The sequence below is a fragment of the Ruoffia sp. FAM 26255 genome, from assembly GCF_045528525.1.
GTDB classification, from domain to species: Bacteria; Bacillota; Bacilli; order Lactobacillales; family Aerococcaceae; genus Ruoffia; species Ruoffia tabacinasalis.
Map to the genome: position 1 here is coordinate 1 of NZ_JBGQQX010000010.1, position 57,671 is coordinate 57,671.

The 57,671-nt window shown below is 36.3% G+C and carries 53 protein-coding genes and 4 pseudogenes (1 of these 57 running past the window's edge); 15 read left to right on the forward strand and 42 right to left on the reverse strand.

The window, feature by feature from the left end; translation table 11 throughout:
* Nucleotides 1-543: 543 nt before the first annotated feature.
* A complete protein-coding gene (locus tag ACEN31_RS03245; protein ID WP_407094203.1) occupies nt 544-1,458 on the reverse strand; it encodes a nuclease-related domain-containing protein in 915 nt (304 codons plus the stop codon).
* Nucleotides 1,459-1,969: 511 nt separating this feature from the next.
* On the opposite strand from ACEN31_RS03245, the gene ACEN31_RS03250 reads away from it, so the two are divergent.
* Nucleotides 1,970-2,233 carry an ArsR/SmtB family transcription factor gene (locus ACEN31_RS03250; RefSeq protein ID WP_407108613.1) on the forward strand — a complete coding sequence of 88 codons (264 nt, stop codon included), beginning with the start codon at nt 1,970-1,972 and terminating at the stop codon, nt 2,231-2,233.
* Nucleotides 2,234-2,324: 91 nt separating this feature from the next.
* On the forward strand, nt 2,325-3,179 hold the full coding sequence (locus ACEN31_RS03255) for a DegV family protein (RefSeq protein ID WP_407108614.1): 855 nt from the start codon (nt 2,325-2,327) through the stop codon (nt 3,177-3,179).
* Nucleotides 3,180-3,216: 37 nt separating this feature from the next.
* Here ACEN31_RS03255 and ACEN31_RS03260 read toward each other — a convergent pair whose 3' ends face one another.
* The 3 genes from ACEN31_RS03260 to ACEN31_RS03270 are packed head-to-tail and all read right to left on the reverse strand — an operon-like array spanning nt 3,217 to nt 8,079.
* Complete coding sequence (locus ACEN31_RS03260; RefSeq protein WP_407108615.1) at nt 3,217-4,614, reverse strand: tellurite resistance TerB C-terminal domain-containing protein; 1,398 nt, start codon at nt 4,612-4,614, stop codon at nt 3,217-3,219.
* A gap of 20 nt (nt 4,615-4,634) precedes the next feature.
* Nucleotides 4,635-6,749 (reverse strand): DEAD/DEAH box helicase, encoded by a 2,115-nt coding sequence (locus tag ACEN31_RS03265; RefSeq protein WP_407108616.1) that lies wholly within the window; start codon nt 6,747-6,749, stop codon nt 4,635-4,637.
* A 1-nt stretch (nt 6,750) separates the two neighbouring features.
* Nucleotides 6,751-8,079 (reverse strand): BREX system ATP-binding domain-containing protein, encoded by a 1,329-nt coding sequence (locus tag ACEN31_RS03270; RefSeq protein ID WP_407108617.1) that lies wholly within the window; start codon nt 8,077-8,079, stop codon nt 6,751-6,753.
* A 618-nt stretch (nt 8,080-8,697) separates the two neighbouring features.
* Here ACEN31_RS03270 and ACEN31_RS03275 point away from each other — a divergent pair.
* The 3 genes from ACEN31_RS03275 to ACEN31_RS03285 all read left to right on the forward strand — a co-directional run bounded on the left by ACEN31_RS03275 (nt 8,698) and on the right by ACEN31_RS03285 (nt 10,692).
* Nucleotides 8,698-9,033, forward strand: coding sequence for a hypothetical protein (locus ACEN31_RS03275; RefSeq protein WP_407090802.1), 336 nt, complete (start codon nt 8,698-8,700; stop codon nt 9,031-9,033).
* Nucleotides 9,034-9,157: 124 nt separating this feature from the next.
* Nucleotides 9,158-10,231, forward strand: a complete 1,074-nt coding sequence (locus tag ACEN31_RS03280; RefSeq protein WP_407090803.1) for an iron-containing alcohol dehydrogenase family protein — start codon at nt 9,158-9,160, stop codon at nt 10,229-10,231.
* Between the two features lie 272 nt (nt 10,232-10,503).
* Entirely contained in the window at nt 10,504-10,692 is a 189-nt protein-coding gene (locus ACEN31_RS03285; protein WP_407090806.1) for a transposase, read from the forward strand.
* Nucleotides 10,693-10,811: 119 nt separating this feature from the next.
* On the opposite strand, the gene ACEN31_RS03290 is transcribed toward ACEN31_RS03285, so the two are convergent.
* Together ACEN31_RS03290 and ACEN31_RS03295 are read right to left on the reverse strand one after the other, a co-directional pair.
* The gene (locus ACEN31_RS03290) at nt 10,812-11,348 is read right to left on the reverse strand and encodes a sigma-70 family RNA polymerase sigma factor (RefSeq protein WP_407090804.1); all 537 of its coding nucleotides are present in this window, start codon (nt 11,346-11,348) and stop codon (nt 10,812-10,814) included.
* 119 nt (nt 11,349-11,467) lie between these two features.
* The gene (locus tag ACEN31_RS03295) at nt 11,468-11,743 is read right to left on the reverse strand and encodes a helix-turn-helix domain-containing protein (RefSeq protein WP_407108618.1); all 276 of its coding nucleotides are present in this window, start codon (nt 11,741-11,743) and stop codon (nt 11,468-11,470) included.
* A gap of 940 nt (nt 11,744-12,683) precedes the next feature.
* Between ACEN31_RS03295 and ACEN31_RS03300 the strand changes: the two genes are divergently transcribed.
* Nucleotides 12,684-14,150 carry an FAD/NAD(P)-binding protein gene (locus ACEN31_RS03300; protein ID WP_407108619.1) on the forward strand — a complete coding sequence of 489 codons (1,467 nt, stop codon included), beginning with the start codon at nt 12,684-12,686 and terminating at the stop codon, nt 14,148-14,150.
* Nucleotides 14,151-14,500: 350 nt separating this feature from the next.
* Nucleotides 14,501-15,454: pseudogene (locus ACEN31_RS03305) on the forward strand (IS30 family transposase).
* Nucleotides 15,455-15,598: 144 nt separating this feature from the next.
* On the opposite strand, the gene ACEN31_RS03310 reads toward ACEN31_RS03305, so the two are convergent.
* Both ACEN31_RS03310 and ACEN31_RS03315 read right to left on the reverse strand, forming a co-directional pair.
* Nucleotides 15,599-16,492 (reverse strand): alpha/beta fold hydrolase, encoded by an 894-nt coding sequence (locus tag ACEN31_RS03310; protein ID WP_407108620.1) that lies wholly within the window; start codon nt 16,490-16,492, stop codon nt 15,599-15,601.
* Entirely contained in the window at nt 16,489-17,100 is a 612-nt protein-coding gene (locus tag ACEN31_RS03315) for a TetR/AcrR family transcriptional regulator (RefSeq protein ID WP_407108621.1), read from the reverse strand. Before ACEN31_RS03315 ends, ACEN31_RS03310 begins: the two co-directional genes overlap by 4 nt.
* Nucleotides 17,101-17,541: 441 nt before the next feature.
* Here ACEN31_RS03315 and ACEN31_RS03320 point away from each other — a divergent pair, with 441 nt between their 5' ends.
* Nucleotides 17,542-18,147, forward strand: coding sequence for a transposase (locus ACEN31_RS03320; RefSeq protein WP_407108622.1), 606 nt, complete (start codon nt 17,542-17,544; stop codon nt 18,145-18,147).
* A gap of 3 nt (nt 18,148-18,150) precedes the next feature.
* Nucleotides 18,151-18,621, forward strand: coding sequence for an IS30 family transposase (locus ACEN31_RS03325; RefSeq protein WP_407108647.1), 471 nt, complete (start codon nt 18,151-18,153; stop codon nt 18,619-18,621).
* A gap of 183 nt (nt 18,622-18,804) precedes the next feature.
* On the opposite strand, the pseudogene ACEN31_RS03330 reads toward ACEN31_RS03325, so the two are convergent.
* The 3 genes and pseudogenes from ACEN31_RS03330 to ACEN31_RS03340 form a co-directional block, all read right to left on the reverse strand.
* A pseudogene (locus ACEN31_RS03330) lies at nt 18,805-19,017 on the reverse strand (helix-turn-helix domain-containing protein); the annotation flags it as partial.
* Nucleotides 19,018-19,200: 183 nt separating this feature from the next.
* Nucleotides 19,201-19,869 carry a Crp/Fnr family transcriptional regulator gene (locus ACEN31_RS03335; RefSeq protein ID WP_138405376.1) on the reverse strand — a complete coding sequence of 223 codons (669 nt, stop codon included), beginning with the start codon at nt 19,867-19,869 and terminating at the stop codon, nt 19,201-19,203.
* Between the two features lie 129 nt (nt 19,870-19,998).
* Entirely contained in the window at nt 19,999-20,445 is a 447-nt protein-coding gene (locus tag ACEN31_RS03340; protein WP_138405375.1) for an organic hydroperoxide resistance protein, read from the reverse strand.
* Nucleotides 20,446-20,902: 457 nt separating this feature from the next.
* Here ACEN31_RS03340 and ACEN31_RS03345 point away from each other — a divergent pair.
* Nucleotides 20,903-21,382, forward strand: a pseudogene (locus ACEN31_RS03345) (IS30 family transposase); the annotation flags it as partial.
* 1 nt (nt 21,383) lies between these two features.
* Here the strand turns inward: ACEN31_RS03345 and ACEN31_RS03350 are convergent.
* The 28 genes and pseudogenes from ACEN31_RS03350 to ACEN31_RS03485 all read right to left on the reverse strand — a co-directional run bounded on the left by ACEN31_RS03350 (nt 21,384) and on the right by ACEN31_RS03485 (nt 48,842).
* Nucleotides 21,384-21,545 carry a hypothetical protein gene (locus ACEN31_RS03350; RefSeq protein WP_407094210.1) on the reverse strand — a complete coding sequence of 54 codons (162 nt, stop codon included), beginning with the start codon at nt 21,543-21,545 and terminating at the stop codon, nt 21,384-21,386.
* 145 nt (nt 21,546-21,690) lie between these two features.
* Entirely contained in the window at nt 21,691-22,035 is a 345-nt protein-coding gene (locus ACEN31_RS03355) for a hypothetical protein (protein WP_407090519.1), read from the reverse strand.
* A gap of 159 nt (nt 22,036-22,194) precedes the next feature.
* Nucleotides 22,195-22,902 carry a DUF4230 domain-containing protein gene (locus tag ACEN31_RS03360; RefSeq protein WP_407090520.1) on the reverse strand — a complete coding sequence of 236 codons (708 nt, stop codon included), beginning with the start codon at nt 22,900-22,902 and terminating at the stop codon, nt 22,195-22,197.
* Nucleotides 22,903-22,995: 93 nt separating this feature from the next.
* A complete protein-coding gene (locus tag ACEN31_RS03365) occupies nt 22,996-23,421 on the reverse strand; it encodes a hypothetical protein (RefSeq protein ID WP_407108623.1) in 426 nt (141 codons plus the stop codon).
* A gap of 143 nt (nt 23,422-23,564) precedes the next feature.
* A complete protein-coding gene (locus ACEN31_RS03370; protein WP_171031380.1) occupies nt 23,565-23,855 on the reverse strand; it encodes a transposase in 291 nt (96 codons plus the stop codon).
* Nucleotides 23,856-24,228: 373 nt separating this feature from the next.
* Nucleotides 24,229-26,001 carry a flavocytochrome c gene (locus tag ACEN31_RS03375; RefSeq protein WP_407094206.1) on the reverse strand — a complete coding sequence of 591 codons (1,773 nt, stop codon included), beginning with the start codon at nt 25,999-26,001 and terminating at the stop codon, nt 24,229-24,231.
* 379 nt (nt 26,002-26,380) lie between these two features.
* Nucleotides 26,381-27,052: pseudogene (locus tag ACEN31_RS03380) on the reverse strand (IS3 family transposase); the annotation flags it as partial.
* 71 nt (nt 27,053-27,123) lie between these two features.
* A complete protein-coding gene (locus ACEN31_RS03385) occupies nt 27,124-27,375 on the reverse strand; it encodes a transposase (RefSeq protein WP_407094995.1) in 252 nt (83 codons plus the stop codon).
* Between the two features lie 574 nt (nt 27,376-27,949).
* Nucleotides 27,950-29,218 (reverse strand): exo-beta-N-acetylmuramidase NamZ domain-containing protein, encoded by a 1,269-nt coding sequence (locus ACEN31_RS03390; protein WP_407108624.1) that lies wholly within the window; start codon nt 29,216-29,218, stop codon nt 27,950-27,952.
* A gap of 277 nt (nt 29,219-29,495) precedes the next feature.
* Nucleotides 29,496-30,344 carry an NAD-dependent epimerase/dehydratase family protein gene (locus ACEN31_RS03395; RefSeq protein ID WP_407108625.1) on the reverse strand — a complete coding sequence of 283 codons (849 nt, stop codon included), beginning with the start codon at nt 30,342-30,344 and terminating at the stop codon, nt 29,496-29,498.
* 189 nt (nt 30,345-30,533) lie between these two features.
* Nucleotides 30,534-31,406 carry a UTP--glucose-1-phosphate uridylyltransferase GalU gene (galU, locus tag ACEN31_RS03400; protein ID WP_407108626.1) on the reverse strand — a complete coding sequence of 291 codons (873 nt, stop codon included), beginning with the start codon at nt 31,404-31,406 and terminating at the stop codon, nt 30,534-30,536.
* A gap of 81 nt (nt 31,407-31,487) precedes the next feature.
* Nucleotides 31,488-32,657, reverse strand: a complete 1,170-nt coding sequence (locus tag ACEN31_RS03405) for a nucleotide sugar dehydrogenase (RefSeq protein WP_407108627.1) — start codon at nt 32,655-32,657, stop codon at nt 31,488-31,490.
* Nucleotides 32,658-33,081: 424 nt separating this feature from the next.
* Nucleotides 33,082-33,255 (reverse strand): hypothetical protein, encoded by a 174-nt coding sequence (locus ACEN31_RS03410; protein WP_407108628.1) that lies wholly within the window; start codon nt 33,253-33,255, stop codon nt 33,082-33,084.
* Between the two features lie 88 nt (nt 33,256-33,343).
* Complete coding sequence (locus ACEN31_RS03415; RefSeq protein ID WP_407108629.1) at nt 33,344-33,526, reverse strand: hypothetical protein; 183 nt, start codon at nt 33,524-33,526, stop codon at nt 33,344-33,346.
* Nucleotides 33,527-33,887: 361 nt separating this feature from the next.
* Nucleotides 33,888-34,031, reverse strand: coding sequence for a hypothetical protein (locus tag ACEN31_RS03420; RefSeq protein WP_407108630.1), 144 nt, complete (start codon nt 34,029-34,031; stop codon nt 33,888-33,890).
* Between the two features lie 586 nt (nt 34,032-34,617).
* Nucleotides 34,618-36,021 carry a lipopolysaccharide biosynthesis protein gene (locus ACEN31_RS03425; RefSeq protein WP_407108631.1) on the reverse strand — a complete coding sequence of 468 codons (1,404 nt, stop codon included), beginning with the start codon at nt 36,019-36,021 and terminating at the stop codon, nt 34,618-34,620.
* 1 nt (nt 36,022) lies between these two features.
* Nucleotides 36,023-37,240, reverse strand: a complete 1,218-nt coding sequence (locus ACEN31_RS03430) for a polysaccharide pyruvyl transferase family protein (RefSeq protein WP_407108632.1) — start codon at nt 37,238-37,240, stop codon at nt 36,023-36,025.
* 112 nt (nt 37,241-37,352) lie between these two features.
* Complete coding sequence (locus ACEN31_RS03435; protein WP_407108633.1) at nt 37,353-38,426, reverse strand: glycosyltransferase; 1,074 nt, start codon at nt 38,424-38,426, stop codon at nt 37,353-37,355.
* Nucleotides 38,427-38,485: 59 nt separating this feature from the next.
* Entirely contained in the window at nt 38,486-39,574 is a 1,089-nt protein-coding gene (locus tag ACEN31_RS03440) for an EpsG family protein (RefSeq protein ID WP_407108634.1), read from the reverse strand.
* Between the two features lie 228 nt (nt 39,575-39,802).
* Nucleotides 39,803-40,825 (reverse strand): glycosyltransferase, encoded by a 1,023-nt coding sequence (locus ACEN31_RS03445; RefSeq protein ID WP_407108635.1) that lies wholly within the window; start codon nt 40,823-40,825, stop codon nt 39,803-39,805.
* Nucleotides 40,826-41,932 (reverse strand): glycosyltransferase family 1 protein, encoded by a 1,107-nt coding sequence (locus ACEN31_RS03450; RefSeq protein ID WP_407108636.1) that lies wholly within the window; start codon nt 41,930-41,932, stop codon nt 40,826-40,828.
* 38 nt (nt 41,933-41,970) lie between these two features.
* Nucleotides 41,971-43,116: a glycosyltransferase family 4 protein gene (locus ACEN31_RS03455; RefSeq protein WP_407108637.1), complete on the reverse strand. Its 1,146-nt coding sequence runs from the start codon at nt 43,114-43,116 to the stop codon at nt 41,971-41,973.
* Between the two features lie 114 nt (nt 43,117-43,230).
* On the reverse strand, nt 43,231-43,842 hold the full coding sequence (locus tag ACEN31_RS03460) for a sugar transferase (RefSeq protein ID WP_407108638.1): 612 nt from the start codon (nt 43,840-43,842) through the stop codon (nt 43,231-43,233).
* A 15-nt stretch (nt 43,843-43,857) separates the two neighbouring features.
* A complete protein-coding gene (locus ACEN31_RS03465; RefSeq protein ID WP_407108639.1) occupies nt 43,858-44,634 on the reverse strand; it encodes a tyrosine-protein phosphatase in 777 nt (258 codons plus the stop codon).
* On the reverse strand, nt 44,631-45,365 hold the full coding sequence (locus ACEN31_RS03470) for a CpsD/CapB family tyrosine-protein kinase (protein ID WP_407108640.1): 735 nt from the start codon (nt 45,363-45,365) through the stop codon (nt 44,631-44,633). The genes ACEN31_RS03465 and ACEN31_RS03470 overlap by 4 nt, the downstream gene beginning before the upstream one ends.
* Nucleotides 45,366-45,367: 2 nt before the next feature.
* Entirely contained in the window at nt 45,368-46,105 is a 738-nt protein-coding gene (locus ACEN31_RS03475; protein WP_407108641.1) for a YveK family protein, read from the reverse strand.
* Between the two features lie 21 nt (nt 46,106-46,126).
* Nucleotides 46,127-47,932, reverse strand: coding sequence for a polysaccharide biosynthesis protein (locus tag ACEN31_RS03480; RefSeq protein ID WP_407108648.1), 1,806 nt, complete (start codon nt 47,930-47,932; stop codon nt 46,127-46,129).
* 91 nt (nt 47,933-48,023) lie between these two features.
* Nucleotides 48,024-48,842, reverse strand: coding sequence for an LCP family protein (locus ACEN31_RS03485; RefSeq protein WP_407108642.1), 819 nt, complete (start codon nt 48,840-48,842; stop codon nt 48,024-48,026).
* A 1,817-nt stretch (nt 48,843-50,659) separates the two neighbouring features.
* On the opposite strand from ACEN31_RS03485, the gene sufC reads away from it, so the two are divergent.
* Genes sufC through sufB form a run of 5 tightly spaced genes read left to right on the forward strand, consistent with a single transcriptional unit; the run spans nt 50,660 to nt 55,931 of the window.
* Nucleotides 50,660-51,430, forward strand: coding sequence for a Fe-S cluster assembly ATPase SufC (gene sufC / locus ACEN31_RS03490; RefSeq protein WP_407094076.1), 771 nt, complete (start codon nt 50,660-50,662; stop codon nt 51,428-51,430).
* 45 nt (nt 51,431-51,475) lie between these two features.
* On the forward strand, nt 51,476-52,744 hold the full coding sequence (gene sufD, locus ACEN31_RS03495) for a Fe-S cluster assembly protein SufD (protein WP_407108649.1): 1,269 nt from the start codon (nt 51,476-51,478) through the stop codon (nt 52,742-52,744).
* A 35-nt stretch (nt 52,745-52,779) separates the two neighbouring features.
* Entirely contained in the window at nt 52,780-54,051 is a 1,272-nt protein-coding gene (locus tag ACEN31_RS03500; RefSeq protein ID WP_407101714.1) for an aminotransferase class V-fold PLP-dependent enzyme, read from the forward strand.
* Nucleotides 54,038-54,532 carry a Fe-S cluster assembly sulfur transfer protein SufU gene (gene sufU / locus ACEN31_RS03505; RefSeq protein WP_407089700.1) on the forward strand — a complete coding sequence of 165 codons (495 nt, stop codon included), beginning with the start codon at nt 54,038-54,040 and terminating at the stop codon, nt 54,530-54,532. Before ACEN31_RS03500 ends, sufU begins: the two co-directional genes overlap by 14 nt.
* 4 nt (nt 54,533-54,536) lie before the next feature.
* Complete coding sequence (gene sufB, locus ACEN31_RS03510; RefSeq protein WP_407108643.1) at nt 54,537-55,931, forward strand: Fe-S cluster assembly protein SufB; 1,395 nt, start codon at nt 54,537-54,539, stop codon at nt 55,929-55,931.
* 312 nt (nt 55,932-56,243) lie between these two features.
* On the opposite strand, the gene ACEN31_RS03515 is transcribed toward sufB, so the two are convergent.
* The 3 genes from ACEN31_RS03515 to ACEN31_RS03525 form a co-directional block, all read right to left on the reverse strand.
* Complete coding sequence (locus ACEN31_RS03515; RefSeq protein ID WP_407108644.1) at nt 56,244-56,456, reverse strand: hypothetical protein; 213 nt, start codon at nt 56,454-56,456, stop codon at nt 56,244-56,246.
* Between the two features lie 21 nt (nt 56,457-56,477).
* Complete coding sequence (locus ACEN31_RS03520; protein ID WP_407108645.1) at nt 56,478-56,741, reverse strand: nuclease-related domain-containing protein; 264 nt, start codon at nt 56,739-56,741, stop codon at nt 56,478-56,480.
* A gap of 263 nt (nt 56,742-57,004) precedes the next feature.
* A protein-coding gene (locus tag ACEN31_RS03525; protein ID WP_407108646.1) for a hypothetical protein crosses the window boundary here: on the reverse strand, nt 57,005-57,671 show its end. Its footprint extends 788 nt past the window's final position; only the last 667 of its 1,455 coding nucleotides appear in the window; its start codon lies off the right edge, out of view; the stop codon is at nt 57,005-57,007.

A 57,671-nucleotide genomic window follows, 5' to 3' on the forward strand; every position in this document is an offset into this window, starting at 1 on the left:
TTCGATATTAATTGATTTCCACGAAAATTGGGAAAATAACGCTCGGACATTCTTACAAGTGTAATGTGCATGATGACCAGATGATATAACTACATTGAGACTTTTACACAAGATTATGGACTTGACACAAACCGTAATCCATTTGGCTTGAGCTGAGCTAACTTAGGACAAACCGCAATCTCATTTGGCTTCAGTTAGCCGAACTAGAGACAAACCGCAACCCCATTTGGCTTGAGTTGAGCTAACTCAGGACAAACCACAACCTCATTTGGCTTGAGTTGACAGAACTCAGGACAAACCGCAACTCCATTTGGCTTGAGTTGGCCGAACTTGAGACAAACCGCAACTCCATTTGGCTTGAGTTGAGCTAACTCAGGACAAACCGCAACTCCATTTGGCTTGAGCTGACTGAACTAGAGACAAACCGCAATCTCATTTGGCTTGAGTTGACCGAACTTAGGACAAACCCCAATTCCATTTGGCTTGAGTTGACCGAACTTGAGACAAACCGCAACTCCATTTGGCTCCAGACGACCCACTATCTCATATTTGAATATCATAATACAAGCTACTCGTCGCACCAATTATCTTATATCGACTTGTTAGGGCTCTAGAAATTGTTCGTTCGCTGATTAACTTACCACAAAACTCATAGATATTACGTCGTGTCAGCATTTCCGGGTGGTCGTAATACATGTAGCGTAATTGATAAGCGGTTCGCAGTGCTGCTTCGTGCTTATGTTCGGTTGTTAAGCAGCTACGACACTGTATGCTTTTATACTTAGATTGCGTCTCAAAACTTCCGCACGCTTTACAAGTAATACCTTTTCGCAATTCAGCAAAAGATTCGAGTGGCAATGATTTCGGTACAAAAGGCGACGTTGCTTGATGTTTTTTCAAAACTCGAGACACACGATCGAACTTTTGGTTCGATAGGGGGTAATCATTCCTTTCGCGAAACTTTCGTATAAATCGCTGCAATTGATTACGCATAACAACATCGAATTCATTACCATTTTTCAAGCGCACATCACTATGCTCATTAATAAACACCATCGCGCCAACTACTTTTATCTCTGTGCTCACTTCGGCAGCAATGTGGCGAATCCGATTCAACCGATGATTCATTTTAGCAACTTGATCGTCACTCATCAGACGCCCGTTAATATAACATTCTCTATCCTTATACTCAAAAAGACCATGATAATTTTTCACTTCTATAACAAGCCACTCCTGTTCAGAAATCACTAACATATCCGCTTCCATGAGCTTGCCGTGATTAAACCAATAATTCGAAACATAATGCCAATGCTCACTGCCGTACTTTTTGAACCACTCCAATTGCTCATTCTCACCTCGAAAGCCCTGCTCTAAATTATAAAACTCTTTCTCCATCTCTTTACTTAAAAGTGCTTCACGAGTTCCACAAATTAATAACTGTTCCAACTTTTTACTCATTTAAAATTTTCACCTCCATATATAGATACGTAAAAAACACTGAATTCCATTTTTATTTTTTTAAAAAAGTTAAATAAAATAAGCCACTTAAAAAGCAGCCTTTAAAAACCTAATAATAATGTTAAAAAAATATTCTAGTTTTAATATAATTCAAATAAGCGCATATGTTCAGCGCCCATTCAAAATACATTCTTACAAAAAAATATCCACTAAATATAATAATTTTATAGCAATATCTGAGTCACTAGAGTATTATATAATTATATTAAAAAATTGTAACTTGGATGTTTTTTCGTGAAAAATACTAAAGTAACAATCACATATTCAGGTAAACTTTAAGTTAAATTAGACGATACTGGCGGCTTAGTGAATGAAGAAATTAAAAACAGAGCCATGGAAGAAATTGCCAACGATATTAATTTTGTTATATTTATCATCTGTTATTTTACTTAAAATTTAACTTATTACAATTTAATTATAATTAACAACTTTTAACTAAGGAGGATATAGTATGAGTATGGATTATGACGCATGCGCGAATTTACTTAAATCAATCAGTCATCCAATCAGGCTTTCACTCGTGAAGGTGTTATCTGACTGTGAAGAAATGAGTGTTGGCTCGATTCAAGAGGTCTTAGACTTACCTCAATCGACTGTCTCACAACAATTAATGAAATTAAAACAAGTAAATGCTGTATCAACACGCCGAGAAGGAACGAGAATTTACTACAAATTGATTGACCACCGTATAAAACAAATCATTGAAATACTATAATACTCGTCATTTATAGAATTCCTTTAGCCGTTACATTGTGGTATTATGAACTAAAGTTCACTTATCAACTCAATAACCTATGGAGGCTATTATGACAAAATTTATTATTACCGCTGAAAGCGGATCTGATCTACCCAAAGAGCTAGTCGAACGTTACGGTGTACGCATCATTCCTATGCATGTCACAATGGGAGATGAGACACGCCCGGATGGAACTTTCCCAGTTGAAGAAGTCTTTGATTTCTATGAAAAGACTGGCACACTGCCTAAGACTGCTGGAAGTACACCTGACGACAATGCAAAATGCTTTCGTCAAATTTTTGAGGAATATCCTGATGCACATATTATTCATATTGCATATTCTGCAGTAACAACCGTCTCATTTAACGCAGCTAAAATTGCTGCGGAAGACTTTGAAAATATTCATCTCGTTGACAGCAAAAATGTGGCGATTGGCCAAACTGCCATTATCAAAGCAACTGCTGAATATATTGAACATCATCCAGACGCAAGTCCTGAAGATGTCATTGCCTTTGTTGAAAATATTCGCGAACGTACGCGTTTTATATTTTTACCAAATACATTGTTATATCTAAAAGCCGGTGGACGCGTATCAAACTTAGCTTTCCATGGTGCTGCACTTCTTAATATTCACCCAACCATTGTCATCGAAGATGGTTACTTAGTGTCAGGAAAAAAATACCGCGGTAACTTTGACCGTTGTATTAAAAAAATGATCGCTGATTTCTTTAACATTTATAACATTGATCCAGAAACAGTGATGGTCTGTGGCTCACCGGGTGTGACTGATGAAAATAAGGATTTAGTGTACAGTCTGTTAAGCCAACACAATGCGAATACAGATCAATGGTTTGACACTGGAGCAGTTATCTCAAGTCATGGTGGACCTGGTGCGATTGGTCTTCTAGGAATTGAAAGAGAATAATTACGAAAACAAAACCCACTCAGCCGAGTGGGTTTTATTAGTCTAACTCAGAAAAATCATTCTCAACAAGTTCATTTAATTCATCAATATAAAATTCATCGACAACAATCGCGTCACCTTCAACTACAACTACCTGATCTTCAAAAGCATCATATAGAAATTGATTCACGGCATGAATAAAGGCATTGAGTAACGTCCCATTTTCTCGACAAGTTTCTGTCACTTCAGTCACGCTGAGTGATGTTTCCTTTACAAGTCGTCTCACAAATTCTTTATAAGTTTGATTTTCATCTACGGGTTGGTCCTTAGCTTCAGTCACTTCACTCACTTCGACTTCAACTTGCTCTTCTTCGAAATCATCTTCGCCTACAAAATCACTAATCATATTCACAACTGAAGATAAGTCTTTTTGTGAATCGGATATTTTTGTTGGATTTAATCGGATAACTTTAGGTTGTTTCTTCGTTGCGACTTCGATTAGTGAAGCATTGTGAGCCATAATTGCTTCAAATACCGCCTTACGGAAGCGACGGCTAAGATTGTCCTCATCGGCCTCAACTCTAATCTGACGCATTTTGTATTTTTTCCGAATTGTATTTTCTGCTATTTTTAATAAGGATGACATGAAGCGATGATATTTATTCTCAGCAGATGGGTTTAAAGGACGCTTCACAATACGGTAAATAAACCGATTGCGTTTATCACTGCGCGTAGGTCCCTCTTCCCATTTGTCAGAAGTAATAATTTCCCAATAGTTTAAATAGAGGGAAACAATCTCATCTTTATGCTCACCTAGCCAAGGTTTTGTTGTCCTTGGTGTGGTTGATTGCATAATATTTAATTGAACTTGGGTCATGTCGTTTTCCTCACGGTACTTCCCGTCCATGTCCCACCACACTTCTTCTGTCCCGTATTCAGTCAGTCCAAATAACTGACGAAATTCAGGACTTGCAGGTGGTAAGTCTCTTAAAAATTGCTCCATGACAGCACCGATGACATTTAAATCCGATGGCTCAAAGGCTTGTTCAAGTAAATAAGTATCGTAACTTGAATAGGTGTCATAACTAGGTAGGTAATGATAAATAATATGTGTGCGTAAATACTTAAACAAGGCTTGGAACAGGTAATTGTTATCAAAGGCATAGGTCGTTGACCGTCGCATAAATTTCCTTAAGTTTTTTCGTCTCTTAACAAAGCAGTGTTCTAACGCTTTCATGACTTCCAAATATAAAGAAGTCACAAGGTCTTGAAACTCACTCGAATAAACTAACTCATCATAATAACGGTCGACTTCAACAAATTCTAGCCAATCAATCCCTTTATCAATTGGTTTCGCAAATTGGATTTTCTCCGGGATCTCATCAGTTACATCAATAATATCTTCAACATTATTACTCTTCCAATTTTTAATGGCGTCATAACGAATGAATTTCATCGAACACCCTCCTTTCAAAATTATTCTATCTCACTAAGATAAGCAAAAACAGTCATCAAGTCCAGTTGATTTTCAATCACATAATCGATCATTAAAGAACGTGGGACTAGCTGTTGGTATTTTAAATGATTTGTTTCACCTAAGAGTAAGGAATCTTCACGGTCAAAGAAATCATAAAATTGCTGATAAGTCACAAGTGTATCGCGAATTTCTTGCATTGTCCGGTCCAAATCTTTCCCCATTAACGTGGTCGCATGTAGGTCGTTTATTCGAACGCGCTGGCCGGTAAACAATTCAATCATGTAAGCCAGCGTCCGGTTTGCTTTCGAACCTAGAAAAGTGACTAACCACGGGTCTCCTTGATCCGTTAATTGATAATAAAAACCATCTCGGTAGACGATCTTATCTGCAAGATGGTTTAACGTCGAACGGATTTCACCGCTGTAACGAGATTGGTCGTCCCGGTAAAGTATCTCTCGCATTCTTTGTCTCACGATATTGGACACATCTTGCCGATCCCGTGATTCAAAGTAAGCTTCCCCGACTTTCGCAGGCATGACATGAACTTGTTTCTGTTCAAATTCAATGCCCAAAATTCGCCAGACTTTCCCACTTAATAAAATATTGTCCCCAGGTCTTAAGCCTGGTTCTAAGGCAATCGTTCCAATATGTTGCAACTGGTGATAGACTCTTAGTTCAGGTTCTGTAAAGAATTGCGTATAAAACTCAGCCATTCGAAGTAGAGGCTGCGCTTCATACCCAGAAATCAATTCAAAGTTATCGAGCAACTCTAAATATTCTTTGGACAGCATACTGTCAATTAATTCATTGATTTCCTCTTCCGTAATCTTTTCCCAAACTTTCCCACGTCTTAATTCGGTCAATAAATTAGGTCGCGTTAGCCCATTGTGTTCAATGACTAGAGAAATAATTTGATGTGCTAAGACGTCATAAGGTTTATTCACGGCAGGTGTGTTATCCAGTTGCCCTTCCTCTAACAATTCAATTGTCGCTAAGCCTTGAAGTAAACTCCAAGGTTCATTGGCTATAAAGCGCAGTTTATTCACACCCGTTCGCCGTCCACTTCGCCCAATTCTTTGAGAAAGGGTGGACACATTGGGTGGTGCCCCGTATTGAACCACACTATCAACGGAACCAATATCAATTCCCAATTCTAAAGTAGATGTACAAGTGATTGTAAATTTACGTCCGCGACTTTCTTTTGCGAATTCTTCAGCGAATAATCGCGTTTGTTTAGGTAAAGAGGCATGATGAACAAAATACGAACTAAAATTCTGCATATCCGTCTCTGCTCTTTGATTTAAATTAGACCCGATCTTCTCAACTTTATTACGACTATTTGGGAAAACTAACATCGACTCCTTCAAAGAAGCTTGATAAATCACATCCATCTCTTGTTTGAAAGAATGCATATCCCCTTTTGCTTTCGGAAAATAAAACACTTGGTGCTCCTTTTCATTCACACCTCTATCAACAATGATACTCGTCTCGCATTGATTTTGAAAAAAGCTCTTCAAATTAATGTAGTCATCTTGATTAAGTGTGGCAGAAAGACCTATACAACGTGATTCTCTTTGTGTATAAGTTGCTAAACGATTTAATAAAGATTGCAATTGTATGCCTCGGTTCTCACCTAAAAAGCTATGGATTTCATCAATAATAATCCAATCTGTTTCAGCGAATAATGTCCGAGCCTCATGTGGTCGTCCAACGAGCATTGCTTCAATGGACTCCGGCGTAATTAACACGATACCATTCGGTTTCTTCAGTAATTTCTTCTTCTTGGACGAATTGGCTTCGCCATGCCAACTCGTAACGGTAATACCCATCTCACTACACAAAGACATCAAGCGTTTGAATTGGTCGTTAATTAGGGCTATGAGAGGTGAGATATACACTATTCGAACGCCCGTATCCCAATCTTCTATACTATTCATCGCAGGTAAGAAGGCCGCTTCAGTCTTTCCTGAAGCCGTCGGTGCAGCAATCACAAAGTTATTTGGACTTTCTTGGGCAAAGGTAATCGCCTTTTTCTGAATAGGTCGCAATTCTTGCCAGCCACTTTGATAAATATACTCTCTTAGTGAGCGGTTCAAACGTGAGAAAGCATCCATATTAAATTACCTCGATGATATCGTCATGATCGTCTTCATCTTTTTCTACTGGTGCGCTTAATTCACCAAATTTACTCTCAAGCGCCTCTAAAGCTTTCACTCCTGGGTTTTGACGCATGATCGCGAGTATTTCCATAAAATCTTTGATGACAGCCCGCGGTGTTAAAAATTCTGCAGCACCTGGTCGGTTTAATTGGGCTTCCATATAGCGAATAATTTCTGCTTCAGGAAAATCTATTTCTATACCGTAATTCACTTGATACACATTGAGTAAGTTTGCTAATAACGTATAAATTTCCTCATTCGTTAGAGGTTTCAAAGCCAAAGCTGTTCGGTCTGTATTGATATATTCAGAATCTAAACTTTCTTCTATTCCGAGTCTTCCTTGAAGAGCTCCGTAACTCGCCATTCCACGGCGTTGGTCGTAAACTGTCTTACGAGTCGCTCCGAAGTTTACAAATAATCCCCGTGCCACATCTGATTTACACTCATTATATATATTTAACACACGCTCGTAATTGCGTTCTCTAGAAATTCCATTCGCTAATTTATATAAATTAACCGCTTCATCAAAATTCACTACAAAGCCACTGTAACCAATATCTAAGAATAACTCAGCCATTGTTTTCAGAGCGTCATACCAATTATCATCTTTAATAATTTGGTTAATCCCAAGCTCTCTTTTACTTTCGGTGACTGTGCGAATATCTCCTCGTAACCAGCGTATTGCTTGAACCGTTAGCTGGCGTTGATTGTTAATTAAGCCGTGATAGTATTTGATTAAAGCTTGGCCTAATTCGTAAGATAAGCCGACAGATTTGAAAGAGGTAGTAATATCCAGAATGGTATTTTCAACATCAGTCGCATACTTCGGATCCATCATATCAGCTTGACTGATGCCTTTATCTGCCCCAACCTTTTGAAAAACAGTCATCAGCCACTCTTCGATAATTGTGTTTAAAACATTACCGGATTGCGCTGTTTTAGTAACTAAATTATTCATAATTTCTTTATATAATGCAACGGCACTACCATCACTCGCATATAATCGACGGTTCGGTGTTAAATCAACCGTTGAACTCACAAAGTTTTTTTGTTGAGCTAAATTTTGAATGGTTTGTAGCATGAAACTTTTACCGCTACCAAAATCTCCAACCCAAATTCGCAAATCACTATTTCCTTCTGAAACAGATTCTAAGATACGAATAACTTCTTCCACTTCGTTGCGTCGGCCCACTAATAGATGTTCAATCCCTCTTGTTGGAACGACACCTGCCTCCAAAGCTTTAATAATATTATCTGCGTCTTTACGTCTAACTTTCACCGCCATTAAATACACTCCCTTTTAAAAACTATACGCCCCGATTATAGCATAACACAAGGCTTAAACCAAACATTTGTTCTGTTTTTGTAGGCGGATTTTTTGCGGATGGAACTGGAGACAAACCAATGGTTCATTTGGCCTGAGTTGGGGTAACTTAGGACAAACCGATCGGCCATTTGACTTGAGTTGGGGTAACTCAGGACAAACCGCTTGTTCATTTGGCTTGAGGTGGGGCAACTCAGGACAAACCGCTCGTTCATTTGGCTTGAGGTGGGGTAACTCAGGACAAACCGTTCGTTCATTTGGCTTGAGGTGGGGCAACTTAGGACAAACCGGATCTCCATTTGGCTTGAGGTGGGGCAACTCAGGACAAACCGCTCGGCCATTTGGCTTGAGTTGGGGTAACTCAGGACAAACCGCTCGTCCATTTGGCTTGAGTTGGGGTAACTCAGGACAAACCGCTCGGTCATGTGGCTTGAGTTGGACATTTTTTGCCATTTTGATTAAAATTAAATGAGCATTTGATAAATTTTGTATTTATTTTCTAATATTATGTAGTATACTATAGTAAACTAGTACCATAATTAAATTTTATCAACTATTAAATAGTAAGGGGTTAGTATAATGAAGAAAATTGCCCGTACCTTTGCTACTATTGCATTTATCTTAAGTGTTCTATATCTCATTTACCTGTATATAACGATTGATCAGTCGGCGTCTGCGAATGAAATCAGTCTATCAGATCAATTTACTGCGCACATTATTTCAGTTGGACTGGCATTTTTAATGAATGGTGTGGGTTTAGTCTTCAATTCGAGGAACTTTGTCTTAGCGGGCGCGTTTTTCTATGTTGTGGCCATCTTACAACTACCGGGAAACCTCTTCTTTGTGGCTGTGCAGGCACTCTTATCTGTTACTGCCTTTATTGTCGGGAAGCCGGAAAGAGACCAGTTTATATAGACGGCATCCTGCATGTCTTACGTGATAAAAAGTAGAAATCCAATCTTTAATCGGGTTCACTTGCCATATTTATTAAATTCCCCTATAATTAAGATTAAAAAATTATAATAAAGAGAGGGATTTAATGACTTTAACTGTAAACTTACCCAACTTTACCATCGGAGAAAACGCCTATGACGAAATCGCCACTTACTGTGCACCTTTTGGAACGAAAGTTGCAATTATTGGGGGTAAAAAAGCCTTAGAAGCTAGCCAAGAACGTCTTTTAAATGCCCTATCCAAAACAGAATTAGAGGCCATAGACACGATTTGGTACGGGAAAAATGCAAACTTATCAAATATCGACCGTTTATCTGAAATTGAATCAGTTAAAGAGGCGGATATGTTGTTTGCAGTCGGCGGTGGTCGCGCCATTGATGCGGTTAAATCAGTGGCACATAGACTAGACAAACCTGTCTTCTCATTCCCAACGATTGCCTCTACTTGTGCCCCAACCACCGCAGTGTGTGTCTTGTATGAAGACAGCGACGAGATGCACGGGTTAGAAATGCTTGCGCAGCCACCTATACATTCATTCGCAGATAGTACGGTCATTGCTGAAGCACCAACTGAGTACTTATGGGCAGGAATTGGTGATGCAATTACAAAAGAAATTGAATCAACTTTTTCAGCACGAGGTCGCGACTTATCATTCGAGAATGACTTAGGCGTTAAGATTGTTCAAGGCTGTAACGATCGATTAATAGCGAATGGTAAAGCTGCTATGGACGCTGCTCAAGAGCATAAAGCGAGTCCTGCGATCGACAAAGTTCTTCAAGAAATAATCGGTACAACGGCCTTAACATCAGTGTTAGTTGATAATGACTACAACTCAAACTTAGCTCACGCGCTCTATTACGGAGCGACAGCAACTAAGTCTGGAGAAACTCACTTGCATGGCGAATGGACGTGTTATGGGGCATTGGTCTTACTTACAATGGACAAACAATATGAAACACGCGATAAATTATTTGAATTCATGAAGAGCATTCATCTATCTACAACCTTAGAGCAGTTAGAACTGACATCTGAGGTAGACTTCAATAAGATGATAGATAAGTGTATGACCATGGCTGATATCAAGGTTTCACCCTATGAGATCACACGTGAAATGGTCGTCAGCGCAATACAAGAAGTTGAAGAATTGAATAAATTGTAAAGAAACAGGCAGGTGACTATTGAATCGGTTACTTGCCTATTTGATTGGTTCTAACCTGAAGGCCAGTCCGGAAGAGTTCATACAGGCCCTAGATGGAAAAAAGCCAAATGAATCGTCTACTTTTAGAAGATTCTTTGGATGAGTAGCGCTTTTATACTCAGAAAATCGATCGACTCACTCAGGATATCGAAGTCGACTTCTTAGATCACTTTCTCACCGAGTACGAATCTCTCTTGGAAATTCCAGGGATAAAATAAACTGGAGCCGCAACAATTTTAGGTGAGATTGGTCCTAAGGTCGATGCTTTTTCATCAGTGAATCACATAGCTTCTTGGGCAGGTTTATCTCAAGGTTCGTATGAAAGTTCTGGGATAAAGAAAGCCTATCGCACGACAAGAGGCAATAAGTATCTAAGGACAGCGTTAGCCGCCTGTGCCCAAAAACGATTAAGAATTGTCTGAACGGATCCATTACAATGCAGAGAAAGCACTAGGTCAACGGCAACAGAGGCTAGTGCACAAATAGAAAGCCCCATTGTTTTTTAACAATGAGACTTCCGACATTCTAATTCAGTTATTTATTAATGATTCCCCTGCAATATGCCCTTCAATGGCATTAACTTCTCTTTTATTCGACTTTTGTACTTATTCATAATCTTACGACTTATTCCCAATTCATCCGCAATATCTTGACCCGTATATCCCCCCTGAAGCAAGTAGGCAAATATTTCTCGTTCTTTAACTGTGAGGACTTCATTCGCTTGTTCAATAAACACTTGAATTTCAGGGCTCAGCCCAAACACAAAGTCACTATGCAGCAATTCACTTAATTCTGAGACATCTGATCCGACGAAATCTGTGTTCTCTGCTGACTTTCGAATTAAATCCAAAGTATAACGATATAAACCTTGTTTCGCAAAGCCTAAGAAGCGAACAAGATCCTCTTTAAATGGATCCCCATCAAACTTATCTGCAAGGGTTAATAATTTCAAACGCAACTCCTGGAGATAATCATCATAATCAGCATGGATGCGTCGCATATTTACTCGACTTAAAGTCTTAAAAAGCAATGGCTCAAATTGTGACAATAACTTCTCATGTTCTTTCCGCGGATCCATTTATAAACCTCCTAATAAATGACAAAAGAAACAACCGACATTTACTATTATATACTCGATATGACTAAAATAACATATCAATTGGTTTATATTGAATGCCAATGAATTCACAAAATTATCTATAGTGACGGCTGCCCTTGGTCAAAGTCTCTTAAAGAATCTTTATCAATGTTTAATTGATACTCATGTGGAAAGAAGATCTGAACAAACTCATCGAAAGAGAGTTCCAACGCCCCAAAGAGTGCTCTTAACACTTCGAACTTAGGTTTTGTATGCCCTAACAGGATGTTCGAAATCGTCGAAGGCGACACTCCTATTTCATTTGCTAATTGCTGATTGGTATAACCACAAATATAGATTTTCTGTCGTAACCTCTTACGATCAATTTCATTCATTTTATGTTCCTCTTTTCTAAATATCTAGTATATGATTAATATTATTAATCTAAAAATAAGAATAAACTATTATAAAAGGTTAATCAATTGCTTTTCAACATGTTTACATAAAATTTACAATATACATTATTATATTGATAAAAATATAACCTAAAAAATATTTATCTTGGTGAAAAATATGAAAAAAATTTATTTCTCGGATCACAATATAGCGTATTGACTGCCCTCAGCATCTTTACAAGCTATCTCCCATAATTAGGTCTTTCCGAATTTCTTTACCCTCAAAAAGGTTTTCATACATAAATTATACAAATTGATTGGAATATTTTTGTTTAATAATTACCTAAATTATGAAAATTATGTTTTTAATCTAATTTATTCCATTATATTTTTATAAACTTAAGTGACTTAACAATAAAGTTTTATAATTTAAATTATTTTTACTTATTTTTTTGGATTGTAAATTTTATGTAAAGGTGTGATGGGCGACCGATTTGAGTGGCTGGAGGAGTGTGTGGTGATTATATGTAAAGTCGTTAGTAATTGATTGAGATGCATATATGGGTTGCCAATAAAAAATAAGACTTAGAATTTTGAATGAATTCATAGTCTTAACGAGAATGCCTTCATGAGGTTCCCAATTAATAGTTAAAGTACATGTAGTTTCATCTGTAGTATTGCGAGTCGAATCTACAACTTTGTCCACGTTCATAGGACCATTATAAAGAGACGCGACGCACTGCTTTTTAGATTCTCATTGGTTACAGACACTTTGGCTTTTCAAAGTACCCCCAATCAGTAGACCACCCCATTTTTATCACATCTTCCCTACTGGGCATAATTAATACAAATTTATCAATTGACTTTATTTCCATTTCCATAAGAAACCTTTATAATAAATAAGAATATATATATAAAATGTTGATAAGAGGAGTATGATATGAGAGTCGCAGTTGTTGGCGGTGGGATTAGCGGATTTACCATTATTCGGAAATTGCTATCGCATCCTAATTTTAATAATGATTTAACGATTGATTTATTTGAGAAAGATGCTAACTTCGTGGTGGGAGCGCCTTATGGCAAGGATACGAAAGAAGCTATTATGAATGAGCATGCGCAGGATTTGAGTATTTTCCCTGAGAGTCCTGATGATTTTTTAGTGTGGCTTAGTGAGAATCATGTGGAGTACGCTAACAATGATGCTTTTGTCCCCCGTGAATTTTATGGTGATTATTTATTTGAACGTTTAAGTTATTTAATGAATTCTGAGAAAGTGAACATACACGAATCAGCCATTGTTGATTGTGAGATCGATTCAGAGCGCGATATTTACCGCCTTCAAGCAGATGATGGTCAGTGGCATGAGGATTATCAAACGGTTTTCTTCACAATCGGCCATCCTCCTTATGCGGATTATTATCATCTCGAAGGAACACCCCAATATATTAACAGTCCAGTTCCTATTGATGAGACGCTTGCTCATTTGCAGCCGGACCAATCGATTGGCATCATCGGAACGGGCTTATCAGCTTTAGATGTGGTTAAATATTTATTGAAACAACATAATTGGACGCACCCGATTCGATTATATACTGACGGTAATACTCCTTTTAAAACGGTGAAATTCTCACGCTATCAAGGACAAATTCAACAAAGTTTTTCAGATGAATGGATTGACTCGCATCGCAATCAAGATGGGTTCATCTCTCTTGAAGTGATGGTTGAAACGTTTTTAAATGATTTGAAGGCCAATGATATCGATATCCAAAGGCTCTTGGAATTATACGGGACAGGATCTATTAGCGAAATCCGCTCTGCCATCGCGCATCCCGATATTTCTTTAGAAAAGTTGCGTCGCTATATTGTCATGATGACGATTTATTTGCCGGATCTATATAACGCACTCACACCCCTTGACCGCGATCTTTACAAGCAAAAATACGAACGCGTCTTTAATCATTTTAGAAGCCAAATTCCAGTCGAATCTTTAGCTTTTATCTTGGAGAATTTAGATCAAGGTCGTTTGGAAATTGTGACGCGTTTGAAATCTATAATTACCGAGGATGATTCTTATCAACTGGAAACCGAGAACGGAAAAAGTTATCATGCTGATTATCTCATTAATTGTACCGGTTTCCAATTTGATATCCAAAAGGCTTTAGCATTTGATCCATTAATCAAAAATCTCTACCAACGAGACATGTTAACACCTTACTATCGCGGCGGGGCAATGGTTACTTGGCCTGATTGTCAAGTGGTCGCGAGCCGAGGTTTAATGCCAAATATGTATCTCTTGGGGCATTGGATTTCTAAGATTCATTATGGAAATAACAATATTCACTTGTGTATTAAGCAAGCGGAGCGCGTTGCGGAGGGATTTGCTGCACAATATGGAAATGATGAATAGGTAAATGTAAAAGGGATTGGCCTCGTGATTGTGAACGAGGCCTTTTTTGATATGTATGGCCCTTGTCACCTACCACGAAGCCATTTTTTCCATTTTTTAGCTCCATCCGAATTCTCCATTCATTCAACTGCTCCATCAGACCTACCCGGCTCTCTCTCAAACGAATCGACGAGCTTCAGTGCCTATTTAAAAGTTATATCGCCCTTCATAACAAGCTCAATTAATCTTTCTACCTCCTCTATACTTTTTATTGTACTTGAATTGTAAAATTAAGCTAGAAAAATAAATAAACCATCTGCGGTACACTCAAATCAAATTTCCAACCACGAAAATTAGAGGAGTGACCACAAATGGCCTACACACATCTTACCATGAAAGAACTCGGGTGGATAGAAACTTATTATGATATTGGCTATAAAGCCTATGAAATTGCGAAGAAACTGGGACGATCCAATCAACCGATCTATAATGTTGTCAACTTCCTAAAAGAAGGTGGAACGGTTCATGACTACTTGGAACGTTATACACAGAATAAATCGAAATGCGGCGCCAAGAAAAAAACATTGACAAGTGAACAGTCTCAATACGTTAAGCACCGAGTGGCTGAGGGTTGGACACCCGATGTGATCATTGGTCGAGGTGAAGTAGATCTTGGCTGTTCTATGCGTACCCTCTATAAACGATTTAAAGATAGTACGCTCTTTGATATAACGACGTTACCCATGCAAGGAAAACGAAAACCGAATGGCCATAAAGAAACGCGCGGGAAACAAGGGGACAGAAGAACGCTTGATGACCGAAAACAAGCTTATCCTTCTTACCACAATGAATTTGGTCATTTAGAAGGTGATACCATCATCGGTAAAAACCATAAGAGTGCCGTGATCACCTTTGCGGAAAGAGCGTCTAAGTTAATCATTGCTTTAAAGACACCCGGCCGGAAGGCCGAAGACATCGAGGTCACCTTGACCAACTGGTTTAAACAGCTACCCAAGAATCTTTTTAAGTCGATAACGTTTGACTGTGGCAAGGAATTTTCCAACTGGAAAAGTTTAAGCAATTAACAGGATATTTCTGTTTTCTTTGCAGATCCGGGCTGTCCCTCTCAACGTTGCCTCAACGAACATTCGAATGGGCTCTTGCGTAAAGATGGATTACCTAAACAAATGGACTTCAATGAAGTGAACCAAGCGTTTATTTCTTCGGTCGCCATTCGTAGGAATAAGATTCCTAGAAAGTCTTTAAATTATAAGACCCCGTTGGAGGTCTTTCTTGAGAATGTGTCTGGGTTAAATTATTTCTAGCTTAAATTGACAAACGAAATATTCATAAACTTAATTTTTTACCATCAACCGTTGCTATAAATATTGTATGGATTTATTTGTTACTTTTGAATTCATAACGGTCATTGGATCTTAGAGAATAAAAAATAATCTCCTCTTATAAAATTACTTATTATTTTCTATAAATACATTAACTGTTTTTCTTACTTCTGCATCATTCCCCCTCAACATATGACCGCCACTTTTAAATATTTTCATAGTAAGATTTGGAAATCTGCTTGATACATTCACCATTTTATTTACATCCGTTAGTTTGTCATCTTCAGCTTGCATTATCAAGACAGGTACCTTTAGTGATTCAATATTATAATCATCAAAATTGGCTGCCATATCTGGATTATTGACCTCGCTATCTAATTTTATGCCGATTTTTTTCTTATCAATTGGCAACATCGATTTAATAATATCTTTGTCCATTCCCATAAATTTATTGAATAATGGACTTAATAAGTACATAGGATAGTTATTAACTAATACATCTGGTGGCCCCTGTTTATAATTCACTTTTTCAACTTTTGACTTTTCAGGCATTGCCGATGAATATAAAATCAGTCCCTTACATCTTTCTGGATAATCTAAGGCAAATCTAATTGCTAGCGTTCCTCCAGCTGAAGCTCCCATAATAAAGACTTTATCTATATTTAAATAGTCTAAAAGTTCAACGTATGCTTTTGCTTGTTCTTTAGGAGTCCCATCACCCTTTATATCACTATTTAAGTATCCAAATCTTGAGGGCGCGATTATTCTCAGATTGTTTGATAAATTAGCTATATTTTCATACCCCTGATCAAATCCTCCAAATAAACCATGATTAGAAAGGATTATCTCACCCTCACCCTTATCTAAATATTCCATTTTTCCGTACGATAAATTTGCAATCTTAGGCTCATATTTCTCTAAGTTTTTATTCGCTTGTTCCAATGAATTATCCATGTTAATCTTCATAAACAATAAATAAAATAATGTGATAAGCAATATGAATTTAAATACCACTTTCATTTCTTTACCTCATATCTATCACAAAAATCGTTCATTATTTCTGATAGTTCTTTCTCTCCTTCATTAATGGACTCGATATTTGTATCATATTTCTGAATTAGAAAAAATATTGGAGTATAAAAATTTATGGCCATTGTTTGAACATCATCTTTTATAAAATAATCATTGTCCATTAGGTATTGAAAAACTATTTTTTGATATTCAATAGGAGATTTAATGAATATTTCCATATATAAATCATCAATTTCTTGATTGTTATATCGGTCTTTTAATAGCATCTTCCTGAAGTTTGAAGCGACTGGATCCAATAAATGATACTTGAATAAATCTATTGCTATATTTATAATTTCTTCCCTACTTTTATCAGCATATACTTTAGAATTTTCTCCGTTTTTTGGTAAAGACAAATTTTCTCTTTTTTCTTCTAACTGGCATCTAAAATATTCTATGCAGTGACTAAAAATATCTTGTTTACTTTTATAATGCTTATAAAGGCTTGGTGCCTTTATCCCTACATTTTCTGCTAATTCATTTAGTGATATTTCATTGAAACCCTTCATAGCAAATAGTTTTAATGATTCTCTTAAAATTTTCTCCTTCGTCTTCATTCCATACCCCCTTATGCTAATGTTCATTAGCCAACTCAATTATAAGCTAATATTCATTAGCTTGTAAATAACATTATTTAGTTAAAATAAATTTAGCCAGCTCAATGAATAATTGAGTCTGGCTTTTTAGTTACTTATTAAATAAGATAGTTGAAAATATTGTTGTCGACTTTATCTGTTTTTGTTACAATTCCCATTCTTCTCATCGAGTAACGAAATGTTTCTTCTCGTCATATTTCTGTTCTTGATACACAGATGAGCCGTCTTCAACTCTGCCATCGCTTTTCGGTTCCAATATATATTATATTAACTACTATGGAGATTCAAAGTATTTTGGCGGATTTTATAATGAACTTAGCCATTTAAAATAAAAAAAACGCCACGTGAATTCGATGTTATATTGAAGTTACCACAACTCTCAATAGACAAGGATGAATTCACATGACGCAAACCCATGATAACACAGTTTCACGCAAGGGAAAACACCTTTCCTACTCAGAACGTTGCCAAATCGCTATCCTGAAAAAGGAAGACTATTCCAACCGTCAGGTTGCCAAAGTGCTGGGACGTGTTCCGCAAACCATAAACAATGAGATTGATCGCGGAACCATCACCCAGTTAAAACGCCAAACGCAAAATGGAAAAGTGTATGACACCTACTATTCTGTTTATGACGCTGATGCAGGACAGGCCTTCTATGAAAAGCAACGACTGAACTGTGGCAGACGCCCCAAATGGGCGAACACAAATACCTTCATTGACTGGGCAGATGACAAAATGTTAAATGAAAAATGGTCGCCGGACGTCGTGGTCGGATTTGCCAGAAAACACACGCTGTTCGATTGTGCCATCATTCCTGGAACAACCGCTCTTTATCAATGGATTGACCGCGGAATCATGCGAACAAAGAACATGGACTTGCTTGAAAAACTGTCCCGTAAAATCAAAGCGGGCCGCCCAGGACACCGATCCAACAAGCGTGTTCTCGGGACGTCAATTGAAGAACGCCCTAAAGAAGTTGAAACCCAGGAAACATTCGGTCATTAGGAAATCGACACGGTCGTGGGAAACAAGACCAAGTCGGATGCCGTGCTGCTGACGCTGGCTGAACGGCAGACAAGCTTTGAAGTCATCCTAAAGTTGAACGGGAAGGACACCGAATCGGTGGACCAAGCGGTTCAACAGCTAAGAGAACGGGCTGGCGCTAACTTCGATCAATTATTTAAGACCGTGACCTCCGACAATGGCTCGGAGTTTTCGGGGCTACACGATGCTCTGCAAGATGTAGCTGACATCTATTTCAGCCACCCCTATGCTTCTTGGGAGCGTGGGACGAGCGAAAACCAGCACAAATTAATTCGCCGTTTCGTTCCCAAGGGAAGCCCGATTAGTGAGGTGAGCGAGAACCAGATTTTGCGGATCCAGCGTTGGATGAACGATTACCCGCGGAAAATTTTGGGTTATGCAACACCACATGACACATTTGTTCAAGCATTCAAGCAAGAACGATTGGGGGCTTGACCTATCATTACTTGACCTCGGCATGGCTTCATGTCTGGAAAGATGGCCTGAGGCCAGACTGGTCGGAAGACTACCATCCCTCAGTTCAATATCAGAGGGTCACTGATTTAGAATAACAAGGCAGTTACGGTACCAAGCAAATGAGTTACCTGTAGTGGCTAACTTAAACTTGAAATTTACGAAAATGATTTTATGTCTACCGCAACGCTTTTTATATACTTTATAGCGTTTGTAGTAATCAATTGCTGAGTTACCTTGTTTCAACAAATTAATAACGTTATAAATGGGCTGACGTGAACGCCTTAAGCGTTCAGCAATCATCGCAACAGAAATATTTTGATGATAATAAGATTCTATCATTACTAATTCATCCGTGGTAAGATGGGAGTAGGTCATTTATGATCACTCCTATTCTTCGTGGTGGAAGTATAGTTTGAGTGTATCATAAATGACTTTTTTATCTGTCTAGCTTAATTTTACAATCTACGGTGTATTTAATCTTAGCTAGCAAATAATAATTGAAAAGAACTTTATACTCCATTTTTCGATAACTTCAAATCATATATCGTAGTTCCCCCATCACTCCTCCAACCTCCCCAATTCCAATATCTCAATCACATTCGGTTTGGGTTGGCGGACTATCCCTGCCTTGGTCAACTTCGTCAAACTTCTGCTGAAGCTTTCTGGAGACATTCCTAGGAAGGATGCGAGTTGTTTTTTGGTTGAAGGGATCTCAATTGATAAGCTTTCTTGTTGGTTGTATGCTTCTAACAAGTAAGCCGCTAGGCGGTGGGACGTGCTTTCTGAAGTTATCCAAGTGGTTTGCTGTTCGGATTCGTTCAGGCGGTTGGATAACTCTTCCAGTAATTCTATAGCAATCTCTGGATTTTGAAGCAAGACATCTTTGAAGACATCGCGCTGAATACTGCAGACCGTTGTTGGCTCCTCCGCCTTGACATAGCGGTTTATTTGCCGGTGGCTGAACAATCCGGATTCTCCAATGAAGTCGCCCGCTTCTAATTGACGAATATACTGCTCCTTTCCCGACGCAGATAAGCGATATATTTGCACAAGACCCTTCTGAAGTAGATACAACGTATCTGAATCATCACCCGCTTGGTATAAATATTGCCCTGCCTTAAACTTCTTAACTTGAATCTGAGCTTGAATCTTCTCAATCTGATCACGTGTCAATGTTTGGAACAGGGGAATCGTGCTTATACAATAATGATAATTGGAAAAATCCATATACTCATCCTCTCACTAATGATTTATCTCCTCTCATTATAAGGCAAAGCTACCGACTTTTACTCTTTTTTGCATAAAAATAAAAAAAGCCAGAACATATTCGCCCTGGCTCATTTAATCTAATACTAATTATTTTTCTTGGCTCGCATCATAATCTACTGCTTTAACGAAGACATCGATATTCCCAGCAACAGCCTTAGAATAAGGGCATACAGTATGTGCCTCATCCGCTAACTTCTGCGTCTCTTCGCGATCAAAGTCTTGAATTCCCACTTGAATCTCAACTTCTAACTTAAAATCCGCCGCATCCGGCTTCTTGTAAAGACGTACTGTATGAAGAACTTGCGACGCATTCTTAACCTTATGCTTACCCTTCACCAATTCTAAAGCTCCGTGGAAACACGCACCGTAACCTAAGGCGAATAACTGCTCAGGATTCTGACCTTCACCCGAACCACCCATATCTTTAGGTGTCGTAATCTTCACCTCATACGTCCCATCCGCTAAGTAACTCACTCCATCACGACCACCCGTATTCACTGCACTTGTCTCATAAAGTTGTTGATAATCCGTCATCCCACATTCTCCTTTACTTATTTGATACCCCCATTATAGCACATACTAATCCTATTGCTCTTGACATAGGTCAAGGCTTGGCGAAAGTTTATGACTAGAATTCACAAAAATATTAAACTTGTGATTGCCCTGTAAGTGGATGAATCTATGCCATCACAGCTGGCGACTTAATATTGTCGAGTTTAATAACGTCTCGTTGTGCTTCACGAGACTCTGTTCCTCGCTAAATAGAGCCTCGAGTAAAAACTCTTAGAAAAGTTATTAAATCACTTTTCTAAGGGTCAACATTAAGTCATTGTGTGAAATGCGGGAAATACGGCTACACTTCAGTGTTTTGCACCTGTTTGTTGAGCCAGGATTTTACTATCTCTTTTTCTCTTCCCCTAGGCGCTCTGCGATGACTTGACTTGAGGTCACTATTAAGTTCATCAATAAACAAGCTTATCCTTCTTACCACAAAGAATTTGGACATTTAGAAGGTGATACCATCATCGGTAAAAACCATAAGAGTGCCGTGATCACCTTTGCGGAAAGAGCGTCTAAGTTAATCATTGCTTTAAAGACACCCGGCCGGAAGGCCGAAGACATCGAGGTCACCTTGACCAACTGGTTTAAACAGCTACCCAAGAATCTTTTTAAGTCGATAACGTTTGACTGTGGCAAGGAATTTTCCAACTGGAAAAGTTTAAGCAATCATCAGGATATTTCTGTTTTCTTTGCAGATCCGGGCTGTCCCTCTCAACGTGGCCTCAACGAACATTCGAATGGGCTCTTGCGTAAAGATGGATTACCTAAACAAATGGACTTCAATGAAGTGAACCAAGCGTTTATTTCTTCGGTCGCCATTCGTAGGAATAAGATTCCTAGAAAGTCTTTAAATTATAAGACCCCGTTGGAGGTCTTTCTTGAGAATGTGTCTGGGTTAAATTATTTCTAGTTTAAATTGACAAACGAAAATATACATCTTCACTCACACCAGCGTCTTCCCCCACAAAACCAGCCGGACTACTATTACCACTAGCTCCTTCACCTTCATAAGGAACACTTAATCCTTCTGCTTTCGACAGGTATTCTGAATCACCCGTACTCCATAATTTCAACTTATTCTTAGCAGCGTAGTCTTGGGCTTGGTAGATTGCTTGGACATACTTACTGTTAGGGAGGTAGCCATTGATATAGCGAGCGATAGCTAAGCCTCAGTGACAAGAATCTTTTGAAGCAAGATGCCATCAACCCAGATATGGACTAGATCCCTTTGATACTTATCTTTGGTTGCCCTTCATACTCGATTTGTATGAGGACAGCCTCTTTGAGCAAGTCGCGCACCCTATTCTTCGCCTCTTTTGCGTAAGGTTTATTCTGCATCTCTGACGCATCAATGAGCAAGAATCGTGCTTTTATAGATGGTTCCTCTGCTCGATCCAAGATAAAATCAGTCGTATCGCCATCAATCACACTGAAATCCTTGACAGTAATAAGCTCGCTTTTGTTCTGACTCTCGGCGAGTATTTTGTAGCCTAAGATCTCTTCTGTGACTTTTGCACTGATTGCGGTAGGGAAGATGACGCTGATTAAAATCACAACCACCATGAAAGTATTGATTAATTTTTTTCATCGTAATTCTCCTCCCTTCGTTCTATAACTAGTTATTATACTCCGCTTTAATATTATGACAATGATGGGTGTTTTTAGGAAAAACAAAAACCAGCTTCCTACATTACTGTAGAAAACTGGTTGTATTTTTAATATCTATTGGAAAACGATTGTGTAATTTCCATCCTCAATCTCTGGGTTAATTTTCAAGACTGTCATAATCGCTTGTTGGGCTTGTTTGTTAGCTTCTTCTAATAGGCCGTTAGCAGTGGCTTGTTCTTCAACCACTTTCTCTTGCTCAATAGCGAAGGCTTGATAGTCTTCAATCTTAATTGGGTTGAAGATTGAGTTCTCTTCGTCCAACACTTTGATAGATACTTCATCTAGTTCATGAGACAGAATTTGAGAATCCGGGATATCAATGTAAATTTCTGCATCTCTCACATCAACATTCACAGCTTCCATGTCAATCCCAGCATGGATAATACCTGAATACGTTAAGATAAAATTCTTCTTAGTGAAAGGAACGTTCCAACCGTAAAATGTGTTCTGGTCCTCGAATGCGCCAGCATTAGTGTAATGATATTTAGTCGTAGTCAACTCTGATACCGTTTCAATCTGATGTTGTATTAAATTACTATCAATAGTTGGGCCTTCTTCTTCATCACCACTTGTTATAGCATAAACTCCTATACCCAATAGAAGAACAAGTACACCAATCACTAATGCAGTAAGAGAAAAAAGATTCAACGACTTAAATGCATTCAACCACTTTGGTGAAGAATTACTTCGTTCCTTGTTATCCCCAACAGTTGACTCATCTTTCAAAACTTTTTCTTCTTCCGTCAACTTTTTATCATCCATATCGCTACCTCCAATAATTAGTTTATCGTGTTTAACTTGTAATAACAGTCAATTTATTATAACAAATTAAACGGCAATAAGCCTTAACTATTTTTAGTCTTTTTGACTATTTTCAATCTTCGCCGATGTAATAAGAGAGGTTACAACAGCCATCAACTTATTACCATCAATACTTTTACTAATATTAAAATTCTCCTGATTTTCTTTATTACTTATCAGATTCTTCCAGAAGACTTTTACATCTTGCTCGTAGAGATTAATATCATAGAGAAGATTCGCTAAGTAAATGATTAAGTCTTGATGACTATATATCTCATCTATACTTAAGCCTCCAAAATTATTCGCTTCCTCAAGTAAGACAAACTTTCTAAAATACTCTGGTGGCACATTGGATTGTAAGCCCAATAAAGGGTTAATTAATAGCTGAATAGATGATATTAATAAATTAATTGACATCCCTAGAGCATATTTTTGAGAATTAGACAACATATCATAATTATGTTCAAATTTCTTAATCATGCGGGATAACTCTTCACAGCACAGTCGTTGGTTACTTTTTTCACGCTTACGCCAATGGTAATAGCCACTTTTGGAGACACCTAAAACTTGGCACACCTTCACAACACTAAACTCGTGTTGGTGCTGTTCTATGAAGTCATAAATTACTTCTGGTCTTTGGCGAAGAAGTCCATACCCTTTTTTAAAATTGCGTTTTCCTCTTCAAGATCACGCAATTTCTTTTGAAGGTCTTTCACTGCTTTGTCTTCTGGTGCGCTGTTCCCACTGCCGATAAAGTTTGAACCGTCTTCACTTTCTTTAAATTTTTTGACCCAGTTGTGAAGCGTTTGTTCGGCTACATCTAATTCTCTAGCTACTTGCGCGACAGCTTTTCCAGTTTGGACGACTAACTTTGCTGCGTGTATTTTAAATTCTTTATTATGTTGTTTTCTCATTGTCTTACACTCCATCCGTTCAATTGGTGTATGTTTAGTATACATTAAACTCCCAATTTAACGTGTCCCATATTTAGACTAACATCAAACTGCTCAATACTTATATCTCTATACTGCATATAAACACTTACTTTCAAAAAGATATTTGTAATTAATAATAACTTTTTAGGGGGAATAAGCAAAGGGAATTTTGTTGATGCATAAAATCAGACCAGATTATAAGTATTGTAGAAAATGGGGTTAGATTTCTGTAATTAGCTAATGAACAAAATTTTGTATAGTAATTAAATAATAAATAAGCAGGAAATCCGTTACTATCAGTAACGGATTCCCTGCTTTCAATTGTTATTTCTCTTTTATATTTCTACTTCAATTATTTCGCAATTTCTTGCCCAGCAATACGCCCGAAAGTAATTACATCTGAGATAGCATTGCCACCTAAGCGATTCTCACCATGCACAACGCCTGTTGCTTCACCTGCAGCATAAAGCCCTTCGATGACATTCCCCTCTGTATCTAATACTTGAGCTTGTGTATTAATAACTACTCCACCCATTGTATGATGTACAGACGGTTTACATTTCATCAGATAATATTTACCCTTTTCTAACGAGTGAAGTCCTGAACGATGATTGAAATCTGGATCTTTGCCATCCTCAGCATATTGATTTACCTTTTCTACGGTCTGTTTAAGCGCTTCTGAATCAATATCAAAATGTTCTGCTACTTCTTCAATTGAATCACCTACAACAAGTAGTTCTGACTCTAACAACTCATTGTATTCTGCCTCATGAAGCTCTTTAGATTGAGAAATTTGGTCTAGCTCATCATTCCATAATTGGTAGGCGTAAGAACCGGTTTGATCTAAGATAGCTTTAGAAATCACATCTCTACGTTCTAATTCTTCAACAAACCGTTGACCTTCCTGATTTATAAGAATAGCTCCATCAAATCGAGTATCAGCGAGTAATGAAATCATACCTGTTTCAGGGTTAGAGACCGGGTATGTTTGAATATTTTCCATATTGGTTAGAGCAGCTCCAACTTCTTCTGCCATTGTTAACCCATCCCCGGTTGATCCGACTGAAACTGTACTTAAATATTCCTCGCCATATTCAGAATTGGCTTCTTCACGCATTTCAACATTCGCACCAAAACCTCCACTTGTTATAATTACACCATCATTAGCATGGAATTTATAATCCGTTCCATTATTATGAGTTGCTTCAACACCAACGACTTTATTATTTTCGTCTTGGATCAGTTTTGTAGCTTTAGTATCAAGATAAGTAGCCACACCTACCTCATCAGCCTTATTCTTTAATTTTATTACTAACTCCTGACCAGTGTGCCCAAGAGGAATTAATGCACGCTCAACACTGTGTCCTCCGAATTGGAAAAGCTGATCTTCATAAAATTCTACCCCTACATGGTCTTTCAGCCACTCCGCAGAAGCTAAAGCATTTTCAGCTAAAACTTGAATAATTTCAGGGTCTCCCTTTTCATTCCCACCTTCAAATGTATCCTGATAATATAATTCAACACTATCCTTTTCAGAAATACCTAATTTCTCTTGAACCCAATTACCCGGTGCATTCATTTCGCCCCCACTAATAAGAGTATTACCTCCTACTGCAGGCATTTTTTCTAGTAACAAGACTGACTTCCCAGCTTCAGCTGCTTCAATAGATGCACTTAGTCCTGCACCACCAGCTCCAATAATGACAATATCATAAGTTTCTTCTTCAATTTCTCTCGACTCTTCAGTATTACCTTTTTCTATTGTAGTAAGTGAGATACCTGACTTTTCGATCGCATCTTGCACAGCTTGTAAAAATCCTTCACTTGTCGCTGTTGATCCTGATACAACATCCACTTCTACAGAATTATTCTCAATAATGGCGTCACTTAGTGATTGATACACCGGTTCAGCGAGCACTTCATTCTCCTGACTATCAAGCACCTCAATCGATTGAATCTTTTCATCTTCAACCGTCACTTCTACTTTTACATCCCCATGCTTTCCTTGTCCAATCCCTTCAAACACTTTAGCATCGACAGATTGAGAAGGTATTACTGACATCAACACGGCTAGCATTAATAATAATACTGTAAAGATAAGACTTGATTTATTAATAAACTTCATATGTTTTACTCCTTTATAAATTATTTTGATTAACTGAATGCCACTCTAGAGGATAGTTCAATGGTTTACAAGTTACTTTAAAAAAATACTCGAATCAAATTCGAGACTTTTCAATGACAGATAGTCAAAAAAAAAACATTTAAGAATACTACAGCCTCCTCCCTTTTGATTAATTAGTATTGAAAAAACCTTCATAGACTATCATACGATTGCCGTTCATATTGTTATGCACTCTTCAAATTCATTATATAAATATTTTTTATATGAGTCAAGGGATAATCAAAAATTATCATTGATATTAGATGACAATCAACTGGGAAGAGAGAACTGATACTATGTTAAGAAATTGGACAAATTAAATTGAGATATTCCAAAATATTTAATTTGAAGCTAACGCGCTTCGCTTGCTGGCCTTATCGTAACAGTTTCCTTTGCGGCTCATGCTCGTAATCATGTTGTGTTCACGCAGAATTCCTCGGTATTCATGTGACGCATACTGGCTGGTACGATCTGAATGATGAATCAGTCCTTCTGTTGGTTTTTGTCTACCAATCGCTCGCTTTAGCGCAACGATGACTAGCTCTTTTGTCATTCGATGGCTCATATGCCAACCTAGTATTCTTCGCGAATATAAATCCATAATGGTCGCTAAATATAGCCAGCCTTCATTCGTGCGGATATACGTAATATCGCCGACCCAAACCTTTCCAGGAGTGTCCACTTGAAATTTTTGATTCAGTAAATTTGGATAAATCGGAAAGGAATGTTTGGAATTCGTTATCGCTTTATATTTCTTGACCTTTTTTGAGCGAATTCCCTCCGCTTTCATAATTCGGGTTACTGTTTTCTGAGAAACATTTATTCTTTTTTGATTTAATTTTTTCGTAATTTTAGGACTGCCATAAATAGAGCGTGAATTAATATAAACCTCTTTTATTTGGCGGGTTAACTCTTCACAGCACAGTTGTTGGTTACTTTTTTCACGCTTACGCCAATGGTAATAGCTACTTTTGGAAACACCTAAAACTTGGCACACCTTCACAACACTAAACTCGTGTCGGTGCTATTCTATGAAATCATAAATTACTTCTGGACTTTGGCGAAGATGCCCATAGCCTTTTTTTAAATTGCGTTTTCCTCTTCAAGATCACGCAATTTGTTTTGAAGGTCTTTCACTGCTTTGTCTTCTGGCGCGCTGTTCCCACAGCCAATAAAGTTTGAACCGTCTTCACTTTCTTTATATTTTTTGACCCAGTTGTGAAGCGTTTGTTCGGCTACATCTAATTCTCTAGCTACTTGTGCGACAGCTTTTCCAGTTTGGACGACTAATTTTGCTGCGTGTATTTTAAATTCTTTATCATATCGTTTTCTCATTGTCTTACACTCCATCCGTTCAATTGGTTTATGTTTAGTATACATTAAACTCCCAATTTAACATGTCCCATATTTAGACTAACATCAGCTTGACCAATTCAATCATCCACCCCAAGCTGACATTTCATTATGGTAGTGCAAGCTACTACGTAATATTCAATAAAAGCCCCTTATTTTACATTAATAAGAAATCATTTCTATCTATTTCATTATTATGTCTTCTAACAAATAGTTGGAATTATATAGTTATTAAACATTATTTGAGGCAGAATTATGCTAAAAGAATATCAAGTAAGTCGCCCTATCTCTTCCAGTAATGGTGGAGCACCTTCTGATTAGAAATAGCTTTTCTCCGCACTTGGTAGAGCTAAAGTCCAAACAACTGGGGCTATCTAGTCGCTATAATCATGAACTATGTAGAATTCCTTTACACCAAACAAATTAACTATAATTTGATACCATTATTTTTCTAAAATATCTATTTTATGCCTAGTGCGACTTCCTTTGAGTAAAAGCATCCTTACGTAAAAAACACCTCCCTAGATTAATTTCTAAGGAGGTGCTCACATATAGTCTATTCTTCACCACTTGGGTAGATAAGATATTCTTCACGAGTTGATTTAAATGATAGTAATTTTTCGTCCCATTTTGCGATGATTTCTTCCACTGGCTGGCCTGCTTTCAAGTCCTCTTCAATAGACGACTTACCAGTTAATTTAGCTAGCCATTGATCTTCACGCCACTCAATCTCATCTGGGTATAGATTATTCAACACGTGAATCATTGATAGACCCGTATAAAGTGGATCATATTCTTCACGGTCTGTCACATAAACTTCGACCCCCTCAGCGAGCTTCCCTTCAAGCTTTTGTCCAGGAGCGGGAGTAAAGGCAGCTGCTCTGAATTTAACACCACTTAAGTTAAGGTCATTCAATGCTTGGGCGTATTCCTTACCATTCACAAAGTCCGAGCCAACCAATTGGAATGGTTTTGTTGTGCCTCGACCTTCGGAAACATTCACGAATGTCTCAAATAATCCGGTAATTGGGTAAACATCTATACTATCGGTTGTTGGCATATTGGGTGATGGCATTACGAATGGAATATCTAGTTCAGCATAAGATTCACTTCGGTCATAACCTTGCATTTCAACCACTTCTAGGTCAACACCCAAATCAAATTCCCCATTAAAATACTGTGCTAACTCTCCAAAAGTCATCCCGTGAACTAACGCTAAATCCTTCAAGCCAACAAAAGAAGAATGTTCTTCTTCAACAACTACTGGACCTGCAACTAAATCTCCACCTAACGGGTTCGGACGGTCAAGTACGACCACTTGCTTCCCTTCTTCAGAGGCTGCTTCCATAATATTATACAACGTCCAAACGTAAGTATAATAAGTTACCCCCGCATCTTGAATATCAAAGACGAGTAGATCCACATCTTTTAACATCTCTGAACTTGGTTTACGTGTCTCCCCGTATAAACTATATACTGGTAATTCTGTTTCTGGATCCGTATAAAACTCAACATACTCCCCCGCTTCAGCATTCCCACGAACCCCATGTTCTGGACCATATAAAGCGGTTAATTTAATATCAGAATCTTCAAATAACAAATCAACAGTTGTATTTAAATCCTGGTCAACTCCGGTAGGATTCGTTACAAGCCCCACTCGCTTCCCTTCAAGTAAATCTTTGTGATCAGACAACAACATTTCTAGACCAAACTTGAAATCATCTTCAGCCTGCACTACTGGCAAGCTAGTAATTAGAAGTGACAAACCTAACATAAACACCCCTAACGCCTTCAAAACACCCGACATACTTCCTTTTCTCTCCATACACTTTCATTCCTTTCTGATTAACTATAATTACACGCCAAATTAGTGAAGCGCTTTCTTTAATTTATTATAAACATTTGAAATATAATTACAAGTCATATCTCACGATTATGAAATAAAATTTATGAAAATCAAATAGAGTTCTTCAATTTATGATGTTGGTGAGTTAATCTCACTGATATCATAAATCGTAGAACCATAAAATAACAAAATTTCTTCAGAAGTGAATACAAAAAAAGGAGGATTAAGATACCACTCTCCCTCAAAAAATACTCTACTAACTCAACTCCGTCTCTCGCACAGACTCACTAAAACCTCTGACATTATAATTTGTATGATACTCACTCATTGCTTGTTCGTAATACAAGTCACCAAAAACTTTATTAACGACATTGATGCCCATCATGCTTTTAATCAACGGATTAAACAACTTGGTCACACCTATACGATGATTGGATATCTTCCCAATTTCTTTAACAAGATCCGTTGTTGTGACATAATCTACATTTTGAGGATGGTAATAACCTCGGTCCTGGTTATCAATAACTAACCTTAGAAACTCTGATAAGTTATCTACATGTAACATACTACGTCTATTATCATAATCAGGGAAAAGTGGTGTAACTTTAGCTAACTTAGAAAGTCTAGGATAATTCCCTTTCGATTCATGCCCATAAATCATTGGCGGACGAACATAAGCCACTCGAAAATCCTCGGATTCCAATCGCTCTAACTCGCGCTCAGCTTGCAACTTACTATCCCCATAGAAATTATCTGGCTGAGGCACTGTATCTTGTCTAATAGCAGCTTGATCAGTCCCAAAGACAATCATACTACTCATATAAACAAAATGCCTTACACCCTCTTTTTTAGCCTTGCTGGCCACTTGCACAGTTAGATCACGATTGACTGAATAATACAAATTTTCTAATGACTTATTTGATGAATTATGTGCTATCCCCGCCACATGGATAATTGAATCATAACCACTCCAGTCGATATCTTGCCACTTATCAGTTTGCAAGGATACCTTATCAACTTGATACTTTTCTGGCCAGAGAGCTAACCATGCAGCAAGCCTATTCCCTATATAACTATTTCTTCCTGTAATTAGAACTTTCTTCATTATCAATTCACCTAACCCAATTTATTTACTAACTAAGACTTACCCCATTATAACAAAATAAATCTGCCCTATGAACGATATACACAATATAAATGACTTACATGTATTATATGTTTCTTACATAGAAATAATAAAAAAGTGTTAATGAAAGGATCTCTCTCACCAACACTAACAAAAATTCTACTGTAATTAAAAGCGTTCCACAACTCTCATCAAATAATCCTTCAATCCATCCTTCAGTTCCGGATGTTGTAGCCCATACTCGATATTAGCCTCTAACATCCCTAATTTATTTCCTACATCATAACGTTTCCCTTTGAACTCTAAGGCAAAGACACGTTGCGTCTGATTTAAAGTATCAATTGCATCTGTCAATTGTACTTCACCACCTCGCCCTGGTGCTTGCGTTTCAAGAATATTAAATATCTCTGGCTTCAATAAGTAACGACCAATGATGGCTAGGTTACTTGGTGCATCTTCAGGCTCAGGCTTTTCAACAAAGCTGTTAACCGCATAGATTCCCTCTTCTACTTCAGATGTCGGATCAATCACACCGTACTTAGACGTCTCTTCATGGGGTATTGGTATAACAGCTAACGTGGATGCTTTCATCTTGTCATAATTATCAATCAATTGCTTGGTCAAAGGGACATCATCGACCATGATATCATCCCCTAACATGACCACAAATGGCTCATTACCAACGAATGAGCGTGCTTGATAGACTGCGTCCCCTAAACCTTTAGGGCGTTTCTGGCGTATAAAATGCAGTCGAATCTCCGTTGTTTCTTCCACTAAGGCAAGCAATTCATCCTTACCCGTTTCTTGCAAATTATACTCTAATTCAAAATTCGCATCAAAATGATCTTCAATTGGACGTTTGCCTTTACCAGTGATTACAATAATATCTTCAATCCCTGAAGCAATCGCCTCCTCAACGATAAACTGAATCGTTGGTTTATCTACGATTGGAAGCATCTCCTTCGCAATCGCTTTTGTTGCAGGTAAAAAACGTGTTCCCAATCCAGCAGCTGGGATCACTGCCTTACGTACTTTTGACATAATCATTCTCCTTCTTAATAACTATAAAATAAAGGAACTTCACAAAAAATGAAGCCCCATAAATTAATATTACAAATAAATCTAATTATTATTATATACATCACGTGTATAAATCTTATGGCTCACATCTTGAATATCTTCGGATATACGGTTCGCTAAAATACTGCTTGTTATTAATTTGAATGCCGATAAGTCATTAACAACCTTATACCCTTCAAAGGTTTCTTCTTTAATCGTTGGTTCATAAATGACCACTTCAACACCTTCAGCACGAATTTGCTTCATAATGTCAAAAATCGCTGCTTGTCGAAAATTATCAGAGTCTGTCTTCATTGTTAAACGATGGATACCGACAACTTTTGGCTCCTGTTTCAATATTTGGCTCGAAATGAACTCTTTACGTGTTACGTTAGAATCCACAATCGCACGAATTAAATTGTTTGGCACATCCCTATAGTTCGCAAGCATCTGTTTAGTATCTTTTGGTAAACAGTAACCACCGTAACCAAAAGAAGGGTTGTTATAATAGTCTCCGATACGGGGATCTAGGCTAACACCGTCAATAATTGAGTTAGTATCTAACCCTTTAGACTCAGCATACGTATCTAATTCATTAAAGTAAGACACACGTAAAGCTAAGTAAGTATTAGAGAATAACTTCACTGCTTCTGCTTCAGTCGAAGGCATTAATAAGACATCTACTGAACTATCAGCTGCTCCTTCAACCATCAAGTCCGCAAACTTCTGAGCACGCTCAGACACCTCACCGACAATAACACGTGAAGGATGTAAGTTATCATATAATGCCTTACCTTCACGTAAGAATTCAGGTGAGAATACAATCCGCTCAGTCTGATACTTCTTGTTAATCCGTTTAGTATAGCCAACAGGAATCGTTGACTTAATAATAATGGTTGCTTCAGGCGCATAAGATAATGCATCCTCTAACGCACTTTCCAATGCCTCTGTATTAAACTGATCATTCTCATCATCATAATCTGTTGGTGCAGCAATAACAACAAATTCCGGCTGATGCCCATAAGCATAATCCTTATCAATCGTTGCTTCCAGTTGAAGCTTTCCATTCGCTAGAAAGTCTTCAATCTCTTTATCCTTAATTGGTGACTGTCCTTGATTAATCAAATCAACCTTGGCTTGGACAATCTCCAAAGCTCTAACATTGTTATGTTGGGCTAGTAAGACAGCGTTAGATAATCCCACGTATCCTAAACCTACGACTGTTATATTCATTCGTTACTCCTTTAAAAGAAAATTAGTTTCCACAATCAATATTTTTATATACAGATTAACACATATAATAAATTGTTAATTTTATAACCATCCTTATAACATTGTGATTTACATTATCAATACCCTTCTTCCAATAAAAAAACTATATAATATAAATGACTCACACTTATATTATATAGACTAACTTGTACTTTGATAAAAAATTCCTACACAGTTTCATAACTCTCAAATGCCCGATTATTGTATCGATACTCATCGAATATATAGACATACACATTAGCATGTTCTAACAAATAAGGGATGAAATTATCTTTAGCATCGATATTATTACCAGCATGAATATGGTAATTAAAAAACTAACATATTCTTGCTTAATAATATAAAACGTCGGCACACTATATAGAAAGATTACTTCAGCTGGCTTCTATTCAAAGCCAATAACCTTACATTCAGTATCAATATCTGATGTACCACCACGAATTAATTGAACTGGAACCCCTCGATTATATAGACTAATAATTTTCTCTTGCTTCTCTTTGTAGAGATTAATAAAGTCAGTTAATTCAAAGCCAAATAAATTATCTTCGACGACAATCATTAAGTCATCATTAACTTGTTAATTATCAATCAAGGTCTGTATATCTCCAATTGCAGCAAAAACCGTTTCATTCGATAATGTTCCATCATTAAAAACGGTTAACTAACACATTAATTCGCTTGATTAAACCAATCGGTAAAGTGGCTGAATACTTCTCATTCATCACGATATAGACCTCATCTAGCACTTCAACTTGATTCAACTTCTTAATGATAAGATTTAAGATACTTTTGCCACCAGTTTCAAGTAAAGGCATTTGTTGATTCTTCATTAATGGGAAAAGTCAGGTTGCATAACCTACTGCAAACATAATTGCTTTCATGCTTATTCAAACCCATTTAGATTAACAAACCGGGCACCATCCTATGTCTGACAAAAATTCACTTCATAGACATCCTTATAATCAGGATATTTACTCGAATAGTTGGCAACAATCTGTGCTTTAATATACTCCTTAAAGTCAGGATTCACTATACCAATTACAGCACTACAGTAACCTCCACCACTTGGACGGGACTCATATACCCATTCAGTTTTCTTCAAGATATTGTTGATAGTCTAATCTCTGGTATGCCTGATTCTTGTTTATAGAATGAAATAAGACCGGATTCAAAAATCAATTGTCCAAAGGCTTATAAGCCGCCCTTAGCCCAAACGTTAGCACTTTTTTCTATACGTTCTTGTTGCGTATAGAAATGTGCTGCTTGTTTATAAAAGCTCGATAGCCATTTATCTTTATGCATCTCATGTTCCCACTCGTAGCAATCCATTGCCATTAATTATTTATATAAACTTAGGTTATTCGTAAATAGATCAAGAATCCCGATCTTTAAACCTATAAAATCTGTCTGGACCCAATGACTTTACTAAACAAATCTTACTTATTAAAATCAATATCACTTGTATCGCTTAGAATCATTAAGTAATCTATAGTTACATCTGCCTATTTACTCAAACACCAATCGGGAACTTCCGAACCGTGAATGTAAGTTTCTCAGAAATTTGTGATTTACCATAAGTCAAGCAACAAATGCAAATACTCTTTAACAAGAAAATTCTTCCTCTTAATGTTAATATAGCTATCCTCGCGCAGAGCATAGACCATGTCCACACTTGGATCAATCGTTAAGCTCGTCACTTTACCACCCTGATAATCCGAATGTAAACAAAGGGGCCAAATTCGTAGAAGGGAGCGGACGGCTCGTAAATCACCTTCATCTGTGAATGATTCTAAAACTTTCCTGTAATAAATTTCAATAATATATCTCAAGTCTCTTTACAGAAATAATTAGTGAATCTTATTACGGATACCTTTTTTATGACTAATAAACTTAAATCACTACCTTATATATTTCTTTAAAATTATTTTGTAGATTTATTTAATAATATTTTAAATAGATTTAAAAATAATTTTCTATTATAATAAATTAGATATAAGACAATTATAATTTGAATCACAAATTCAAGTAATAGTGAGAAATTTATAAATAATACGATTATTTGTAATGATAATAGTATCAAATAGTTTATTAAAAATTTTAATTCAATTTTAATAAAAATATATTTATTCACTATGACGTATCTTAATAGAAACATTACAAAGAAACTACTCATTGATGCAATTCCAGCACCTATTAAACCAAAAATAGGTATTAATATGTAATTTAACAATAAACTCACTATACCTCCGTAAATAGAAGTTTTAAATACTTCCTTTGTCTCTTTAGTCGCAATAAATATTGCTCCTAAAAAGCTTGAGAAGGAAGAAAAAACCACGCCTAAAAGTAAAAACGGAACAACTTTCCACGACTCATAGTATTCTACTGCAAAAACATAATATAATAGTGGTTTAATAATCAAGATTATTACAGATGAGGAAATAAACATTAAACTTATAAAGTTTTGAAATATTTTGGAATAAAAATCAGAATTTCCTTGGTTTTCATATTCCTCAATAGCAGATAATTGCCAAGCTTGAGAAAAAACTTGACTAATCAAATTTATAAATGTTGGTATTCGACTAGCAACAGCAAATAAACCATTGGCGCTTAATCCCACATAAAATAATATAAAATATCTACTTGAAGCGTTAATTATCCACCACATTAGAGCATTTGGAATTAGAGGAACCGAATATTTTAATAATTTTTTGATTGTAGTTGAATTTATAACCTTAATTTTTATTATATTTGATGGTTTAATATTGTAAATAAGATAGCTTATGGTAATAGTATAAGCAAAAACCATAGATAATAAATAGCCTTCTATCCCCAATTTTAAAAAAACTAAAAATATTATATTTAGTATGCCTGTACTAAAAGTAAGTATAACTCCATTCAAAGCGAAAACTTTTACCTTTCCAATCCCTCTTGCATAATGTGCCAATAACCTCTCAAATACCTGTCCAAATAAAATCAAATAAAAATATGGCAAATGATTTATTTCTAATCCGAAATATTTAAAAAAAGGCCAAAAACTCAAGCTTAAAATTAAACCAATAGTAGTGATGAAAAGTGCGTTTGAAAAAATTATAGTTTTATTTGAATTTTTGTTCATAGCGAAGCGTAGAACCGCGTCATACATACTAAATGACACTATTGGAAGCAGCATTGAAACAGTGGTGATTAAAATATCTACACTCCCATACTCTTGAGCAGAAAGATAATATGTATAGATAGGAACTAAAATGATATTAATAATCTTACTACCAAGACTACCTATAGCAAATACAAATGAATTATTTAATAATTTTTTATATGAGTTCATATCAATTCTCTTCCCAATAATTAATTTTCTTATGGCTCAAGTCCGACAATATTTCTTCGTTTATATTAGCTTTACTTCTAATAACTTTTAATTGATTACTTATTTGTTTATTCTCGTAGTTTAAATTATTACTTAATTTTTTAACTAAATTCTCGATATTTAAAATTTCATTTGATAAATTTCCAAAATTGAATAACATACTACTACTATCGATTATATCAAATAGCGCATCAACTTTTGGTTGCCATGATAACCCAATAACAGGAATATACTTGGTATATGCTATAATCATAGAATGCATTCTTGTGCCAATTAATATATCAATTCCATCGTATAAATTGAGTAAATCTTTCAGACCATTAATATTTATTTTTTTAACTTTTTTTTTATTGATGATTCCTTTATAGACATCATCAAGTGCACTTTGATCTTCCTTGGTAGAGGTGTATAAAATTATTCTATATACGTGACCTAACCTATTTATTAAACTTTGATAATTTTCAACTGTATCTTTATAATTTATTTTTTTATCTCTAAAATGTCTACTATCTATTATATTAATTCCTATAGTTGGTTCTGTTGCTTCTTCTATGTTTCCCTTAACATTTTTATATTTATATAAGAATACTGGATCAATTGAAATTTCTGCCTTTTCCTTAATGCCGCCATTACTTATATATAAATCGTAAGACTGTTTGTCTCGAAAAGATATAACTGTACAATCGTTTAAAGACTGTATTGCCGAATTGAGATGGAAAGAATTACGAAATGGTCCAATCCCAATATCCATTGCAAATAAGGGTAAATGATTTTTCTTAGCAATTTGAACATATTTATCAAAGTTCGAAACATTTGATTCGTCATCATTTATGGACATTATCATATTCCCACCGCCCACTATTATTACATCAAATTGGTCAATGAATTTGTCATTATCAACACTATTGATACTTGGAATGTTAAGATACTTCGTTTTTAATTTTATATACTTATCAATTAAAAAATTCAAGCCGATTTTACTAATAAAGTTCACAATTGCATACTTAAATGAGTAATTCGTTGGTTCTACACTATCTATATCTTTAAACTTATACGGATCTCCTGTTAAATTATATTTAGTTACTTCACCGTATTTGCTAATAATTTCACTGAGTTTGTTAGCAATTACTAAATCTCCAATATTTGGAACATTGAATCTACTTACTAAAAGATATTTCAATTAAATGCCTCTCTTTCAAAATATATATATTTATTTAGTAAAAAATATTTTTTTATTAAAAGTTACTACTATCAAATAATTAATCTATATTCATAGTCTTAAATGTGAATTTCTATGACAACAAATAAAGCTTTGAAATTTGGTCAATCATATTTTTAGTTTGATATTTCCTAATTTTTTTATTTTTGTAATCTCTATTAAAATTTTTAATTCGCAGAATCTCTTCAACCCATACTTCAGTATTTTCATGATTCGAAATTTTTTTAGTATACTTTGATATTATTGCTTCTTCTGGTATTACATCCGATATTACACAGGGTAAATTTGCAGCTTGTGCTTCTACTAATGAAATTCCCAATCCTTCAAACTTTGAAGGAAACAGAAATACATCCATTGCCATCAGATATTTTTCAACGGAATCTTTTTTCCCTACGAAAATTATGTCAGTAAATATTTTTAATTGTTTTGCTCTATTAATTATAGCTTCTTTCTCTGGGCCATCCCCAACTAATAAAAGTTTTGCTGCTTTATTTTTTTCTTTGACTTTAGCAAAAATTTCAAGAATAAACAGATGATTCTTTGCAGTACTAAAAGATCCGGTATGACCTAATACAAAGTTATCTACTAATCCTAACTCTTTCCTTGTATCATTTCTTAATCTTTGATCAAAACAATATTTTTCAATTTCAATAGAATTAACAATAACTTGTCCATCTTTTTTAAATTTTTTTTCTCCAAAAAGATATTTACCAGCATTATAACTACAAGCAACAGTATCAGTTGCATGTAAATTTATAAGCATTCTGGAAAATTTATTATAAACTTTCTTTAATTTAGTTTTTTCCTCGTGGCTCCTATCACTATGTGAATGAACAATCCTAATTGGCACTTTATTATGATGAGCTAATTTGATTACCATACCACTATTAAATAGCACATGACTATGAATTATATCGAATGGCCCTATCTGTTTAATAATACTATTGATATTTTTCAAGTATTCTAAATAATTATTTTGTGGATGATCTAAATGAATTACTTTTGCTCCTTGCTCTACTATTCTACTCTCTAAGTCTCCCACTTCATTACCAAAAACAACAAAAGTAAATTCATTATCGTGACTTTTTATATTTTCGAAATAGCTAACTGCTATTTTCTCTAGCCCTCCATAATTCAGCGATCCCACAATCTGAAGTATTTTTTTAATTGAACTCTCCCCCTAACAATACAATTAAATAGCTCACGTTAATTCCAAAAGAAATAATATGGTAGAGCATTAACATTTCCCATTTTTATAGCATTTAAGTAAAATAAAATTATTGATATTATAATACAAAATGAAAGAATAATTTTTACAATTTTTTCGATATTATTATTAAAAATTGAATAATTACTGCCATTTAAAGTTAAGACTCTTGGGATATAAACAATAATTATAATTAAAAAGTAATAGTTTAATCTCGTAAACGAATATGCATATGAACTTAAAACTTGAATAAAAATCGAAATAATTACTATGTTAATTGACCCTGATAAGAATCTATCATTCTTATTTCTCATCGGAGACTCAAATGTTAAACCCATTACTACTATTACTATCAAGAACAATGCTAATGTACTAAAACCTGAATGTGAAGAATACCAAGTTTCAAACGAATCGTAATATATAAAATTAAAGATTCTACCTATAAAAGCTCGTGAATTATAAAAAAACACAAAAAAAGGGATCAGAAAAAATATATGTGATTGTTTCAAACGGAAATTATATATAAAATAAACTGGCAAAAATATAATAGCAGTACTATGGAAACTACTAGCCAAAAGTGTTGTTACAATGAACTTCCCTGGTTTTTTCTCTATCGCAAAATGATACGAGCTCATAATTAATGCCAAAGCTAACGTTTGTCTAACTCCACTAAAAGTGAAATCATATAATTCTAATGTTATAAATAAGAGTAAAGAAAAGTAATAATTTGTCGAGTACCTTTTTAAAAAAACATAGAATGACATAAAAAAAATTAACGACACAATCACAACTAATAATTGAAAATTTCCAAATAAATTATATATTATCCACTGTAAAGCTTTATAACCTATTTCTTGATCATAATGCATAAATGATTTAATGTCTCTTATCTGACCAACGTAATTAAAGAATCGATTATAACGTTCCATGTCAGTCCCTATCAAAGGATATCTCAAAGCATTTATTAACGCTAATGAACTTACACTTATAATTAACTGAATATTTCTTGTTTCTTTATATTTTGAAAAAATAGTATTAAAAAATGCTACAATCGTTAAAAAAATTAAATTTTGTTCTAAGATATTCATCAATGTTCTCCTTTTATTTTTAGTTAATGATTTGGCTAATTACCATTTTAATTCAATGATTGAATATATTAGATAAATTAAAATCTTGATTTTTGTCTCTAAAACCTTAAAAAAGTAACAGTAGATTTGTTTTTTATAGTTTTATTGATGATATATATTATATTTTTTTCTTTAATATTGTAATTGTCTCATAGTTTTCAAGGTTTTTTTAAACAAAAATATTTTAACTCAAAAAACATTATAAAAAGCTGATAGCAGTAGCAACAAGCTTTTCTTTTTTTGTTTGATGAAATGAAAAACTATTTTCTTGGATATACTAAAGTATTTCGGCGAAATTTTATATAATGAATCTAATGTTTTTTTATCATTAATTATTTCATTAATATTATTTAATCGATTATGGTAATTATCTCTAGTAACATTCCTTCCTTCATTTCTGATTGCTGAAATTACACTTTTAATTATTTGGTAATCTAATTGTACAGAAAAATCGTAATCTAACCCTTCTGTCATTTGAATAAAGCATGTATTAATTACCTTTGACTGTTTCCAGCAGTTTTCAATATAAGAATTCGTTTTAGATTTATTATTATATCTATAGATATATAATTTTTCATTTGGAATATAGTAAAAACTATTACATTTTAACAGAGCATTAGTAGAAAATACTACATCCTGAGCAAATTTTAGTTTTGGATTAAATTTAATGCTATTCTTTTTTAATAAATCTTTTGAATATATTTTAGTCCATAAATTATTTGGGAAATAGTTATTTAATTCAGAATTTCCAATAATTGTTGGGTAGAAATCATTCACAAACTTTTCTTTATCATAATATCCTTCAGAAAATTTAGTTTCTTCAGGTATTTTGTCACCATTTGATGTAATATGTTCAAAACTACAACTAACAATTTCACTTTTTTTGTCAGATGCAACCTTATACAATATTTCAAACATATCCTTTTTAATTAGATCATCCGAATCAACAAAACCGATAAACTCACCGGTAGCTAATTCTAATCCATAATTTCGGGCTACTGCTGAGCCTGAGTTTTCTATTGTTATAAACCTAATACGTTTATCAGTCCTTGCCTTCTTCGATATGATATCTAAAGTACTGTCGGTTGAGCCATCATTAATAATTATCAGTTCTAATTCTTTTAATGTTTGCTTCAATACCGAGTCGATACTTTCCTCTATGAATTGTTCAGAATTATAAGCAGGCATAATTATACTTATTTTTGTACCCAATTATTTGTCACTCTTTTCTATACAACTTAAATAATAATTTTCTAATTGTTTAACAGTGGTTTCGATATTATAACCGCTTTTAGTAAGTTTTTCATTTATATCACTTTTCAATGTTTTATTTGAAAAATTTATTAATTCATTAGCCCACTCTTCTGGTGTATTTGCGAGTGGCATCACATTAACATTATCCAAGATTATTACTTCTGGAGGAATTGAATCTGAAATTAACGAATTCAATCCAGAGGCTTGAGCTTCTACTAATACTACTCCTAAACCCTCAAATAGAGATGGAAATAGTAATATATCAAACGCACATAAAAAATTATTGATATCTGATCGTATTCCTGTAAAAATAACATTATCTTGGATCTTATATTTTTTAACTTTTTCTTTAATTTTGTTTTCTAATTTTCCATTTCCTACTAAAATCAACTTAGATTTAGGTTTTTGTTTTAGAACTTCCCTGAAAATATCAACTATAAAATCATGATTTTTTGCTTCTACGAACCTACCTACATGCCCTACAACTAATTCGTCTTCAGCAATACTGAATTCTTTTCTTATTTCTTTGTTGTAATTTGAATTATAACTAAATTGATTTAAATCAATTCCGTTTTTTACAAGTTCATATTTATTTTTACCAAACATCCATTGACCTGCTTCATTGCTACACGAATATAACTTAGTAGTAAGTTTATTTATATAAAATGAATTTATTTTATGGATAGGCAAATAATACATAGATGCTGGTTGAGTACTATGACTATGCATAATTACAGATGGTATTTTATTTTTTTTTCCGATAATAACAGGTACCAGATATAATAGTGAGTTTGCATGTACGTGTATAATTTGATAGTTATTATCCATAATTACAGATTGAGTTTCCAAATAATTTTTTATGATTCTTTTTGGAAACTCCGACACTACATAAACTTTGCCTCCTAACTCTGATATTTCTTTTTCATAAAGATTTGTATTTCTGCGTATTAAGAAATCAAACTGAATTTTTGATTTGTTTATTTTTCTATACACATTCATTATAAATGATTCGACGCCTCCTTTTGAGAGACTGTCTATAACGTGTAAAACTCTAATTGGTTCCATTTTTTCACCGCTTTTTTCTTTGTTATAAATCATATTAGCTAAATCGACTGTTTATAAATTTCTCTCATTACTTTATTGACGTTATTGCTACTAAATTTCTCAACTATCTTTTTGTTATTTTTTCCCATGAATTCTCTTATATGATAATCAGAGTATAGTCTACTGATTCCGTTAGCAAAACCATCTGTATCTTTTGGGTCGTAACTATAACCAGTAGATCCATTTATAGAATAATCATTTATTCCATGTACATTCGATGTTAAAATTGGCAACCCACTAGCCATTGCTTCTATTGCTGCTATCCCTAACCCTTCTCTTTTGGATGGAAATGCAAAGACATCTGCAATTTTATAAATTTCTTGAACATCGTCTCTAAAACCTAAAAAGTGAATTTTTTTTGAGACTTTTAATTCCTGGCTTAGCTTCATCAATTTATTTTCAAGTGGTCCCTTACCACAAATAACATAATGTATATTGTCATTCATTAAGTTGGCTAATGCTCTAATTATAACCTCATGATTTTTGTTTTTATTAACTTCTCCTACTGATAATATAATAAATGATGATTCTGGTAAACCTAATCCTATTTTTTTTTCAATTTTATTAACAGCAACAGAACGAATTTTTTCTAAATCCACACCAATACCAGGGATATACAAAATTTTTCCACTATTGAAATGCATAGCTCGTTTATAATCTTCCTTATTTATTGTAATTAATGTATCCGTATATTTTGCTAAATATCTTTCTATTGGATAATATATAAACCAGTTTATAAGTGCTGCCCCTTTAAAGAAATGAAATCCATGAGCAGTATAAACAATATGCCCTAATTTACGACGACTATTTGCCACGGCAAGTCGAGTAAGTACTCCTCCTATCGGTGACTGACAATGAATTAAGTCATAATCTCCATTTTTTAATAATTTCTTTATTCTTTTATATACTTTAAGATTATTACTATTAAGAGGAGCCCTAGAAAACTCTAAATTTATAACTTTTACATTTTTCTTTTTAAATAAATCCTGTAATTTTAATGATTTTTCTAACGGTATATTTCCGGGTTCAAGAAAATTAGTAGCTACTGTCACTTCATATTCTAAATTTTGTAATTCTCTAATATTGTTCATGTTGAACTGCTCTATCATAGATGCTACAGAGGTCAGTATTAATGCTTTTTTCACTTTTAAGATCCACCTTGTATACTTTTTGCTTTATTATTTATCAAATAATCCTAAATCACTTATTTTTAATAATTGGCTAGTACTTTAATCATTCGTATCCAGCTTTTTATCATCCTATTTTTTTCTAGCTTTCTCAACATTTCCAGTTCCACCTTCAACAACGCCATCACTCTTAAGAACACTCATAATAGTCCCAATGGTACATTTTATGTCAAAAACAAAACTCATCCGTTCCACATAATCTCCATCAAGCTTAGCTTTGATTGGAATAGGAAGCTCGTCCCGCCCATTAATCTGAGCCCAGCCTGATAGTCCTGGTAGCACACTATTAGCACCATACTTATCTCGTTCATCTGCTAAGTCATCTTGGTTCCAAAGAGCTGGTCTCGGACCAATAATGGCCATCTCACCCTTTATTATATTAATGAGTTGTGGTAATTCATCGAGACTTGTTTTACGTAAAAAATGTCCCGACCTTGTAATAAACGATGCTGGATCATTCAGCATATGCGTGGGTGTATCTCTAGGTGTATCTGAACGCATCGTTCTAAACTTATAAATTTGAAAGAATGTACGATTTTTCCCAATACGTTTTTGCTTAAAGAATACGGGGCCAGGAGAATCTATTTTGATCCATATTGCTAACACTAAAAAGATTGGACTTAGTATGATAATTGCTATTAATGATAAGATAAAATCAATCATTCTCTTTATGATAATATACATCGCTTACTCCTTATTCTAGAATAACCCAAACCACTTCTTACGTGGTTTCTTTGGTTGAATTGGTTTCTTTATATTCAAACGATCTCCATTAAAGATATCAAATGCATTGTCTTTAAAGTATTGGACAGCTTCTTGTCCGTATTCTTTCTCTAATCGCTCAAAAGCAACTTGAACATTCATTGGCCGGTGCTTCATATGATGAACATCTGAAGCTAATATGTGAGCTAGATTATGTTGAATCATTTGTTGACTGTTCGCGACGAGTGTCTCACTATAATAGCCCGAATAACTTGATGTTGTAATTTGCGATAAACATCCCATCTGGACTAGTTCATACAACAGATATAGATTGCTTGATAATTCATGGTTCCTTTCTGGATGCGCAATCACGGGTGTAATCCCATCATCGATTAATTCTTGTAAGACTTGCTTAGCATTGGAAGGTACTCTATCTGAAGGAAACTCAATCAAATAATACTTTCCAACGGCATCTAGCGATAATAACTCCCCATTATACAAATCATCCAGGAACTTGTCGGTTAAACGAATTTCCTGGGAAGCATAGACTTTTAGATTCACGTTAGCTTGGTTGTATGCTTCTTGAAGAGCATTCGCTGCTCCAAGTACATCTGCCTTATAATTAATATACTTACCATTACGGTGATGAGGGGTTAGAACCATATGTTCCACTCCTTCATCAACTGCTTGCCTGGCTAATTCAATTGATTGTTCGATGGTTTGAGCCCCATCATCTACACCAGGTATGAGATGAGAATGTAAGTCGATGATCATGCCTCATCATCCTCTAAACCATACGCGTAATAACCATACCCTTTTCCTTCTTCAAAAGGCACATTACTAATAACAAAGCCTAATATATTTGCTTTAACATTTTCTAAGGCTTGCTTGGCTTCTCTAACTAATTCTTTACGTGCGAAGTTTTGGCGAGCCACTAAGATCACACCATCGACTCTACTCGCAATGATTTGAGCATCCGTCACTGAATTAACAGGCGGTGTATCATAGATAACCATATCAAAGTTATTAGACAATTCTTGCATTAATCTTGCCATTTGAGGTGACCCAATCAATTCAGCAGGGTTGGGTGGCATAGGTCCTGAAGGTAAGAAATATAACCCTAATTCCTTAGACTTTTGAACCACTTGATTAAACTTTAATTCTGGATTCGCTAATAAGGTTGTTACACCTTGTTCATTATTCAACTTAAACGTCCGGTGAACAGTGGGCTTGCGTAGATCGCTATCTACAACCAATACGTTACGCCCAGTTTGTGCCATGGTATAAGCTAAGTTGGCAGAAGTTGTTGATTTTCCTTCCATCGGCATACTTGATATAATCGCAATCGACTTGACTTGATTGCCCACTTGCGCGAACTCAAGGTTTGTACGTAAGGTACGGTATTGTTCCGAAATGATTGACTTCGGTTCATAATACGTAATTAAAGGTGCACCTAAACGCTGTTCTTTTTCAGCTTTTTTCTGCTTGTTTCCAATTCCAAACATCTCTATACTCTCCTTCTTAACGGTGTATTATCTGATTCAATTCTATAACGGTTCTTCTTGACTTGTGCATTGGTCAATTCATTGATCTCTCCTAAACGAATCAGCCCCATGCTGGTTAGGTCATCAACCGACTTCACGCGCGTATCCATTAATTCTTTAACTAACGCAATACCTGCCATAATAATGAAGCCTAAAATCCCCCCAATTAAGGCATACATAATGATACTTGGTGACACCGAATTAGGGTTATAGGATGCTGAGGACATCACATAAATACCAGTCACATCATCACCGTAAAACGCCATTAAGGTATTCTCGAATTCAGTAATGATACTATTCACTATGTTTTGTGCATCGACTGGAGACTCCATTGTCGCAGTGATATAGAAGGCTTGTGAGTTCTGAGATTGAGTGACACTAATGGCATCTCTCAACTCACCAATCGTAAAGTGATTACCCAAACTCTCATTCACTGCTGTTAACACGGCATCTCCTTGAATAATATCCGTATACGTATTAATTAAGTAGACATTCGACTGTAACTCGCTATATTGCATGGCTGTCTCTTGCCCGCTACTTTGATTTACTAATAATTGCGCCTCTGATTCATATTTCCGGTCAACAAACAATAGCATAAAGGCCACTGCTAATGCTGCACCGATAATCGTCATCCCAGCAATTCTTACAAAGTACTTACGAAAAAGATTCCACAAATCTAATAAACTAATTTCTTGTTCCATATATCCTCCACTAACTTAATTTTATTCAGCACTATGATTGGCGAAGTCAATAATCGCCTGTTTTAATTCTCTTGGGTGTAAGTCATTTAGACCTTCAACAAACTCAACGGTTTCTCTGAGTGGTTTGTCCACGACTTTACCGATAAAGATATTCTCATCAATTTGTTCTTCGACAAGTTCGCCGGATGTTAACAACTCTTCATATAACTTCTCACCCGGTCTTATCCCAGCTTCCACAATGGGAATCTCTGATTCCGTATGGCCGCTAAGTAGAATTAACTTGCGCGCTAAGTCTACTATCTTGACTGGCTCTCCCATGTTCAAGATGAATACTTCTCCGCCTTCTGCGTGTGCACCAGCGAATACAACCAGTCGACTTGCTTCTGGTATGGTCATAAAATAACGGGTCATTCTAAAGTCTGTCACTGTGACGGGGCCGCCGGCCGCAATTTGCTTCTCAAAGAGTGGGATGACACTTCCACGGCTCCCTAGCACATTCCCGAACCGAACCGCACAAAAGATCGAGTCACTTTGTTTGTTCATTCCTGTGACGATGAGTTCGGCGACACGTTTTGATGCTCCCATCACATTCGGTGGGCGAACGGCTTTGTCCGTTGAGATCATCACCATCTTACCGACTTTAGCTTGGTCGACGGCTTTAGCTACATTGTAAGACCCTAGTATATTATTCTTTAAGGCTTCTTCTGGGTTCCATTCCATGAGCGGTACATGTTTATGCGCTGCTGCATGATAGACAATATCCACTTCTTCTTCTTTGAATAATTCATAGATTCGCTCATAATCTTGCACATCCGCAATCACTGGAACGTATTCCGTCATCGTATCGAGTTGTTGAAGTTCTTGATAGATCAAGTAGATTGAGTTCTCACCGTGTCCAATGAGTAGGACACGTTTTGGATTAAAGCGACTGATTTGTCGAGTGATTTCTGATCCAATGGATCCACCAGCTCCGGTGATCGCAATGGTCTTGCCTTCAATTTCTTTTCTTAAATGACTTTCATCCAATTGGATTTCTTTTCTTCCTAAGAGGTCACCAATATCTACTTTTTTAGGACCATGATTCATTTGATAAACTCCCGTAATGACATCTTCAACTTTAGGCATCTTATAGGGTTTAATATCATATTTGTTGAGTTCAGTAATGATTCGTTCATAATCTTCGGGCGTTAAACTTGGTATGGCAATAATTGCTCGATCAATGTCGTAGTCTTTCTCAATAGCTTCCAAGTGTGATAGATCACCCGCAACTTTTATACCCGAGATACTTTTACCTTGTTTTTTGGGGTTTTCATCTAGAATCGCCACTACTTCTGTATCTTGTGGATTCCGTATGTGATTCTCTACGAAGAGTGATCCACCGTCACCTGCGCCAATCACAATAATTTGCTTAATATCTTCCGCTTGGGTACGCCGACTTTGATCTTTCAATAGGTAGATATTCTGCCAAAGCACACGTAAACCAATACCGATAATTCCGGCTACAATCCCTGCAAGTACCATGAAGCGTAAAGCAATTATAAAATCGAAAAAGATGGTGATTAAACCACTTAAAGATCCACTCAGTACGAATGCCATGAATAGAGAGAATAAATCTCGTACGCCACTATAGCGATAAATCCGCATATTTAATTTAAACACACGACTGACAATTATATAGATAACAAAAGCTACAATTGTGAAAAGAAAGTACCCTTTTAATCTTGGGCTAATCATATTCCAGTAAAAGATATAGGCGCTCGCTGATCCAATACAAAGACAAATGAAATCTGCGAGTAACCAGACTATTGCTTTTTGAATGTTGTTCATTTTCTCAATCCACTTAACAAATACAGTGGTTGAATTTTGTTTTTCCAATCGGTCACCAACTTTACTATTTTAATTCATTTATTCTCTATTATTAATGTAGTTGTTCTTTTAAAGCTGCTAATGAGTTTTCATCAATGATGTCATAGTAAATACCATCGATCATCTCACCTGTTCCCGTTAATTGATAAGTTTCAATTTCGATATTTGAATTGTAGGTTCGATATAACTCTAATAATTGCGGTAAGGTTAAATTAGTTTCGATGTTATTTGATAAAGCACTGAACATACTAACATAGTTTGGAATCGACTCTACCTCCGTTGCTTTTTGCATCACTGCTTGTACGATTTCACGTTGACGTTCTTGTCTTGCGTAATCACCACCAGATGTATAACGCTCACGCGCATAAGCTAATGCCATATCGCTATCTAATTCGGTTGTTACTCCAGCTACGAAATCATAACCACTTATAGAGAATGATTTCGGTGGTGTGACTTCAATCGTTCCAACCGCATCAATAATTTCTTTTAGACCAGCCATGTTAACTACGACATAGTTTTCAATGTTTGTGTCTAAGAAGTTGTTTACTGTGCTTAAGCTTAATTCTGCGCCACCAAAGGCGTATGCATGATTTATCTTATCCAATCCATATCCTTCAATCTCAACATAGGCATCTCGTGGAATACTTGCAAGAATTCCAGTTTCTTCTTCCTTACTCATATCCATAACCATTATTGTATCTGAACGGCCTTGTTCCACTCTTCCTAAGTCTCCAGTGTCTACTCCCATAAATAACATTGAAAAATGCTCAGAAGATTCTGATGACTCTTCCTGAGCGGATACAAACGGGTTGGGACTTAATGTTGAGGTAACCATTAGTAATATAAGTAAAACATTCCGGGTAAATTTCATCCTTTTTGCTCCTCTTGATTAGATTATCAACACTTCGATATTAAGTTAATATTTAATTTTTTCTAGTTTTGATAATATTTTTTTATAGATTATTTAATTTTACCTTAATTATACGCATAAATCTATAGTATTTAAAGGGGGAAAATCGTTTATATCTCATTGAAAACGATTAATATATATATTTAATTATATATAGTAATGAAATAATTTATTCTATGCGCCTAATGTATCCTTATTATTCACTTAAACTATGATACTACATTTTTCTCTTTTTTCTTAATTAACCCTTAAAATTTACATAAACTTTACAATACTATTGGCTAAAACTATAATAAGTTACTTTATATTACAGTATATTTTGTTGGACTTCGATTAGAAAGCGTTTGTTTATTGATAAGTTTGAGAGGGATTCTATGAGACGTTTATAAAAAGCAAGTAATCTTCACCGCCTTTAATTAATTGGCTTATTGCTGGACCGGGATGGCTGGTAACAATCTCTACCTTAGCTGAACATCTAGACAGTACTGCTCGTATTATAAAGGAAGATATTGCTTTCTTAAGTGGGTCGAAACCTGATCTTGGCTTGATTCATCGCATAAAGGATACCGAATTATGATGGAACAAACAGCAGGTATGCAGGAATATTTTCGTGCGCAGTTTCCTAAGACTCACTAAGCACTTTATGATATATATCATGAGTTTAGACAATTACTGGGTCGGTCTATGGATAAGAATAAGATTGACTTTCGGATCTATATAGATTCATTAATTTGAAGTATTTAATGGTTGATTTGCACGGGAAGTATTATGATGGGCACTACTCTCATGCGCAGATGATTCAGAAGTTGTTATCATTTGAATTGTGAGATTATTTGGCGATTGAGACGTACCAGCACCGGGAGTTGAGTGTTGCGCGCTTGGATTCGAATGAGGCGGAATTATTATTAGTACGTTTAAGTTGACGGTGGTGATTGATCACTACCTGAACTTTAGTGATTTGAGCCGAATTAAGGCAGCGATTCAAATTGTGTTGGAGGAGAAAGCTGAGAAGTATTGGGAGTTTGGTCTTGAATTTTAGGTGGGATGGGCGTTACCTTGGTGGGTGATGCTCTTTTTTTGATGAGATTTTTTGGGGATTTGGCGTTTGCGGGGCGTCGTGAGGTGGCGCGATGGACCGTATTTGCGTTTGAGGAGTGTCGTGAGTCAGGACGATGGACCGCATGTCGATTTGCGGAGTGTCGTGAGTCAGCACGATGAACCGTAAACCAATTTGCGGTACGTCGAGCCGGTGCGCGACGCCCTTTTCTATTGATCAAATCGAAAAAAGTCACCCTGTTGGATGTGTCGCGGTCCAATCGGTGCACGAGAAGATACGGTTGCGACGGTTGCCTTTTTGGACGTATTTTTACACGAACGCTTGTTAATCAAGTAAAGAAACATATTTGTCGCAATGATTATTACAATTCAACATGTTTAAAACGATTTTTTCAAAGTTTGAGGATAGAAATTATTAATTTACTTATATAGTTTATGGTATTGTATTTGCTACTGATGAGTGGAGATACTTTTGATATTTATTTATAGACTGATTTTCTTCTACCCTCCTAATTTGACAAGCTTAGTGCTTAATTTATCTAAACGCTTTCCCAATTCATATAAATTTTAAAGACATGGTAAAAGTAGAGTAGTTTTATAATTTTTTATGTGTTATATTATATAAAATAAAGTTATATGAACGTTTGCCACTCGGCTCATTTAACTAATTTAATAAATAAAGTATGGAGCCATCATTTTTATTGAATAATTGGAGGGTATCAATGAAGACATTAGAAATTAAAAACTTACACGTATCAATTGAAGACAAGGAAATTTTAAAAGGTCTAAACTTAACCATTAACACGGATGAAATCCATGCCATTATGGGACCAAATGGAACGGGTAAATCAACCTTAGCAGCGGCGATCATGGGAAATCCAGCTTATACAGTGACCGAAGGAGAAATCTACTTAGACGGTGAAAATGTATTGGAAATGGAAGTTGATGAACGTGCTCGAGCTGGGCTATTCTTAGCAGTCCAGTACCCAAGCGAGATTCCTGGTGTAACAAATGCCCAGTTTATGAAAGCTGCCATTAATGCCCGCCGCGCTGACGATGACAAAATGAGTGTCATGGAATTTATTAAAAAACTCGATGAAAAGATGGCCATCTTAAACATGCCAGAAGAAATGGCAGAACGTTACTTGAACGAAGGCTTCTCAGGTGGTGAGAAGAAAAGAAACGAAATCTTACAATTAATGATGATTCAACCAGCCTTCGCCATCTTAGACGAAATTGACTCAGGACTTGATATTGATGCCTTAAAAGTTGTTTCACGTGGTGTAAATGAGATGCGTGGCGAAAACTTTGGTGCTTTAATCATTACGCATTATCAACGATTACTAAACTACATTACACCGGATTATGTTCATATTATTATCGATGGAAAAATCGTTAAATCAGGTGGTCCTGAATTAGCCAAACGACTGGAAGATGAGGGTTACCGCGGCATCGTTAAAGAGTTGGGCTTAGATTTTGAATTAAAAGAGTAGGTGAAACCTTTGACACAAATACCATTACATGAACAAAAAAGCTTAATTCCACAATACTCAAACGTTACTCAATCTTTTCAAGACGCACAACAACAAGCCTTAGTCGCTTGGGAAGCACTGCCCTTACCTTTTATAGAGCGTATGAGCTACCCAACGTGGGAATTATTCAGCCAAGTGATTGCAAGTCCAAAAGCCAGTGCCAGTGACTTAGTCACTACTTATAAAAACAACCTAAAGCTTTCGGATGACCAAGAACTGAGTGCCCGCATCGCTCACTGTGGTAATACGACGGATGTTGATTTCGTGCTAGCAGACTTAATGGAGCAAGGTGTAATTATTCAAGACCTCTTCACTGCAATGAATGAATTTCCTGAGTTAGTGGATGCGCATCTATTCAGTGCGATTCCTGCTGCAGAAGATAAAGTTGCTGCCTACCATACAGCCTTTATGAACGGTGGATTATTCATCTATATTCCAAAAAACGTTGAAGTGAACTTGCCGATTGAAGCAGTGTTGCTACAAGACAGTCGTCAAGAACTCGCATTCAATAAGCATATTTTAATTGTAGCGGATACGAATAGTCGCGTTGAATACTTAGAGAAATCAAATACGATCGGCGATAAATCCAATAGTGCCACTTTATTTGTTGAAGTGATTGCTCTCAATGGGGCTAGTGTTAAGTATGTCTCGATGGATTCACTGGGAGCAAACACGACAAGTTTCATTCGCCGCTACGGCTTGACACAACCTGATGCGAATATTTCTTGGGCAGTGGCGGCTATGAATAATGGGGATACAATCTTAGATAGTTATACCGTCTTAGATGGTAACGGCTCATCATCCAACGTTGATGTTATTAGTATCAGTAACCAATCGCAGACACAGACGATTAACACGAAGGTCCTCAATGTTGGTAAGAATACAACTGCCAACATCTTCCAACATGGGGTTATTCTTGACCAAGCGCGTCTAACGTTCAACGGTATCGGCCATATCGTTAAGAATGCTAAGGGCGCAGATGCACAACAGGAAAGCCGTGTAATGATGCTTTCTGATGATGCCCGTGCGGATACAAACCCAATCTTATATATTGATGAGTTTGAAGTCACAGCTGGTCACGCCGCGAGTGTGGGTCAAGTTGATGAAGAGCAACTGTATTACTTAATGAGTCGTGGTTTAAAGCACGAGGAAGCTGAATACTTACTCATCCGAGGATTTTTAGGCCAAGTGATTCAAACAATGCCATCTAATAAAGTAAGACAACAAATGGTCGAGATCATTGATGAGAAACTTAAAACATTAAACCATGATTAATAAATTAACTGTATCAACTATTAGGAGGTGACACCATGACATTCACACCTTTAAGACTCTTCTCTCAAGAGAAAAGTCAGTCTATTCGAGCCCAATTTCCAATCTTAGAACAAAGTGTCAATAATGAACCCTTAATATACTTTGATAATGCAGCTACATCCCAGACACCTCATTCAGTTGTTGAAGCATTAGCCGACTACTACCATCATGATAATGCCAATATTCACCGCGGTGTCCATACTTTAGCCGAGCAAGCCACTCGTGCTTACGAAGGAAGTCGGCAATATATTGCGGACTTCATTGGTGCAAAGGATGCTAGTGAAGTGATCTTCACGAGTGGAACCACCGATGGGATTAATTTTCTTGCTAGAGGGCTTGTTGAAGACCAACTAGAAACCGATGATATTATTTTAACAACACCTCTAGAACATCATTCTAATCTCGTGCCTTGGCAAGAACTTTGTCAACGCAAGGGGGCAAAGTTAGAATATATGGCGCTTAATGAGGATTTTCAAGTTAACCTTTCTGTGTTAAAGAAAAGAAACACAGAAAATATTCGTGCCATCGTGATCCAACATGTATCCAATGTTCTTGGAGTTGAACAACCGATCCAAGCTCTTAGTGAATGGGCACGCGAACACGATATTTTACTGATTGTTGATGGCGCTCAAGCAATCCCTCATCAAGCGATTAACGTGAACGATCTAGGTATTGATGCGTATTGCTTTAGCGGGCATAAAGCTTACGGTCCGACTGGGATTGGTATTTGTTACTTAAATGAAAGACACCACCAACATGCACGGCCCGTTCAATATGGTGGTGAGATGATCCACTTTGTCGGTGATTATGAGAGTAATTATAAAGACTCACCATGGAAGTTTGAAGCCGGCACCCCACCGATTGCACAAGCGATCGCCTTACAAACGGCCTTAGAGTATATTAACCAAATTGGTGTTGAAGCCATTGCTCAACATGAAGCCGCTTTGACCCAACAGTTGTACCAAGGGCTTCAAGAAATTGATGGTATTGAACTTTACCAGAGCCCTGATATCATTGCACGCAATCCTCATGGTATTATTAGTTTCAACTTTACTACTATTCATCCCCATGACGCAGCCTCTGCTTATGATATGGAAGGTATTGCTGTACGAGCTGGACATCATTGCGCCCAAGTATTGATGCGCAACCTTGATGTCGCGGCTACTTTAAGAGCGAGTGTTGGTATGTACAATACTGCCGCTGAAGTTGAACAATTTTTGTTAGTAACAAAGAAAATAAAGGAGTTTTTTGATTATGTCTCTATTTGATCTAACGAGTCTTTACAAAGAAGTCATCATGGACCATTCAAAGAACCCGCGCCATAAAAAACCGATTGCCCATTACACTCATCGTGTTGAATTATTAAACCCGACTTGTGGCGACGCCATTGTTGTTGAATTCACACTGCATAATGACACAATTGAAGAAGTTGGCTTTACCGGCCAAGGTTGTGCCATTAGTATGGCCAGCGCCGATATGATGTGTGACACGTTAAAAAACAAAACAAAGGAGCAAGCGCTTGAGATTATAGAGAACTTTACCCATTTAATAGGTGGAGAACTGAAATCGCAAGCTAAACCTTTAATGGACACGACTCAATTACAAGATGTATTGCAAGATGCCTACTTGTTAGAAGGTATTAAGAAATTTCCTGCACGCTATAAATGTGGCATACTTGCTTGGAGAGCCCTTGAATTAGGCATGAGTCAAATTGCTCAGACAGAAGAAGGAATTATAGAAAGAGAGTGATACAATGAGTGACGTACCAGTTCTCGGCGATTATGAATTTGGTTTCCAAGATAATGCTGAGATTATTTTCTCGACTGGATTGGGATTAAATGAAGAGGTTATCCGAACCATTTCCCAAGAGAAGGATGAACCTGAATGGATGTTAGACTACCGATTAAAAGCTTATGAAATATATAAGAACAAACCCATTCCAGAATGGGGGCCTGATCTATCTGGAATTGACTTTAATGACATCACGTATTACCAAAAAGCAACTAACCGCCCTGTTCGTACTTGGGATGATGTTCCCGATGAGATTAAAAAGACTTTCGAACGGATTGGTATCCCAGAAGCAGAACGTGCTTATTTAGCAGGAGCGACAGTTCAATATGAATCTGAAGCAGTATATACACGTATGAAAAGTGCATATGAGAACTTAGGTATCATCTTTACGGATATGGATTCTGCCTTAAGCGATTATCCTGAATTGGTTAAAGAATACTTTGGTAGTGTTGTCCCTTCAGAAGATAACTTCCAAGCAGCATTAAACAGCTCTGTATGGAGTGGTGGAACCTTTATCTATGTACCAAAAGGGGTACAAACAACTCTTCCACTGCAGACTTACTTCCGAATGAACAATGAAAAGTCTGGACAATTTGAGCGTACATTAATCATCGTAGATGAAGGTGCAAGTATTCATTACGTTGAAGGATGTACTGCCCCAACCTTCTCATATGCCAACTTACATGCTGCCGTTGTTGAAATTGTCGTTAAAAAAGACGCCTATTGTCGTTATTCTACCATTCAAAACTGGTCAGATAATGTCTACAATATTGTGACTAAACGAGGTCACTGTGAAGAAGGCGCAACACTGGAGTGGATTGATGGGAACCTTGGTTCTAATGTCACTATGAAATATCCAAGTGTCTTCTTAAATGGACGTGGTTCTCGCGGAACCGTCTTATCAATTGCTTTCGCTGGTGAGAATCAACATCAACATACAGGGGCTAAAATCTTCCACATGGCTCCAGATACATCGAGTTCAATCGTTTCAAAATCGATTGCCAAAGACGGGGGAAATGTTGATTACCTTGGACAGGTCTACTTTGACAAGAACAGTGACCGTTCAATCTCACATATTGAATGTGACACAATTATTATGGATGAAAAGTCACGTTCTGATACGATTCCATTCAACGAGATCCATAACAGTAATGTGACCTTAGAACACGAAGCGAAAGTCTCAAAAATATCAGAAGAGCAACTCTTCTACTTAATGAGTCGTGGCCTAGATGAGGCAACTGCCACTGAAATGATTATTATGGGCTTTGTTGAACCATTTGCTAAAGAATTACCACTTGAATACGCCGTTGAACTGAACCGTTTAATCGCTTATGAGATGGAAGGATCGGTTGGGTAGAATCATTAACTGCAATATCAAACGCACAAAAAAGCTTGAGCAAAGACAATATAATCTGCTCAAGCTTTTTTTAATTAGATAATATGACTTGTTGAAAAACACCCTATCGAGACTTTATTGATGTGGTATTGAGGTGTCGATTTCCCATTTATTTCCGATTGCTTGGCGGCTCAGGATAATAGGGGTCGCCGCCAGATCGTGGGTCTTCATTTTCTTGGATAGTCATCATTTCCTTAGCGAGTTATCCAATCACTAGCAAAATATTGCCCATCTTTCAAGTCGAATTCATTCGCCATATATAACTTAGCCCCATTATGTACATATTCCTTTAACGTGCCAACGCTTAATATAGATACTTTGCTGATCCGCATCCATAATGTTGACTGTACCTTCCTCGTTGATCAATATTAACTTCGATACCACTGGAACATTGACCCCAATCTTCTGTAAATTTTCTACTAAATTCCCACGCGCTCGCTTCATCTGAATAAAGAAATCATTGCCAATCTCTCTTCCATTGTACATCTACATTCCATTTTCATATACTTAATTCTGAATCAAATTCTTGACCTCAAAATGAAAGTCTTTACGTGACGAGATCAACATAATATCAATCTGCATACGCCCAGCAACCAGCGGAAAGTTCAAATCTGCTAAAACCTCCCAATTTTTGGGAATCTCTGGCAACAGCATCAACAAACATTCGCCCTCACCAATAAAGCCCGTCCGGTAATTCTCCAACCGCCACTCCAAATTTTTTGGTAACTTGTAGCGGTCACTCAAACACTCCAAAAATTGCAGTTTATTCAATATAATCCAGCCTCCCTTTTTAGTCCTATTTATATATACGTAAAAAAGAGAGGATTCCATTAATTTGTTTTTGTAAATTTTGGTTTTTGGACCTCGTGATGATGGACGAGGCCAGTTTTCTCTGATATTCGGCCTCGTATACCCACACGAAGTCACTTTCAGCCATTTTCAGGCCCCTCACCGATTCAGCAACGAATAATATCTTCCAAATAAAAAGGCACAAGCCATATTAGTCATTAATAACATGGCTTGTGCCTTATTTTCTACCAGTTTGCATTATCTAATTCAGCTTGTGTCCAGGGATATGGACTAACAGTAATGGGGTCCATTGTTTCTGGATGTGAAACTGTTACAACATTTGTTGTCAGATGATTTGGATGAGCTTTAACATCCGCATAGAAATAACCATTACTATCCGCTGTTATGGGTGGGATGCCCGTTGAAGCGTAACCGTCTAATTGCATTATATTTACTTCTGCAAAAGGATAAGTATACCCTTCAATATAACTTTGTCCTACGAAATACCGTTCTAACGTTAGATAACCCGATTCATGTGCTAACGCCGTAGGTTGGTACTGTACAATTGGCAATTCTGCTTCATAAACTTGTTGTCCCTGTTCATTTAGGATTGTTATTGTTGGAACTCTCCCCACCGCAGCGTCGGCATCAATTGAAAAATACCCCTCATCATTAGGTGTTGTTTCAATGACAGATAGTACCTCATCATTCATAGTCTGTGTCATAGTGACCACTATGTTATATAATGGGTTGACATAACCTGTGACTAAACCATCTTGTGGAAAGACAGGTTCAATAACTAATTCATCTAATTGAGTAGACAGTAGTTCCCACGTTACAGGTGGTATATCGCCTCGTCGCGAGGATAACATTCGCCAATCTTCAGGAACTGACCAATTACTTTCAGTTAAA

What these genes read in the sequence shown, in the direction of transcription:
- ACEN31_RS03245 (WP_407094203.1), bottom strand. Translation starts at nt 1,458, where the DNA reads ATGAGTAAAAAGTTGGAACAGTTATTAATTTGTGGAACTCGTGAAGCA.
- ACEN31_RS03250 (WP_407108613.1), top strand. Translation starts at nt 1,970, where the DNA reads ATGAGTATGGATTATGACGCATGCGCGAATTTACTTAAATCAATCAGT.
- ACEN31_RS03255 (WP_407108614.1), top strand. Translation starts at nt 2,325, where the DNA reads ATGACAAAATTTATTATTACCGCTGAAAGCGGATCTGATCTACCCAAA.
- ACEN31_RS03260 (WP_407108615.1), bottom strand. Translation starts at nt 4,614, where the DNA reads ATGAAATTCATTCGTTATGACGCCATTAAAAATTGGAAGAGTAATAAT.
- ACEN31_RS03265 (WP_407108616.1), bottom strand. Translation starts at nt 6,749, where the DNA reads ATGGATGCTTTCTCACGTTTGAACCGCTCACTAAGAGAGTATATTTAT.
- ACEN31_RS03270 (WP_407108617.1), bottom strand. Translation starts at nt 8,079, where the DNA reads ATGGCGGTGAAAGTTAGACGTAAAGACGCAGATAATATTATTAAAGCT.
- ACEN31_RS03275 (WP_407090802.1), top strand. Translation starts at nt 8,698, where the DNA reads ATGAAGAAAATTGCCCGTACCTTTGCTACTATTGCATTTATCTTAAGT.
- ACEN31_RS03280 (WP_407090803.1), top strand. Translation starts at nt 9,158, where the DNA reads ATGACTTTAACTGTAAACTTACCCAACTTTACCATCGGAGAAAACGCC.
- ACEN31_RS03290 (WP_407090804.1), bottom strand. Translation starts at nt 11,348, where the DNA reads ATGGATCCGCGGAAAGAACATGAGAAGTTATTGTCACAATTTGAGCCA.
- ACEN31_RS03295 (WP_407108618.1), bottom strand. Translation starts at nt 11,743, where the DNA reads ATGAATGAAATTGATCGTAAGAGGTTACGACAGAAAATCTATATTTGT.
- ACEN31_RS03300 (WP_407108619.1), top strand. Translation starts at nt 12,684, where the DNA reads ATGAGAGTCGCAGTTGTTGGCGGTGGGATTAGCGGATTTACCATTATT.
- ACEN31_RS03310 (WP_407108620.1), bottom strand. Translation starts at nt 16,492, where the DNA reads ATGAAAGTGGTATTTAAATTCATATTGCTTATCACATTATTTTATTTA.
- ACEN31_RS03315 (WP_407108621.1), bottom strand. Translation starts at nt 17,100, where the DNA reads ATGAAGACGAAGGAGAAAATTTTAAGAGAATCATTAAAACTATTTGCT.
- ACEN31_RS03320 (WP_407108622.1), top strand. Translation starts at nt 17,542, where the DNA reads ATGACGCAAACCCATGATAACACAGTTTCACGCAAGGGAAAACACCTT.
- ACEN31_RS03335 (WP_138405376.1), bottom strand. Translation starts at nt 19,869, where the DNA reads ATGGATTTTTCCAATTATCATTATTGTATAAGCACGATTCCCCTGTTC.
- ACEN31_RS03340 (WP_138405375.1), bottom strand. Translation starts at nt 20,445, where the DNA reads ATGACGGATTATCAACAACTTTATGAGACAAGTGCAGTGAATACGGGT.
- ACEN31_RS03355 (WP_407090519.1), bottom strand. Translation starts at nt 22,035, where the DNA reads ATGGTGGTTGTGATTTTAATCAGCGTCATCTTCCCTACCGCAATCAGT.
- ACEN31_RS03360 (WP_407090520.1), bottom strand. Translation starts at nt 22,902, where the DNA reads ATGGATGATAAAAAGTTGACGGAAGAAGAAAAAGTTTTGAAAGATGAG.
- ACEN31_RS03365 (WP_407108623.1), bottom strand. Translation starts at nt 23,421, where the DNA reads ATGATTAAGAAATTTGAACATAATTATGATATGTTGTCTAATTCTCAA.
- ACEN31_RS03370 (WP_171031380.1), bottom strand. Translation starts at nt 23,855, where the DNA reads ATGAGAAAACAACATAATAAAGAATTTAAAATACACGCAGCAAAGTTA.
- ACEN31_RS03375 (WP_407094206.1), bottom strand. Translation starts at nt 26,001, where the DNA reads ATGAAGTTTATTAATAAATCAAGTCTTATCTTTACAGTATTATTATTA.
- ACEN31_RS03385 (WP_407094995.1), bottom strand. Translation starts at nt 27,375, where the DNA reads ATGAGAAAACGATATGATAAAGAATTTAAAATACACGCAGCAAAATTA.
- ACEN31_RS03390 (WP_407108624.1), bottom strand. Translation starts at nt 29,218, where the DNA reads ATGGAGAGAAAAGGAAGTATGTCGGGTGTTTTGAAGGCGTTAGGGGTG.
- ACEN31_RS03395 (WP_407108625.1), bottom strand. Translation starts at nt 30,344, where the DNA reads ATGAAGAAAGTTCTAATTACAGGAAGAAATAGTTATATAGGGAATAGG.
- galU (WP_407108626.1), bottom strand. Translation starts at nt 31,406, where the DNA reads ATGTCAAAAGTACGTAAGGCAGTGATCCCAGCTGCTGGATTGGGAACA.
- ACEN31_RS03405 (WP_407108627.1), bottom strand. Translation starts at nt 32,657, where the DNA reads ATGAATATAACAGTCGTAGGTTTAGGATACGTGGGATTATCTAACGCT.
- ACEN31_RS03410 (WP_407108628.1), bottom strand. Translation starts at nt 33,255, where the DNA reads ATGATTGTCGTCGAAGATAATTTATTTGGCTTTGAATTAACTGACTTT.
- ACEN31_RS03415 (WP_407108629.1), bottom strand. Translation starts at nt 33,526, where the DNA reads ATGAAGAATCAACAAATGCCTTTACTTGAAACTGGTGGCAAAAGTATC.
- ACEN31_RS03420 (WP_407108630.1), bottom strand. Translation starts at nt 34,031, where the DNA reads ATGGCAATGGATTGCTACGAGTGGGAACATGAGATGCATAAAGATAAA.
- ACEN31_RS03425 (WP_407108631.1), bottom strand. Translation starts at nt 36,021, where the DNA reads ATGAACTCATATAAAAAATTATTAAATAATTCATTTGTATTTGCTATA.
- ACEN31_RS03440 (WP_407108634.1), bottom strand. Translation starts at nt 39,574, where the DNA reads ATGAATATCTTAGAACAAAATTTAATTTTTTTAACGATTGTAGCATTT.
- ACEN31_RS03450 (WP_407108636.1), bottom strand. Translation starts at nt 41,932, where the DNA reads ATGGAACCAATTAGAGTTTTACACGTTATAGACAGTCTCTCAAAAGGA.
- ACEN31_RS03460 (WP_407108638.1), bottom strand. Translation starts at nt 43,842, where the DNA reads ATGTATATTATCATAAAGAGAATGATTGATTTTATCTTATCATTAATA.
- ACEN31_RS03465 (WP_407108639.1), bottom strand. Translation starts at nt 44,634, where the DNA reads ATGATCATCGACTTACATTCTCATCTCATACCTGGTGTAGATGATGGG.
- ACEN31_RS03470 (WP_407108640.1), bottom strand. Translation starts at nt 45,365, where the DNA reads ATGTTTGGAATTGGAAACAAGCAGAAAAAAGCTGAAAAAGAACAGCGT.
- ACEN31_RS03475 (WP_407108641.1), bottom strand. Translation starts at nt 46,105, where the DNA reads ATGGAACAAGAAATTAGTTTATTAGATTTGTGGAATCTTTTTCGTAAG.
- ACEN31_RS03480 (WP_407108648.1), bottom strand. Translation starts at nt 47,932, where the DNA reads ATGAACAACATTCAAAAAGCAATAGTCTGGTTACTCGCAGATTTCATT.
- ACEN31_RS03485 (WP_407108642.1), bottom strand. Translation starts at nt 48,842, where the DNA reads ATGAAATTTACCCGGAATGTTTTACTTATATTACTAATGGTTACCTCA.
- sufC (WP_407094076.1), top strand. Translation starts at nt 50,660, where the DNA reads ATGAAGACATTAGAAATTAAAAACTTACACGTATCAATTGAAGACAAG.
- ACEN31_RS03500 (WP_407101714.1), top strand. Translation starts at nt 52,780, where the DNA reads ATGACATTCACACCTTTAAGACTCTTCTCTCAAGAGAAAAGTCAGTCT.
- sufU (WP_407089700.1), top strand. Translation starts at nt 54,038, where the DNA reads ATGTCTCTATTTGATCTAACGAGTCTTTACAAAGAAGTCATCATGGAC.
- sufB (WP_407108643.1), top strand. Translation starts at nt 54,537, where the DNA reads ATGAGTGACGTACCAGTTCTCGGCGATTATGAATTTGGTTTCCAAGAT.
- ACEN31_RS03515 (WP_407108644.1), bottom strand. Translation starts at nt 56,456, where the DNA reads ATGTACAATGGAAGAGAGATTGGCAATGATTTCTTTATTCAGATGAAG.